This is a genomic window from Geothermobacter hydrogeniphilus, assembly GCF_002093115.1.
Lineage (GTDB): Bacteria > Desulfobacterota > Desulfuromonadia > Desulfuromonadales > Geothermobacteraceae > Geothermobacter_A > Geothermobacter_A hydrogeniphilus.
In genome coordinates, this window is sequence record NZ_NAAD01000007.1 from 1 (window position 1) to 55,962 (window position 55,962).

A 55,962-nucleotide genomic window follows, 5' to 3' on the forward strand; every position below is an offset into this window, starting at 1 on the left:
CCTGTCCCTGTCATTAACGACACAAAGCCCTTGCAAAAAGGGGGGAGACCATATACGGACTATCCAAGGCCTGGCTGCAAATCCGCGCGTTTGGCCCATATCCCAGCTCCATTTTGCCCCATAGCCACTGCTATGAGGCTGCAATCGAGCCGAAATCTGGTCTCAAACGCTCGAATTTTCGCTTCAGCCTGTATAGCTCGACAGCCTCCTGGGCCAGGAATTCCAGATTGAGGCTCCGATCAGAAGGGCAACGCCGCTGTTCTGGACGCTACCCGCCGGATAAACGAAATTTCCCAGGACAATAACGGCTGCTCCCAGGGAGCCCAGCAGCAGCGGGCCGTAGCCCCGTCGTTTTGTGGCCCGCCAGCCGAGGGAGATGAGGACCGCCACCAGGCTGAGCAGGGTCAGGGGCAGAAAGAAGGGCATGGAACTCAGTCCGGCCACCCCGACCGAGCCGAGCAGGGCCGCGTAGGCCGACCAGCAGGCGGGACAGCTGAGCTTGGCCAGCAGTGCGCCGAGCAGAGCGGCACTCACGCCCAGGGCCCGGCTCCAGCGGCTCTGCCTGTCGGCGGGATGCCCGGATCTGATGTCTCGTTGCGGTTTATTCATGGGGCATCTTCTCCTCATTATCAAGGGCTCCCAGGATCGGGCAGTCGTTGAGTGGCCCCTGCCCCCGGCAGCTGGCGGTCAGTTGCTTGAGAACCGTCTCCATCCGCTCCAGATCCCGGCGTTTTCGCCTGATATCGGCAAGCTTGGCTTCGGCCCGCTCCCTGATGGCGCCGCAACCGGTCCCGGCGGTCATGCGCAGGTCGAGCAGTTCGCCGACTTCCTGCAGGGAAAAGCCGAGTTCCTTGGCGCGGCGGATGAAACGCACCTGGCGGACCGTCTCGGGCGGATACTTTCTGAACCCCGAAACCGGGCGGGGCGGTTGTTTGACCAGTTCCCTCCGCTGGTAGAATTTGATCGTCTCCACGCCGACGCCGGACTGGCGGGCCAATTGGCCGATGGTGAGCTGTCCCATAGTTTTCCTCCCTGTTGAATCAAGTCTAGCAACGGTACCATGGTACCGGGTCAAGCCTGATTATCACCTGTCGGCTAAACTTCCAGAAACAGTACGTTCACCACCCGCGCCGCAGAATTCCTCGACCGGATTCCGGTTTTGGTAGAACAATTGCAAAGCTACAAGGTAAAAATTCCTGATTTCAGGGGGTTAAGGATGGTGTAGAGATAAAAGGGAGAATAGTCGACAGTACATCCGTAGACTATTCGCCAATCGGGCGATGCTTTGGCTTGAAGCAGTGGAAGGCCGTAAGCCCTTGATCTTTAAAGGCGGGCTGCAGAAATCTCAGGCGTACCCACGATGTTCGCCGGTGATGAGTTCGCGGATTCAGATTACATGACAAGGAGCTGAACCATGCATCAACAGCAACATGAGGACTGTCATCACGTGAGTGAGCCGGCACGGATTGTCGATCCGGTCTGCGGCATGAGTACCGAAGACAAGAGCGCCTATAAGGCACACCGGTACAAGGGAGAAGAATTCTACTTCTGCAGTGACAAGTGCCTGGCGAAGTTCAGGAACGATCCGGAGGCCTATAGCGGCGGGCAGCAGGAGCCGAGGACCCCGACGGCGGCCGGAAAAGGCGCAACCTACACCTGTCCGATGCACCCGGAGATCGAGCAGCTCGGTCCGGGTTCCTGCCCCAGGTGCGGCATGGCGCTGGAGCCGCTTTCGCCCCTGCCGCTGACCCGTACCGAGTACCGTTGTCCGATGCATCCGGAGGTGGTACAGGATACCCCCGGCAGCTGTCCGAAGTGCGGCATGGCGCTGGAGCGCACGGTGACGACCCTCGAAGAGGAAGACAATCCCGAGTATGACGACATGCGCCGGCGATTCATTTTTTCCGCACTCTTCTCAATTCCGCTGGTGATTATCGCCATGCGCGGGATGCTTCCCGGCGGCAGGCTGATCGAAGAGGTGGCTTCGGCCCGGACGCTGGGTTGGCTTGAACTGCTGCTCTCGACGCCGGTGGTCCTCTGGGCCGGTTGGCCCTTTTATGTTCGCGCGGTGCAGTCGGTTATCCATAAAAGCCTCAATATGTTTACTCTGATTGGCCTTGGCGTGTCGATGGCTTACGGCTACAGTCTGCTTGCCGTGCTGCTGCCCGATATTTTCCCCGCAGCCATGCGTGGCCCTGATGGCGCCGTCGGAGTCTATTTCGAGGCGGCCGCCGTCATTGTCACCCTGATTCTGCTGGGCCAGGTGATGGAATTGCGGGCCCGCAGCCGGACCGGCGCAGCAATCAAGGCACTGCTCGGCCTGGCTCCGAAGACAGCGCGTAAAATCCATGCCGACGGCCGCGAAGAAGATGTTCCTCTCGAACAGGTTGTGGCCGGGGACCGTCTGCGCATCCGTCCCGGTGAAAAAGTGCCGGTCGACGGGGTCGTTGTCGAGGGCGCCAGCGTGGTCGATGAGTCGATGATTTCGGGGGAACCGATTCCGGTCAGCAAGCAGCCGGGTGACAGGTTGATCGGTGCGACGGTCAATGCCACCGGCTCGCTGATCATGGAGGCGGAAAAAATCGGCAGCGACACCCTGCTGGCCCGGATTGTTCAAATGGTCGCCGAGGCCCAGCGCAGCCGGGCTCCGATCCAGAAGCTGGCAGACCAGGTCGCCGGTTATTTTGTGCCGGCGGTCATCGGCATCGCCCTGCTCGCTTTTTTGGTCTGGTTCCTGGTTGGTCCGGAGCCGCGTCTCGCTTACGCGCTGATCGCGGCGGTCTCGGTGCTGATCATCGCCTGCCCCTGTGCCTTGGGGTTGGCGACACCGATGTCGATCATGGTCGCGACCGGCAAGGGGGCCGGATTGGGGGTGCTGTTCAAGAACGCCGAGGCCATCGAAACCCTGCGCAAGGTCACCACCTTGGTAGTCGATAAGACCGGCACCCTGACCCTGGGGCAACCGAAGCTGACCGGGGTGATTCCGGCGGCGGGGATTGATGAAAAAACACTGCTCATTCTGGCGGCCAGTCTTGAAAGGGGCAGCGAGCATCCGTTGGCAGCCGCGTTGGTTGAAGGGGCGCTGGCGCGGGGTCTGACGCTTTCCGCCGCGCAGGACTTTGCTTCGCACACCGGCAAAGGGGTTTCCGGGCGGGTCGAAGGGGTCGAGGTCTTGCTCGGCAACAGCACATTGTTCGGCGAGTTCTCCATCGAACCAGGGGCGTTGGCGGCACGGGCCGAAGAGTTGCGCGCTGAGGGCCAGACGGTGATGCAGGTGGCGATCGATGGCCGCATGGCCGGGTTGCTGGCGGTCTCCGATCCGATCAAGGACACGACCCCTGCAGCGATTCGCCAGTTGCACGGCGAAGGAATCAAAATCGTCATGTTGACCGGCGACAACCGGGCCACCGCCGAAGCGGTTGGCAGAAAACTCGGTATCGACGAAATTGTGGCCGAAGTGCTGCCGGATGAAAAAGCCGCCGCGGTGAAAAAGTTCCAGGAGGCCGGAGAAATAGTGGCGATGGCGGGTGACGGCATCAACGATGCCCCGGCGTTGGCCCAGGCCGAAGTCGGCATCGCCATGGGTACCGGCACTGACGTCGCGATGGAGTCGGCCGGGGTGACCCTGGTCAAGGGTGACCTGACGGGAATTGTCCGCGCGCGCAGGTTGAGCCGGGCGACCATGGCCAATATCCGTCAGAATCTGTTCTTTGCCTTTGTCTACAATTCCCTGGGGGTTCCGCTGGCAGCCGGGGTTCTCTATCCGCTATTCGGTCTTCTGCTCAGCCCGGTGATTGCCGCCGCCGCGATGAGCCTGAGTTCGGTTTCGGTGATCAGCAACGCGCTGCGTCTGCGTTCTGTGAAAATCGCGTCAGATCCGGCGGAGCCGTCAAGACCATGAATTGTTGCAGGATAACCTGAATCAGTGAGTTCATGCTGGATGGAGAGTGCAAGTGCTTGGTCTGAATGAGCTTTCCAGGAATCTGAAGCGCACCCGTAGGTTCGCTGGCGATTCTTGGGAAGATCAGGTAGATCAATGACTTGTGCTATCCGCCAGTGATGGACTCACTGATTCAGGGATAAGAACGAAACAACGGCGGAAAATCCGATTTTCAGTGCTGCCGCGGCAATGCAGAGCGCCAACAGCAGGCGCAACCGGGCGACCGGAACCCGGCGGCTGAGCCGGCTGCCGACATAGGCGGCGGGAATGACCGTGAGGACAATCGGCAGTGCCAGGGGCCAGAGGATCTGTCCGGTCAGGGCCTTGCCCAGAAAGGCGGCCAGCGACGAGAGGAAGATGATCGCCAGGTTGCTGCCGATGGCGATGCGCGTCGGAATCTGCATGAACGAGGTCATCAGCGGGATGAGGATGAAGGAGCCGCCCTGCCCGACCAGGCCGCCGAGCAGTCCGACGCCGCCGGCGGCGAGGACCGCCCGCGGCCGGCTGAAGGTAAAGGATGCGACCGCCGGAGCTTCGCAGTCCCCGGTCGTGGGGATGAAAATCAACAGCGCCGCGGACAGGGCCAGCAGGGCGAAAATCGCCAGCAGCAGGTGGTCGGGGAGGGCATGGGACCAGGCGCCGCCGAACAGTGCGGCGGCGAAGATGGTGATCCCCATCCAGGCGGTGAGCCGACCGGAGACAAAGTGGAATTTGCGGTGGGTCAGGGCTCCGGCCAGGCAGGCGGTGAGCCCCTGAACGATGGTCAGCCCCGCCACATCCTGCATGCTCAGGGCGGGAAAGCCGAGCAGGGGCGGCGTATAGAGCAGCAATGGCGCCATGATGATGCCGCCGCCGATACCGAGCAGCCCGGAAATGAAACCGGTCGCCAGTCCGAGTATGCCGATGATGACGTGCAGCTCCATCAGGGCCCCCCGGAACGGGATTGCGACCGGCCGATTGTATTTAAAGAAACAATTTCATTGTGCCTGTCCATAGAATTTTCCGATAGAAACTGCAAAAAATTTTTGCCGCTCAGACCACCGTGATGCCAACCGCCGCGTCGCGGATCTCACCGATGCACCGGGAGTCCGTGACGCCTGATGCATGCAGCAGCGTCAACAGATCATCGGCCTGGGATGACGGCAGTGCCATCAGCAGGCCGCCGGAGGTCTGCGGGTCGTACAGCAGCTCTTCCTCAGCGCGGGTAAGGGTGCGTTGCAGCTCCAGGCGGTGTCTGCTGACCATTTCCCGGTTTGCCCGGTTGCTGCCGGTCGTTTCGCCCTTCCGGTACATATCAAGGGCGCCTGAATAGAACGGCAGCTGCTGATAGTCCAGCAGGATTCCGGCGTCAGCTCCGAGAGCCATTTCCAGCAGGTGCCCGAGGATGCCGAAGCCGGTCACATCGGTGCAGGCGTGCAGGTCGAAACGCAGCGCCGCCTCCATCGCCGGACCGTTGAGTGCGGCGATCAGCGGCAGGGTGTCGCGCTCCAGTTCGGGATAGGGAAATTTTTTCGCCCGGACAGCATTGAACAGCACTCCCGAACCGAGTGGTTTGGTCAGGATCAGGGCGTCGCCGGGCCGGGCCCCGGCGTTGGTGATGATCCGTTCGGGATGGACCACGCCGCTGACGCAGAGACCGTATTTCGGTTCCTCGTCATCGACCGAGTGGCCGCCGACCAGGCAGGCTCCCGCCTCGACCACCTTGTCATGTCCGCCCTTGAGGATCTCCTTCAGCATCCCCATGTCCAGCTGTTTGGACGGGAACATCACCAGGTTGAGGGCGGTGAGCGGTTTACCGCCCATCGAATAGACATCCGAGATCGAGTTGGCGGCAGAGATCTGCCCGAACCAGTAGGGGTCGTCGACCGGCGGGGTGATGAAGTCGACGGTGTTGACCATCGCCATCTCATCGTTCAGTCGATAGACCGCCGCGTCATCCGAGGTTTCGATTCCCACCAGCAGGTCGGGATCATCGGGCGGGGTCAGCCCCGCCAGGGCGTCCGACAGAACTGCCGGACCGATTTTGGCGGCTCAACCGCAGGTGCGGGAGAGGCCGGTCAAGGTTTTCTTTTTGAAAAAGGCCATCGGGTCATCCTTTCAGGAAATGAATTGACGGAGTGCCGCAGCAGGCAACAGAAACATTGGACACCAGGAGCGTCAGGCTGTCAAGGAACCGATGGCGGCGGGACGAAGGCACGCAGGTTTTCTGCCGCAGACGGTCTGTCATGGTTCATGCCAGATAGTTTGCCAGATAGCTGATCGACATGAGCTTGAGTTCCGCGATGATTTCGGCCTCGGCCTGGTGATTCTTCTTGCCCTTCAGATAGGCAAGATCATAGGTCGCTGCGGCTGCCATCAGGAAGGTGCCCGCCACGTGGAACAGATGTTTTTTTGAAACGTTTGCTCCTCTTTTGATAATTGCCTCAACGATTGATTCGGACAGATCCCGCACCAGATGCTTTTCGATGGCAGATAGTTCAGGGGCGGCCTGCATGGCCCTGCGGATCGATATGAACCCTTTCTGTTTTTTGGCCGCCGCAACGTAATTGTCGATACTGGAACGGATGATGTGCTGCCATTCCTTTTCTGGATCGGCCAGGTCGTTAAAATTCTCCAGGGCCATTTTCATCTGATTTGCATACTCGAGAATAAGGGCCCTGAGAATCGCCAACTTGTTTGGAAAGTATCTGTAGATCGTGCCGACACGAAGCCCGGAACGGTCGGCGAGCAGATTGGTATTGAACCCGTCAAGACCCACTTCGTCCAGCAGCGTTGCGGAAGTATTCAGGATATGTTTGACGGTCTCTTCTGCGCGTTTTTGCGCGGGAACCATCCGCGGGTGCAAATCGGTGTCTGTCACAATTGTTTCCTGCCGGCGCCTTGTTGCTGTGGCCGATGAGCCGTTGAGGGATGAGCGCTCTCTTGTGCGGCGCCAAGGCTTGCGCCGAAAAAAATGCAATGACAACGGTAGGTTTCACAAAAAAACCTATTATAGTCCTGATTTCTATGAATGTCGAGGGAGGGCTGTTGAGTCTCCGCGGGACCGTTGTGGCCGGATCGTTGCGTTGTGCCGGTGCCGCATCCTGTCTGTTCGGGCCGGGGCGTCGCCAATGATCGGGCCATGCTCTCTCCGGTCTTTGCCGGCACTGCGCAAACACAGTTTGATTCCTCCCTCATCATGAGGATTGTCAAGGTGGAAGGGCAACCTGCCTTTTAATGGTGGATGATCCGATATTTTTGGCCTTTATCGGGAGACACGACAAATAGCATGTAACATCCCGTTGTAGCGAATGATTATTTGGAGGTCCGTCAGCTTGCATCGGTCTGCCTGCCAATTGAAAACAAGTAAATGCTCACTTTTTTGTTGACAGGGAGATAGAACGCCGTTTATTTGAAGGGAGGATTTGCTTGCGAGTGTTGTGCGTAGTGGTCGATTTGCGGTGAAAAGCCGAGGGGCGCCCGGACATCCCGGGGTGTCCCTCATGGCCCGACCTCATGTGAACCCTGCCCGGAAGGAGGAGGCTTTATGCCTGGCATCGGCTCGATTCTGGAACGTAACGCGCGCCGTGTTCCGAACCGTGAAGCTCTGGTTTTTGGCGGGCGACGGTTTACTTACCTGCAGTTGGATGCCGCTGTCAACCGCGCCGCTCGGGTTCTGCAGCGCCTGGGGGTGGAAAAAGGTGATCGGGTCGCTTTGATGTCGCCCAACTCCGATCAGTTCGTCATCGTATTTTACGCCGGGCTGAAACTGGGAGCCGTCATCGTCCCCATCAATCCGCGGCTGGCGCCACCTGAACTGGCCTATCAGCTGATGGATTCAGGTTCCCGGGTGCTGGTTTTTGCTCCGCAGCTCAAATCAGTGGTGGAAAAGGTCCGGCAACAGAAACTCCCCACCAGGCATTACCTGGCGACTTTGCCGTGCGAACCTTTTGCGGACGTCGTGACACTGTCATCTGCTGAAAGCGCGGAGCCCCTGGGCATTGTCGTCGCCGAGCAGGATAACGCCCAGATTCTTTATACCTCCGGAACGACGGGTCTGCCCAAGGGGGTGCTGCTGGACCACCATGCTGTCATCTGGGCCGGTACCAACATCTCTCTGGGGGTGGGAATTCGCGAAGGTGACCGGTTGCTGCATGCCGCTCCCCTCTATCATTCGGCTGAACTCAACCTGTTTCTGATGGCCGGAACCCTTTTGGCTGGCACTCATGTCGTTCTTCCCGCGTTCGAGCCGGAAACGGTGCTGAATGTCCTGGAGCAGGAACGGATCAGTGTCTTTTTCGGCGTGCCCACCATGTACCAGTTCCTTTTACGCCAGTCCGGAATCACCGGACGCGATCTGAGCGCGTGGCGCATCGGCATGTACGGGGCGGCGCCGATGCCTCCCAGCGTGGTCCGGGAGATGATTGCGAAACTGTCCGGGGTGCAGCTTTTCAATCTCTGCGGTCTGACCGAAATGGGTCCCGGCGGAATTTGTCTCCAGCCCCATGAGCAGCTGAGCAAGATGGGAGCGGGAGGGAAGCCGATCGTCAATACCGAAGCGCGGGTGGTGGATGACAACATGCGGGATGTCCGTCCCGGCGAGGTGGGCGAATGGATTCTGCGCGGTGAAACGATGATGAAGGGTTACTGGAACAATCCCGAGGCGACCGCCGAAACCATTCGTGATGGTTGGTTGTTCACCGGCGATCTGGCCACTGTCGACGCGGAGGGGTATATCACCCTGGTTGATCGCAGGAAGGATATGATCATCACCGGGGGGATGAACGTCTATTCCGTTGAAGTGGAAAATGCCGTGCGGTCCCATCCTGCCGTTGCGGATTGTGCCGCGATCGGCATCCCGCATGCGGATTATGGCGAGACGGTGGCCGTTGTGGTAACCCCCCGGGAGGATCGGGAGTTGACCCTGGCCGAAATCCGGGACCATTGTGCCGGGCAGATCTCCGATTACAAACTCCCCCGGCTGCTGTTTCTGGGAGAGGTGCCGCGCAATCTGTCCGGCAAGATTCTCAAATACCAGTTGCGGAAAACCTATGCTGAAACCAACCGGGAGCCTGCGACCGGATCTCTTCAGGTCTCTGCCTTGAACTGACCCCTTTTGGAGCGAGGAGCGAACATGAAAGCAACCATGATGAACGCCCCCCTGACCCTGGGACACATCCTCGAACGGGCGGGAACTCTTTTTGCCGCGACGGAAATCGTTTCCCGGATGCCGGATCGTTCACTGCATCGCTGCACCTATGGCGATTTCTACCGTCGCGCGCGGCAGTTGGCGGAGGCGTTGAGCGCTGCCGGGCTCAAACGCGGCGAGCGGGTCGGCACCCTGATGTGGAGTCACTATGCCCATCTCGAGGCGTATTTCGGCATCCCGGTCGCCGGTGGCGTGCTGCACACCCTCAATCTTCGGCTGAGTCCCGAGGAGATCGCCTATATCGTCAACCATGCCGAAGATCGTTTTCTGATCGTGGATGACGTGCTGTTGCCGCTGCTGGAGAAATTCCGCGGACAGATCGACGTGGAGCGGATCTTCGTGGTGCCCCTGACCGGGCAGGCGGTACCGGCCGGCTACGAAAGCTATGAGGAACTGTTGTCCACCGCGAGTGGCCATTTCACCCCGCCGGAGATGGAGGAGAACGAGCCCTGCGGCATGTGCTACACCTCGGGCACCACCGGCAGGCCCAAAGGAGTGGTCTACTCGCATCGTTCCTCGGTGCTGCATTCCCTGGTCACCGCCCTGCCCGACCTGATGAATCTCTCCTGCAGCAAAACCGTTCTGCCGGTGGTGCCGATGTTCCACGCCAACGCCTGGGGAATCCCCTATGCGGCCACCAATGTCGGCGCCAGGCAGGTCTTCCCCGGTCCGCACCTGGATGCGGAGAGCCTGCTTGACCTCTTTGCCGGCGAGCAGGTGACCCAGACCGCCGGAGTTCCGACGATCTGGCTGAGTATTCTTGAGACACTGCAGCGGAATCCCGGTCGCTGGCAACTGATTCCGGGGATGGAAATGATCGTCGGCGGTTCGGCGCCGCCCGAATCGATGATTCGGGCTTTTGCTGAACTGGGCCTGGAGGTTATTCACGCCTGGGGCATGACCGAAACCTCGCCGGTTGCGAGTTTTTCGCGGCTCAAGCCCCATCTGGAAAAAGAATCTGCCGAAGAGCGCTTCGCCTACCGCGCCAAACAGGGGATGCCGGTGCCGCTGGTCGACCTGCGCATTGCCGGGGAGAAGGGGCCGGTCGCGTGGGACGGGCGATCCGTGGGGGAGATTCAGGTTCGCGGGCCCTGGATTACGGCGGGATACCATACGCAGCCGGCGACCGAAGAGCGCTTCACCGCTGACGGCTGGCTTCGTACCGGCGATGTGGGGCATTGTGATCCGGAGGGCTATGTCCAACTGACCGATCGCACCAAGGATCTGATCAAGTCGGGAGGCGAGTGGATCAGCTCGGTCGCCCTTGAAAACGCCATTATGGGGCATCCCGCGGTTCGGGAAGCGGCGGTGATCGCTGTGCCCCATCCCAAATGGGGGGAACGGCCGCTGGCGGTGGTGGCTCTGAAAGACGGGACAGCGGTCGACGGCGAAGCGATCTGTTCCCACCTGGCGGAAAGTTTTCCCCGCTGGCAGTTGCCCGATGGGTGCGTGTTTGTTGAATCGATACCGCGCACATCAACGGGGAAATTCTTCAAGGCCAGGTTGCGCGAACAATATGCGGACTGGGGGAGTGTCCCCTAGCTGATTCAGATGATTGATGGAGGCGGAGGGGGGGGCACTGGAAAGGGTCAGCCGGCCGTCCATCAGGTCGGCGGCCAGCTGACCCGATGGTGGCTGCGTGCATTCTTTTGTTTGATCTTTACGTAAACGTAAAAAATCATTTGCTGTCGGCATGTCGGTTGATTGATGCGCCGTCGCCGGCTCAAATCCAGACCAGGAGAGAAAGCCCATGTTTGAACTGAGTGACGAACAACGACTGATTCAGCAGACCGCCAGGGAATTTGCCGAGCGGGAGATCTGGCCGGAGGCCGCCCGTTGCGATCAGGAAAAGTGTTTTCCGCAGGAAATTGCCGCCAAGGCCAGGGAACTGGGGCTGTTCAATCTGACGGTGCCCGAGGAATACGGCGGTCCCGGACTCGGCGCCCTGGAGCTGGCGCTGGTGACCGAGCAGCTGGCCTGGGGGTGCGTCGGGCTGGGGGGCGGAATCAGTCTGAACAATCTGCCGGCCGACGTGCTGCTGGTCAGCGGCAATGCGGAGCAGAAGCGTGAATACCTGGGCCGGCTGATCACCAGTGAATACGGGTCCTACGCGGTTACCGAGCCGGGCGCGGGATCGGATGTGGCGGGAATTTCGACCCGCGCGGTCAGAGATGGCGACGGCTACCTGCTCAATGGCAGCAAGGTCTGGATTTCCAATGCGCCCCTGGCGGGTTTTTTCACCGTGCTGGCCAAAACCGATCCCGAGGCGGGTTACCGTGGACTGAGTTTCTTTCTGGTTGAACGGGACAGCCCGGGGCTGGAGGTGGGGAATCCCCTGCCCAAGCTGGGACAGAATGCCGTGCCGGCGGCCGAGGTGTTCTTCAATGACGTCAGGGTGCCGCGTGAAGCACTGCTCGGCAACGAAGGGGACGGGTTCAAGATCGCCATGCAGGTTTTCGACCGTTCCCGGCCGATGGTGGCGGCCTTTGCGGTCGGGTTGATGCAGCGCTGTCTCGATGTTTCTCTGGCCTACGCCAGGGAACGCAAGACGATGGGACAGGCGATCATCCATCATCAGGCGATCGGCCACAAACTGGCAGAGATGGAAATGCGTCTGCAGGCGGCGCGACTGATGACCTATCAGGCGGCCTGGTTGCTCGATGCCGGCAAGCGCAACACCCTGCAGGCGGCCTGCGCCAAGGCCTTTGCCGCCGATGCCGCGATGTGGGTGGCGACCGAAACGCTGCAGATTTTCGGCGGCTACGGCTACAGCCCGGAATTCCCGGCCGAAAAGCTGTTCCGCGATGCCAAGGTGCTGCAGATTTACGAGGGCACCAGCGAAATCCAGCGCAACATCATTGCCCGCGAACTGGGGAACCGGTAGATGTCGGCGAAACCCCTGGCGGGGTTGAAGGTTGTCACCCTGGCGGTCAACCTGCCCGGTCCTGTCGCCGCGCGGGCGCTGTTGCGTCTCGGTGCGAGCGTGACCAAGGTCGAACCGGCGGCGGCCGATCCAATGCAGCATTACTGTGCCGATTGGTATCGGGATCTGAACGCCGGTCAGGCAATTATCAGGCTGGACCTCAAGACAGAGGAGGGCCGGGCCGGGCTGGCGCGGCTGCTGCAGGAGGCGGATCTGCTCATCACCGCCACCCGCCCGGTCTCCCTGGCAAAACTCGGCCTGGGTTGGGAAGAGCTGCATGAAAAGTATCCGCGCCTCTGCCAGGTGGCGATCGTGGGCCATGCCGCGCCACGCCATAATGAGCCCGGGCATGATCTGACCTACCAGGCCGAGGCCGGCCTGCTCTCTCCGCCGCAATTGCCGCGGACCCTGCTGGCCGACATGGCGGGCGCGGAACAGGCGGTCGGCGCGGCTCTGGCGCTTCTTCTGGGTCGTGAGCGAGGCGCGGGGAGCGGTTTTGCGGAGGTGGCCCTGGCCTCTGCGGCTGCCGCCATGGCCGAACCGCTGCGCTACGGGGTGACAGCCGCCGGCGCTCTGCTGGGGGGTGGGCTGGCCGGCTACAATCTCTACCGCGCCCGGGATGGCTGGGTGGCGCTGGCGGCCCTGGAACCACATTTTCTGCGGCGGGTGGCCGCGGAACTTCACTGCGACGGCCGGGACAAGGATGCGCTGCAAAAGGTTTTTCTGAACCGGACCGCCGGGGAATGGCAACAATGGGGGCTGGCACGGGATCTCCCGCTTGTCGCCCTGGTGTCCCGTGCGGTTAATTCTGCCTTCTAATTCTGGCCCTTTTGGCTGCGGTCTGTGTTTCGCCTCCTCGGCTTAACTCAGGTTAGGCCTGCGTCGGTGCGCCTTGACCGCAACCAAAATGACTCAGAATTAATTGACATAACTAACCGCACGGGACACTGGCCGGCGAAGAGCCATGCAATCGAAAGGAAGAGACAAGATGACAGATGCGTATATCTACGACGCTATCCGCACGCCGCGCGGCCGGGGGAAAAAAGACGGCGCGCTCTATCCCATCAAACCGGTCGCCCTGCTCGGCAACCTGTTGAACAGCCTGCAGCAACGCCATCAACTGGAGACCGCCCAGGTCGATGATATCGTCATTGGTTGTGTCACTCCGGTCGGCGAACAGGGCGGGAATATCGCCAAGACCGCCGCTCTCTATGCCGGGTGGGATGAGGTCGTCGGCGGCTTTCAGCTCAATCGCTTCTGTGCTTCGGGGTTGGAGGCGGTGAATCTGGCAGCAATGAAAATTCGCTCGGGTTGGGAGGATCTGGTGGTCGCCGGCGGTCTTGAATCGATGTCGCGGGTACCGATGATGTCCGATGGGGGGCCCTGGGCGGCCGATCCGGAAACCTCCTGCAAAACCGGCTTCGTCCCCCAGGGGATCGGAGCCGACCTGATCGCGACCCTGGAGGGATTCACGCGGGAAGACCTGGACCGGTTCGCTCTCTCCTCCCACAGAAAAGCGGCGGCCGCTCATCAGAACGGACATTTTTCACGCTCGCTGGTTCCGGTCGTGGATCGCGCCGGCGAAGTCGTGCTTGACCATGACGAACTGATCCGCGCCGATGCCGCGGAAGAAAGTCTGGCGGCCCTCAAGCCGTCCTTTGCGGGTCTCGGCCAGCTCGGGTTTGACCAGGTTGCACTGGCCAGGTATCCGCAGGTTGACCATATCGAGCATCTGCACACCCCGGGCAATTCTTCGGGGATTGTCGATGGCGCCGCGCTTCTGCTGATCGGCAGCGAAGCCAAGGGCAGGGATCTCGGCCTGAGCCCGCGCGGGCGGATTCTGGCCACGGCGGTTACCAGCACCGATCCGACCATCATGCTGGTCGGACCGGCGCCGGCAACCCGCAAGGCGCTCAATAAAGCCGGGTTGACGGTCGAGGATATCGACCTGTTCGAAGTCAACGAGGCCTTTGCTTCGGTGGTGCTGAAATTTCAGGCGGACTTGTCCGTCCCCATGGAAAAAATCAATGTCAATGGCGGTGCCATCGCCATGGGACATCCCCTCGGCGCCACCGGGGCCATACTGGTCGGAACCCTCCTCGACGAGTTGGAACGCCGTCGTCTGCGTTACGGACTCTGTACTCTCTGTGTCGGTGGCGGCATGGGAATCGCGACCATTATTGAACGCCTGTAGCGGCAACCGACCCGGGGCCGGCGCCTCGACTGAAGCTCAAGCCTGAATCGCTGCGTTTCGGCCGGATGACGGTTGCACAGCGGTAGTGAACCCACGGATTCAGGTCAAACAAAAGGGTGTGAACATGAACGGATTCGATTATCAGAAAGACGCCGAAAATATCGTCACCATCAGCATGGATCTGCCCGGGCAACCGGTGAATACCATCAACAAGGCCTTTATCGATGGCCTCGAAGCGACACTGCAGCGTCTGGAGCGGGATGAGGTCGCGGGGGTGATCCTGACCTCCGGCAAGGACAGCTTTCTGGCCGGGGGGGACCTGAAGGAAATTTCGGCGCTCTCTGCCGACACGCTGCCGGCGTTTGCCGCCACTCTGCAGCGTCTCAAGAGCTGTCTGCGACGCCTGGAAACTCTGGACAAGCCGGTGGTGGCGGCGATCAACAGCACGGCTCTCGGGGGTGGTTACGAACTCTGTCTGGCCTGTCATCATCGGATTGCTTTGCGGGATGACAAGAGCCGGATCGGCCTGCCCGAGGTCAGCCTGGGACTGCTGCCCGGCGGGGGCGGGATTGTCCGCCTGGTGCGCCTGCTGGGCCTTGAAAAAGCCCTGCCCCTGCTGATGGAAGGAACCAGGCTGTCACCGGATCGGGCCCTTGAGGCGGGATTGATCGAAGAGCTGGCGGCTGATCGCGAAACTCTGCTGAGCAGGGCCCGGGCCTGGATCAGGGACAATCCATCCCCCCGGCAGCCCTGGGATGAGAAAGGGTATCGGATTCCCGGCGGGACCCCGGCCCATCCCAAAGTCGCCCAGATGCTGATGGCGGCGCCGGCCATGCTGCGAAAAAAGACCCGCGGCCTGCTGCCGGCGCCCGAAGCGATTCTGGCCGCGGCCAGTGAAGGGGCGCTGGTCGACTTTGCGGCGGCCCAGCGCATCGAGAGCAGCTATTTTCTGCAGCTGGTGCTGACTCCCGAAGCGAAGAACCAGATCCGGTTTTTCTTCCAGCTCAACGGCATCACCGGCGGCAGCAGTCGTCCGGAAGGTTTTGCAAAAACGTCGGTGAACAGGCTCGGGATTCTCGGCGCCGGGATGATGGGTGCCGGGATTGCCTACGTGGCGGCGAAGGTCGGTATCGAAGTGGTTCTGCTTGACCGCACTCGGCAGCAGGCGGAAAAGGGCAAAGCCTATTCGGCGCAGGTGCTGGACAGGCAGCTGTCGAAAGGGCGCATCACCCGGGAGCAGAAAGACGATCTGCTGGAGCGTATCCAGCCGACGACGGAGATGAACGATTTTGCCGGTTGCGATCTGCTCATCGAGGCGGTTTTCGAGGATCGGGAACTGAAGGGCAGGTTGACCGGCGAGGCGGAAAAAAACCTTGCCGAGGGGGCGTTCGTGGCCTCCAATACCTCGACGCTGCCGATTACCGAGCTGGCGCAGGCGGTCCGCCGCCCGGAAAATTTCATCGGGCTGCATTTCTTTTCGCCGGTCGACAAAATGCCGCTGGTCGAGATCATCTGCGGGCAGAAGACCAGTCCACAGACCCTGGCAAAAGCCTTCGATTTCGTACAGCAGCTGCGCAAGACCCCGATCGTGGTCAACGATTCCCTGGGGTTTTTCACCTCCCGGGTCTTCAGCACCTTTCTTGACGAGGGGGCGGCGTTGCTGGAAGAAGGAGTTGATCCCCTGCTCATCGACAACCTTGCCCGGCTGGCCGGCATGCCGGTCGGACCGCTGACTGTCATGGATGAGGTCAGTCAGCAGTTGCTGGTCAAGGTGCGCAAAGCCAACCGCGAGCTGCTGCAGGAGCGTGGCGAGGTGCTTGAGGAGAACGCCACCGACCGGGTTCTCGCGGTGCTGACCGGCAGCCATGGACGCGAGGGCAAGGCCTATAACGGCGGGTTTTATGACTACCCCCGGGAGGGGCGCAAAACCATCTGGGCAGAACTCTATACCCTTTTCCGCAAACCGGAGGTCGAGATTTCCCGCCGGGATATTCAGGATCGTATCCTTTTCCGGCAGGCCCTGGAAGCGGTCAGGTGCCTGGAAGAAGGGGTCCTGCGTTCGGTGGCCGACGGCAACGTCGGTTCGATCTTCGGGATCGGATTTCCCGCCCATACCGGCGGGCAGCTGCAGTTTATCAACAGCTGCGGCCTGCAGCGTTTCGTCGCCCGGGCCCGGCAACTCGAGCAGCTCTACGGCGAGCGTTTCGCTCCTCCGGCCCTGCTGCTGGAAAAAGCTGCCAACCATGAACTATTTATCTGAATCCGTGGTCCCTTGTCGACGGAGAGCACAAGGCATTGGCCTGCCCGCATGTGCACTCTTCATCCGGCATGAACCCATTGATGCAGGCAACAGGAGGAGAAGCGATGTTTGAGTATCTGTTTTCCGAGGAACAACTCAGGTTCAGGGATGAAGTGAGGGATTTCGTCAAATCGGTTCCGCGGCAGCTGATTCTGGATATGGACGCGGACAAAATCCGTTTTCCCACGGAATTTCTGCAGGAGGCCGGGCGCCGCAATCTGCTCGGCTGCCGCTACCCGAAAAGCCTGGGAGGGCGGGGAGAGGATTGGGTTTCCGCCTGCATGGTGATGGAAGAGGTGGGGACCCTCAGCTACATACTGGCCTGTGTTTTCGGTGTCGGCGCGGAGCTGGTCTGCGATGCGATTGTCAAGCATGGTACGGCTGAACAGCAGGAGAAGTATGTCAGGCCCCTGCTCAAAGGGGAACTCTTCGCCGCCGAGTGCCTGACCGAACCCCGCGGCGGGTCCGATTTTTTCGGCGCCACCAGCACCGCCGAGGACCGGGGTGACTATTTTCTGCTGAACGGCCAGAAACGATTCATTGTCGGGGCCGAAGGGGCCGATTTCTTTCTGGTCTACGCCCGCACCGATCCGGATGCAAAACCCCATGAATCACTGACCTGCTTCCTGGTCGACCGCGGGCCGGGGGTCGAGAGCGTCTATCAGTACGGGCTGATGGGCTGCCGCGGAGGAGGTGCCGGGCGGCTGGTGTTCAAGGATGTCAAGGTGCCGCGGGAAAATGTCCTCGGCCGGGTTCATGGCGCCGCCGCGGTGTTTGACACCATGATGATCCCGGAACGGCTCGGAACGGCGGCGATGACCATCGGCGCCGCCCGGCCGGCCCTGGAGATCGCCACCCGTTACAGTTCCAGACGCAAGGCCTTCGGCCGGCCGATCAACCAATTCCAGGGGGTCAGTTTCCAGGTTGCCGAAGCAGCCATGCTGCTCGATGCCTCCCGGGCCATGGCATACGCCACCGCCCGGGCGGTGGATGCCGGGATAGAGATGGGCCGCATCCGGCGGATGGTCTCGGAAGCCAAGAAGTTCATTACCGAATCCTGCCAGCAGGCGGCTCACCATGCTCTGCAGGTGATGGGGGGCATCGGTTATACCAATGTCTTTCCCCTGGAGCGGATCCATCGCGATCTAAGGCTGGCGTCGATCTGGACCGGAACCAACGAGGTGATGGCCATGATTATCGCCCATGAATGGTACCGGGAAGCGGCGCAATCTGAGCCGGTCCGGGATTATGAGTCCGACGCCGTGGAGGCGGGCGCCCTGGAGGAAAAGATCTACGAGTAATAAGAAGAAGGCCGCGGCGGGTTCTCCCGGAAGCCGTGGACTCCTTCCGGATGAGTTGTCTCAGGTGTCCTCCTGTCATTGGGACCGTCTCCATTGCCGGTAGGCCAGAAGAGTGAGCAGGATCAGGACCACCAGCGCCGGCAGCAGCACGAAGTCGAGCCAGGGTGTCAGGATGCTCAGCCCGAGGCCTGCCAGCAGCAGCACCAGCACCGGGGTGAAGCAGCACAGCGCAACCAGCCCGGTGCCGATCAGGGCGGCGAGGAAGCGGTTGCGAAGCCGATTGTCGGCGCCCCTCATCTGCTTTTCCGCTGCTGCTGGATCGGCGGACAGGGCACATCGCCGTATGAGCAGAAGACGCAGCAGTCGCCCGCCCGGGGTTTGAGCAGGGCCCCACAACCGTTGCACTGGTGGAAAAACCGGCAGGCATCCGTCGGCATGGTCAGTTTCTCACTGTGACCGCAGTGTGGACAGGTCAGGGTCGATTCAGCTGTTATCGTCATGGTTCAGTTCCTCTCTTGCGGTGTCCACGACACGGCGGACGTCGGGAAGACATCATCTCCCCTGCGGATGAGTTTCGACGCAGCGGCAGGCTCCGGCCTTATTTGCCGTCAGGATCTGCTCCATGATGCGGCTGCGTCCGTTGTCCTCCAGCACCGCCCGCCGGATTTCATCCTCGCTGTGCGCGAAGCAGTAGCAGATCAGTTTCATCCTTCTCCTCTCGAAATCACTTTGCTTTGGCGGGCTGCACTTCGGCCTGGTAGCCGGCTTTTTCGATCACCTCAACCATCTGTTGCGGCGTTGTCCTGTCCGGATCGTAGAGGACGGTCGCTGTCATTTTTTTGTAACTGACATCCGCTTGTTCGACGCCGTCCAGGTTGTTCAGAGCGGCTTTGACGGCATATTTGCAGGAGGCGCAGGTCAATCCCTTGAGCGCCAGGCGGGCGGTGCGGACTTCGGCCGCATGAGTGGGCATGACTCCATAGATCCCCTGCCCCTGGGTCAGTCGTGACCAGCTTGTCGGGGCAAGGGCCAGAACGGCCAGGAGAACGGGGAGAGCGACAGTTTTCAGAATTTTTTTCATGGTTCACCTCGGTCCTTTTCACCTGAATCAGTGAGTTTCTGTTGGATGGAGAGTGCAAGTGCTTGGTCTGCAAGAGATTTCCAGAAATCACCAGCGCACCCATAGGTTCGCTGGCGATTTTTGGGAAGATCAGGCAGATCAATGACTTGTGCTATACGCCGACAAGGAGCTCACTGATTCAGGTTTCAATCAAGCATCAACTGCATGATTTGCGGAAAGAAGAGCATCGCCAGGGAAAACAGGGCGGCGAGCCAGAGCATGAGTTTCTGCAGCCTCTTCCGGCCGGGGCCGCAGCAGGCGGTTTCGCTGCAGTTTGCCGTTTGCGGCCTGCGGTAGGTGGCATAGAACCCCAGGCCGAGAAACAGGAAGGTCAGGACCATCATGACCGGGCGCCAGGGTTCAAGGGCGGTCAGGGCGCCGGCGCTGCCGACGCCGAGCAGGACCATCAGCAGCGGGCCGATACAACAGGCCGAGGCGAGAAAGCCGCTGATGACGGCGCCGACCAGGCCGAGGCCGGCCAGTTTCTTCTCTTGCGGCGCGTCCGTTCCGACGAGGGTGGATTGATTGCGGGTTGTCATGTTGTTGACTCCTGCATCAGGGGGGTGAAAAACCGGGCCGCGATTTGGACCGCTTGCCGAAGCTCGACCCGTTCCCTGGTTTCGGGTTCGGCCTGCTGCCAGGCCATGGCGGTGTCGGGATCTTTCAGGAAAACCATCTCCCGGCACAGACTGTGGGCGGCGCAGGTCGCAACCGACTGCCAATGAATACCCAGCTGCAGGTTTTCAGCAGGCTCGACATGAAGCAGAATTCCATCCCGCTGCTGAATATGGATCGGCTGTCCGCTCAGCGCACATGACGAATCGATTCGTACCTCGCAGTCGAACATCGGGCTGACCGCCAGGGCGTCGAGGGCGCACATGGCGTGGACCCGGTGACCGTTGACAGTCAGGCGATGGGGCGTTTCTTCCAGGGTGAACGGGTAGGCCCCGATGATGTTCCCCTGGCCGTCAAGAACGACCAGGTCGCTGTTGCGCAATCGCTGCAGGGCGGCAGCGATCTCCGCGCGTCCTCTCTTTGCAAGTCTCAGTCGTGGTCTGCCCTGTTCCGCGAAAGATCGCAGAATGGACCGATGCAATGCCGCATCCTCTTTCGCGAGGGCGTTCTGTCGCTCCTTCAGGGGCAGCAGGTCGTTGAGATGATGGAGAATGTCCAGCGTATTCATGGTTTTTTTCCTCAGTCATCATCCGCCAGGGATTCCAGAATGGGGCAGCTGTCGTCGCCGTTGCCGCATTCATCCACCAGCGTCTGCAGGGCCGCTTTCATCCTTTTCAGTGCGGCAATGCGGGCTTCCATGTCAGCGATCTTTACCATCGCCCGCTCCCGAACATCCGCGCAGCTGATACCGGTGTCGAAATAGAAACCGAGCAGTTCCCGAATCTCCTTCAAGGTGAAGCCGATCTGCTTGGCCCGGCGGATAAAGCGGATCTTGCGGATCGTCTCCGCCGGGTAGACGCGAAACCCCTCCGGTGGTTTTGGCGGCTGTTCAATCAGCCCCTGCCGTTCGTAGAAACGGATGGTTTCAACGCCGACGCCGGCAAGTTCGGCCGCCTGGCCGATGGTCAGGTTGTTCATTTTTGGCCTCGCATGGTTCAAGAGTAGTTGCCGTACCATGGTACGGTGTCAAGACAAATGTAGCATTTTTTTGAGGAGGAGACAGGGATGCCCGTCTCAGGCTTTTGGAAAACCTTCTGGATGCCGGGAGCGGGTTCGTTGAGCCGGTGAAGTGGATTGTCGCTGAAAAAGTCGGGCCAGGCTTCCTGTTGCGGAAGTCTGGCCCGGTGTGTTCCGACGTTTGGCTGATGAGCTCATTGCCGCGGGTCGCGCTTATTTATCCGGCATGATCCCACGGTCAGGATTCAAGCGCACCGCATTCAGTCGCGGCCTGCCGGAGCCGGTGAGGCGGGGCTGTTGGCAGCCTGCATGACCTGCCTGATCCGGGCGATCTCCTGTTCGGCGGTGGCCACCAGCTGCGGTTCGGGGTTGCTGTTCAGGAACTGTTGCAGCAGTTCAAGCGCCCTGGCGTTCTCCCCCTTGTGGCGGCTGTAGATCAGGGCCATGTTCAACAGCGAACCGGTGTGGTCCGGGCGGCTCTCGAAGGCGCGCCGGTAGCTGTCCAGCGCCTTGTCGTACTGACCGATCTGTTGATACAGGCTGCCGAGGTCGCTCAACGCGTGAACATTCCCCGGCTCGATGTCCAGGGTGCGCTGGAAAAGCCGGAAGGCTTCCATGGCGCGGCGCGAATTGAGGTAGGCGTCTCCCAGAGAGAGCAGCGCGTTGACATCCCGGGGTGAGGTTTTGAGGTGCGTTTCAAGCTGGGCAATGCGCGCCTCGATGTTCTGGTTAGGAGTTCCCTGGGCCTGTGGCTGCGGTTTGGCGGCTGGTCCTTTGACCAGAAACCCCAGGGTCATGGCCCCGATGGCAATAGCCACGGCGCAGAAGAAGCCGAAGGCGGCCCGGTCCCTGCGGCTGACGCGAGCTGTCATGACAAATCCTCCTGCTGCTCAAGCTGGGCGCAGAGCAGCTCCAGTTGTCGTGCGGTCCGGCGCTGACAGTTGGAGAGCCAGAGCAGGTAGCCGGCCAGACCGCCCCAGATGGCCATGTAGGCGATGATCAGATAGGTCGCGTGTTCCATGTCAATCTCCTCAAGTATCGGTTGTTGCCGGTAACGGGTCGCGGGTCAGTGCTGCAGTTGCTGCTGCAGATCACGGAGACGGTTTTCCTGGTGGTACTGGGCGCAGCGCAGGCGGAACAGGGCCGCCCAGAAAACCAGCATCGCCAGGATGCTGATCAGCAGGGTGACGAGCATGGCCGGTTCCAGGCCGATCCCTTCGCTGCGGATCACCGTGGGATGAATGCTGCGCCACAGTCGGGCCGAAAGAAAGACGATCGGCACATCGACAAAGCCGATGATGGCCATCACCGCTGAAAACCTGGCCCTTCTGCCCTCTTCATCGACCGCCGAGCGCAGAATCAGACAGGAGGCGAAAATGAACCAGAGGATCAGCGAGGTGGTCAGGCGCGGGTCCCAGGTCCACCAGGTGTTCCAGATCGGCCGGCCCCAGAGCGAGCCGCTGATCAGCACCAGGGTGGTCAGAACCACGCCGATCTCGATGCTGGCCGCCAGCCGGGCGTCCCAGATCCGCTGCCGGCGCAGCAGGTACATGATTCCGGAGATGCAGGCGACGAAGAAGGAGAGAAAGGCGGTCGCCGCCAGCGACAGGTGGAGGTAGAAGATTTTCTGGATGATCCCCATGGTCCGTTCCAGCGGCGCGTAGAAGAAAATCATGCCGATGGCCAGCGGGATCAGCAGGCCGGCGAGAGCGGGCAGCAGGGCGGGTCGGTTCAGTCCGGGCATATCAATCCTCTCTGATGGCGAAAGGGAAAAGCAGGTAGCCGGCGGCGCTGAAGATCAGGCCGAAGGCGATCATCGGTTCGATCTGATCCCGCAGTTCGAACAGCGGGCGCGCGGCCAGTGCCCCGGCGGTCGCCTTGATCGCCAGTGCGGTCAGCGGCAGCAGCAGGGGAAAGAGCAGGATCGGCAGCAGCACCTCGTTGCGGCGCGTACCGGCGGAGATGGCCGAGATCAGGGTGCCGGCGGTTGAAAAGCCGAGGTTGACCAGCAGCAGGATCGGCAGCAGGGCGACGGGGCCGCCGCTGAAGTTGCTGCCGAACAGAACGAAGAAAATCGGTACCAGCACCAGCTGGGCGAGGATCATCAGGATGAAGTTGACCAGCGCCTTGGCGATGAAGATCTCTCCTGGTGCGACCGGGCTGAGCAGCAGCGCCGCCACGCAGCCGTTCTCCTTTTCCCGGGCGAAGACCCGTCCCAGGCCGAGTACCGCGGAAAAGATCACCGCCACCCAGAGGATCCCCGCGCCGGCATCGGCATCAACCTGGTTGTCGACACCGGCGGCGATGTTGAGGATCACCAGCAGCAGGGCGCCGAAAAAGGCCATCGATACCAGCGATTCCTTTTTGCGCAATTCGATCCGCAGGTCCTTGCCGAACAGAAAGAGTATCTGCCGCAGGCTGTTCATGACGCCTCCAGGTGCTGAAAATAGAGTGCCTCGAAAGAGGCCGGATCGACCTGGTCCTTCTCCTGCAGGTAAGCCAGCCGACCGCGGGCGAGGATGCCCAGGCGGGTCGCCGACTCCATTCCGCGGCGCAGGTTGTGGGTCACCATGATGATGGTCCGACGGTTATCGTGCAGCAGCCGCAGCTGCTCGCCGAAGATCCGGGCGGCATGCTCATCGAGGCCGGTGTACGGCTCATCGAGCAGCAGCAGTTCAGGATCGTTGACCAGCGCCCGGGCGATGCTCAGCCGCTGCTGCATGCCGCGGGAGAGGTCGCCCGCCGGCATGTCGCAGCGCTGGATCAGCTTGACCTGCTGTAGCAGCTTCAGCGCTCGCTTCCGGGGTTGTTTCACCCCGTAGAGCGCGGCGTAGAATTCCAGATTTTCGAGTAGGCTCAGATCCTGGTAGACGAACGGCTGGTGGGACACCATGCCGAGCCGGGCGCGGTAGGCTTCCGGATTCTCCTGCAGGTCATTGTCGAGAACCCTGATCCGGCCGCTGTCGGGGCGCAGTAGGGTGGCGATGATTTTCAGCAGGGTCGATTTGCCGGCGCCGTTGGGTCCGAACAGGCAGAGAAACTCGCCGCGGCGCAGCTCGAGGTCGACGCCGCGCAGTGCTTCGAGATTGCCGTAAGCTTTTCTCAGTCCGCTGATCTGCAGAAAGGGTGTCCCGGCGGATTCAGTCATGGTCTTCCCGCAGCCGTTTCCGGGCGGCGATTGCGTCGGCCGCCCGCAGGCTGTAGAGGGTTCGCAGTTCCTCGTGGTCCTCGGCGCTGATCTTGCCGGTCGCCAGTTCGAAATCGATATCCCTGATCGCCTGCAGATTGGTTTTCTTCTCCTGCTCCAGGGCCTGCCGCCGGCGTTCCAGCGGGTTCTGCTCCAGAACCAGGGGGGCGGCGGGTCGGAAAACCGGCAGCAGGGTGTAGACCATCAGCAACAGGCTGATAAGCAGCAGTGTGGCGATTTCCATGGTCAGTCCTCCTCGTCCAGGCGGGCCAGTTCGGTCTCGATCTGTTGTTTCATCTTGTCGTCGAGGACCGTCTCTGTTCCGGCGGGTTTTTCGGTTGTCTGTCTCTGTCCGGCCGAGCCCCAGCGACGGATCACCAGGATCGCGACCGGAATACCGATCAGCAGGCCGACGATCGGGCCGAGATAGGCGACCAGGTTGAAGCCGCGTTTGGGGACGGTGGTCAGGATGCTGTCGCCGAACTGGGCGACGAAGTAGTCGAGTATCTGCTGCTTGTTCTTGCCTTCGGCCAGCATGCTGCGAATCGCTTCGCGCATCCGGTCGCCGCCGCTGCAGCGGTCGATGCTCAGCGGTTCTCCCGGGCAGGCGTAGCAGATCAGGCTCTCGGTGACCTCGGTTTCGGTCAGTTCGGCAAGTCCCCCGGTCGGCAGGGCCAGCAGCAGAAGGAAGAGGACCGGTAAGGTAAAGCGTAACGCCAGGTTGTTCATGTCTCTTTCCTCCGAGAGGGAATGATGGCCAGGATGCCGCCCAGCACCATCATGCCGCTGCCGATCCAGATCCAGATCAGCAGGGGGTTGACCGCGACCTTGAGGGTGATTTCATTGTTGCGGCCGATGCCCGGCATGGTGACGTAAAGGTCTTCGAGCAGGGTCGAGCGGATTGCGACTTCGGTGGTCGGCTGCTTGGCGTTGATGTAGTTGCGGCGCTCGGCCTCCATGACATCGATCCGGGTGTCGTCCCTGAAGACCCCGAGTCGGGCGGCGTAGACGGTTCGGTTATATTTTTCATAGATGCGGAAATCTTCGTATTTCAGGGTGAAGTCGCCGATGGCAAGGGTTTCTCCCTGGGCCAGCGTCCCCTGGTTTTCCAGCTTGTAGGCCGAAGAGGCGGCGATGCCGATCACCATGATCGCCAGGCCGAAATGGACGATATGGCCGCCGTAGCGCCGCCGCATCCGCCACAGCAGTTTCAGGGCGGACGACGCGGAGGATTCCCCGGTCAGTTTTTTGCGGGAGCGGATGGCGGTGACGTATTCCTGGATGATGGTCGCGCAGACGAAGGCCGCCAGGCAGAAGGCGAGCAGCGCGTAGGGTTCGCGGATGCCGGAGACGCCCATCAGGATGCCGGCCAACAGGGCCGTGAGCGACGGGCGCAGGAAGTTGCGACGCAGGTTCGCGGCCGAGGCCTTGCGCCAGCCGATCAGCGGGCAGATGCCGGTGAGCAGCACCAGGATCAGGAACAGCGGGGTGTTGACCTGGTTGAAGAAGGGCTGGCCGACGGTGATTTTGTTGCCGGTCACCGCTTCGGAGAGGATCGGGAAGACGGTGCCGAGCAGGGTGGCGAAGGCCAGGGCGAGCAGGATCACGTTATTGAACAGGAAGGTACTCTCCCGCGACAGGTAGGATTCCACGCTGCCCGGGGTCTTGAATTCGCCGTAGCTTTCGGCCAGCAGGTAGAAGCCGCCGATCAGGACCACGGCGACGAAGAAGAGGAAGTAGCCGCCCAGGCCGGTGGCGCCGAAGTCGTGCACCGACTGCAGCACGCCGCTGCGTACCAGGTAGGTGCCGAAGATGCACAGGGCGAAGGTCAGCAGGATCAGCACCATGTTCCAGACCTTCATGATCCCGCGCCGTTCCTGGATGATTGCGGTATGGATGAAGGCGGTCGACACCAGCCAGGGGATGAAAGAGGCGTTCTCCACCGGATCCCAGGCCCAGTAGCCGCCCCAGCCGAGTTCGACGTAGGCCCACTGGCCGCCGAGGATGATGCCGATCGACAGGAAGATCCAGGACAGCACGTTCCAGGCCCGGGTCTTGCGGATCCAGTTGGCGTCGGTGTTGCCGGTGATCAGCGCGGCAATGGCGTAGGCGAAGGGCACGGTGAAGCCGATGTAGCCGAAAAACAGCAGCGGCGGATGAAAGACCATGCCCGGGTTCTGCAGCATCGGGTTCAGCCCGTTGCCGTCCCGGGGAGTGAAGCCCAGGGTATCGAAGGGGTTGCTGACCACGCAGAGCAGGAAGAGGAAGAAGCCGAGGGTGGCCGCCAGCACCAGGTAGACGTAGGGGCTGCTGCGGTCGTCCCGCTCCCTGCGGTTGTTGAAGATCACCAGGGCGGTGAACAGGCTCAGCACCCAGGCCCAGAAGAGCAGCGAGCCCTTCTGCCCGGCCCAGAAGGCGGTCAGCTTGTAGAACAGCGGCAGGGCCCGGTCGGAGTAGGAGGCGACATATTCAACCTGAAAGGCGTCGGTCAGAAACAGGTAGCCGAGGGCGATCGAGGCCAGGGTGGTGGCTGCCGCGGCGCTGAGCAGGCCCCGTTTGCCGGCCTGCACCAGGCGCAGATTGTTGCGCCCCAGGCCGCCCAACAGCAGTCCCATGGACAGCAGCGTGAACGCCAGGGCGGCGAACTGGGCGAGAATTCCGAAAGTAATCACGGTTTGTCCTCCTGCTTCAGGTCGGATTCATATTTTGACGGACACTTCACCAGCAGGGTTTTTGCCAGGAAGAGATTCTGCCCGCGGTCGTAGGTTCCTTCGAGCAGGGCCTCGATATCGGCCTTGAAGGCATCGGGCCGGGCTCCGCGGTAGACGGCGTCGATTCGCTGCTGCGGCCGGCTCTCGTCCCGAAGGGCGAAGCGCAGCACCAGTTCGCGCTGGTTGTAGTCGATGCTGTTCTCGATCACCTTCCCGCCGACGCGTACGGACTGGTTCCGGCTGAGCTGCTGCCCCAAAGATGAGGTTTTCAGTTCGGCGACCGTCATGTAGTAGACGCTGGTACTGGAAAGTCCGCGGCAGATCAGGAAACCGACGCCGACGACGATGACCAGAATGGCAAGCAGAGCTTTTCGATTCGATTTTTTCATCTGCTGTAAACTCGCTTTTATTTAAGGTTGGTGGCGGTGTAAAAACTCACCGGCAGAACTTCGGGGACAGCGGCGCTTCTTGCCAGGATAATGAGCATGGGTTGTGCCAGAAGAGTCCTGGCGACCGAGAATGAAGCCATGATGCTGGAATTGCAGGATAAATTCTGTATTCAGGGAGGGCGGTGGGGAGGCCGGGATCAGTGCCCGGCTGCGACAATAAGGACCTGTGGGACAAATTGTCGCAGTGAGTGGCGCGGAGAAGGGGGCGCGGGGTCAGTCGTTCAGTTTTCGCTGGATGGTCTTGCGGTTGATGCCGAGCAGGGCGGCCGCCTGGACCTTGTTGCCGTTGCAGAGGCGCATGACATGCTGGATATAGTCGCGCTCCAGCTCCGCCAGGGGCTTGATGTCAGTCCAGCGGAACTGTTCGTCGGGTCGCAGGCTGTTGAGGATTTCCGCCGGCAGATCGGCGAGCCTGACCTTTCCCCGGTCGCAGAGATAGCTGCAGCGTTCGACCAGGTTCTGCAGTTCCCGCACGTTGCCGGGCCAGGCATAGTCGATCAGGGCGCGCAGGGCCTCGGGTTCGAATTCGAGCGGTCGGGTGCCGGAGAAACGTGCGATGAATTCCTCAAGCAGGGCCGGAATGTCTTCGCGACGGCGGCGCAGCGGCGGTAGCGCGATCCGGAAGGTGGCGATGCGGTAATAGATATCTTCGCGGAACAGCCCCTCGCGGGCGTCCTCCAGCAGGTTGCGGTTGGTAGCGGCCAGTACCCGCACGTCGAAGTCCCGCAGTTCGGAGCCGCCGATCGGCCGCACCTGATGTTCCTGCAGGGCTCGCAGCAGCTTGGCCTGCAGCGGCAGGGGCATGTCGCCGATTTCATCCAGCAGCAGGGTGCCGCCCTGCGCTTCGAGGAACAGCCCGGGCTTCTCTTCGACGGCGCCGGTAAACGCGCCGCGCACATGGCCGAAGAGTTCGCTTTCGAGCAGTTCGCCGGGCAGCGCCGCGCAGTTGACGGCGACGAAGGGACCGTTCCGGCGCGGCGAGGTGCGGTGGATCGCCCGGGCGACCAGTTCCTTGCCGGTGCCGGTCTCTCCTTCGATCAGCACGCCGCCCTCGGCGGGAGCGACCTTGTCGATCAGGGTCAGCACGCCGGCCATGGCGCTGCTGCGGCCCACCAGTTCGGGATGCGCCGCCCCCCGGGTCAGGCTCTCCTCCAGCTCGGCGACCCGGCGGCGCATGGCCAGTTCTCGTTCGGCGCGTTTGACGGTGATCAGCAGCTGCTCGGTCTTGAACGGTTTGATCAGGTAATCGTAGGCGCCGCGATCGATCAGCCGGACCGTGTCGTTGATGTCGCCGAAGGCGGTGATCAGGATCACGAACGGGGAGAATCCCGGGACATCCTTGACCCGTTCCAGCAGGGTGACGCCGTCCATCGACGGCATGCGGATGTCGCTGATGATCAGCTCGAAGGCTTGTTCGGCGAGGTGTTCGAGTGCCTGTTCGCCGTCTCCGGCTGTCGCTACGGCATAGCCCCGTTCACCGAGAATATCAGCAAGAAGTTCCCGCATCTGCGGCTGGTCGTCGACAATCAGGATGCGTAGTGGGGGCGGACTGGTCATGCCTGGCTCCTCTCTTGCCTGAACGGAAAGGTCATGACAAAGCGGGCTCCCCCGCCCGCTCGGTCTTCGATGCGGATATCGCCGCCGTGATCCTCGACAATGTTGGCTGTGATGTAGAGTCCGAGGCCGGTTCCTTCGCCGACATCCTTGGAGGTGAAGAAGGGTTCGAAGACCTTTTCCCGCAGTTGTTCGGGGATGCCGGGGCCATTGTCTTCGAAAACAACCTGGATACGTTTCTCCGTCAGGACCGAGGAAACCCGGATCCGGCCCTGCCCTTCAACCGCCTGAATCGCGTTGAGCATCAGGTTGACAAACAGCTGGCGCAGGGCATTGGTGTCGCCGGTCATGCTCGCCACCTGCAGGTCGAGTTCGAGGTCGACGGAAAAGTCGCGCTTTGGAAAGCGCATCCGGCACAGGCTCAGGGATTCCCGCAGCAGACCCTCCAGGTCGACCTCCTCCCAGCACTTGATATCCTGCCGCGAGAAGGCCAGCAGCCGCTCGATAAGCCCGGCGATCTGTTCGCTCTGATCAATGATCGATTCCAGGGCCCTGCGTCCGGGATCGTCCGCCGCCATCCGGCCCAGCAACTGTTCGGCACGGCCGATGATGACGTTGAGCGGGGTGCCGATTTCGTGCGCCATGCCCGAGGTGAGCTGGCCCACGGAGGCGAGTTTCTCCGCATGCCGCAGGCCCCGTTCCAGCTCCAGCTTCTGCTGGTAGAAATCCTCGCGGGAGCGGTACTGTTCTTCCAGGCTGACCGCCATCCGGTTCAATTCGTCCACCAGTTGATCGAGATCGGGCACGTTGCTCGGTTCGATCCGCAGCGCGAGGTTGCCGGTTCCGAGTCGGCGGGCGGCGACCGCCAGCTTCTGCAGCGGCTGGCTGATGTTCCAGCGGGTGATCAGGCTGATGACCACGCCCAGCCCGAGAATCAGGGCCAGGGTGAAAAAGAGGAAGCGACGGGTGAGCCCCGCCAGGGTCTGGTTGACCTGCCGCAGCGGCAGCACGACTTCCAGGGCGCCCTGGGGGGAGTTTCCGACTCCCCGGACCGGCACGATGATCGAAAAGAACTGTTCGGTGCCGGTTTCGATGATGTCCTCGCGGCCGTTCGCGCCGAGGACACTCAGATCGATCCGTTTATGGGGCAGGGCGAGGGGGTTGCATTCGGCACAGGCGACGCCGGTCGGGGCGCCGTCGCGGGTATAGAAGCGGAGCATGGGCGGCGGTTCCCATTCGCGCGGGGTGATGTCGGCGAGCAGCCGGTTCAGGTCGACAGCGGGGTCGCCGGGGTGGTAGCGGCGCAGCACTGCCGCCAGGGAACGGGCCATCAGCCGGGCTTCCGAGCGGACCCCGGCGAGCAGGTGGATTCTTTCATCCTGGATCGACACGTAGCCAAGCACCGCGGACGCAACGGTGACCAGGGTGAACAGGTAAAGAAAGATCCGGGTAGCGATGCGCATCTGGCGTGCCTCGGCTGGATGGGAGGATTGCCTCTGTGGTGCCCGCGGGTATTTCAGGCCCGAAGTCGGCAGCTCGCGGCCGGGCAACGGTGCTGGTTGACCGGAGACGACCGCTGATTCAGAACTACGATAAACGCTGCCGGAGCCGACAGCAACAAGATCCTGTTCTGAATCGTCGGGAAATATGATTTTTTCGGAGACTTCAACGCTGCAGCCGCCGCTCAGGTGGACGCCGCACAGGAACATCAGTTCTCCGCGCCGCGGCGACTCGGCCTCTCCCGCCAGGCCCTGCGGAACAGGTTCAGGGAATACAGGTTTTACAGCATCTTTTTCAGGGCATGGTACTCTTACCCTGTCCCCAGGCGTCTGCTGACTGCTGCCAAGGGACGCACGGATTCAGGTCATCGTCAAAAGAGTTTCGGGTATCCGGGGGGCTTATATCCGCTTTGTCCATGATGGACGGATCAAGCAGCGGGCAACACGATCCTTGCCCAGGTCAAAAACCGAGGGAAAAAGGGAGGTCAGGATGGCAGAGAACGGCAACAAAGGGTTTTCCACCCGCTGTATCCACGCAGGTGAATCTCTCGATGTGCAGGGCGGTATCCACCTGCCGCTCTACAATCATTCAACCTTCGCTTTTGAAAATACCGGGAAGCTGCTCGATGTGGTTGAGGGGCGCAACCCCGACGGCAATCTCTATACCCGTTATGGACTCAACCCGACCATTCGCGGGCTGGAGAAAAAATGTGCCTCTCTGGAAGGTGGAGAAGGCTGCCTGGCCTTCAGTTCGGGGATGGCGGCAGAGGCGGCGACCTTTCTTGCTCACTGCAACGCCGGGGATCATATTATCTGTATCGGTGATGTCTACGGCGGGACCTACGACCTGCTCAACGAAAACCTGCCGACTCTTGGTATCGAGACAACCTTTGTTCTCGGACATGAACTGGACGATTTGCCGCGGCAGTTTCGAGAGAAGACCCGGCTGGTCTTCTTTGAAACTCCGACCAACCCGAACCTCGAAGTCCTTGATATCCGCCGGATCGCGGCGGTGGCCAAAACGCACGGCGCGCTGACCGTTGTCGATAACACCTTTGCCTCTCCGGTCAACCAGCAACCGCTTGAACGGGGTGCGGACATCGTGGTGCATAGCGCGACCAAGTATCTGGGCGGACACAGCGACCTGACAGGTGGCCTGGTGATCGCCAGCGCGGAGCTGCTGGCGCCGATCTGGGTTTGGCGCAAGAATCTTGGTCAGATGATGGCCCCGGAAGTCGCGTTCCTGCTGGCCCGCAGTCTGCGCACCCTGTCGGTGCGGGTGAAGGCGCAGAACCGTTCCGCGCAGCAGATTGCCGAGTTTCTGCAGCAGCAGTCATGTGTGCTGCGGGTCAACTATCCGGGCCTGAAAGACTTTGCCGGTCATGTGGTCGCCAGTGAACAGATGAGCGGTTTCGGCGGCATGTTGAGTTTTGTTTTCGACGGTGATGCTGCCGCTACGGCGGCGGTGGTTGACCGGCTGCGACTCTTCTCCATTGCCGCCAGTCTCGGCGGAGTCGAAAGTCTGGTGACCCAGCCGATCACCACCACTCATTACGCCATGCTCCCCGAAGAGCGGGAGCGACGCGGCATTCCCGACGGCATGGTGCGGCTTTCCGTCGGACTGGAAGATGTCGAGGATTTGATCGCCGATCTGCGTCAGGCGCTGGGCTAGGGTTTTAGACTGGGAATGAATACCCCGCAGCTTGCTGCGGGGTATTGGGTCAAACTCTTGCCCCGAGATGGACTTTATCTTGTCCCGACCATGAATTTTTCAACCTCTTTGACCTCATCATGGCCAATCACGGATTCCAATAGCAACAGAGCAACCTCAATGGACTGGGCTGGACCGGCGCAGGAAATAATGCGATTTGAGACTTCAATAGGTCCCGGAGTGGGTACGCAGCCGAGATCACGTAATCGTCCTAGGTTGTCATGGTTACGGCTGAAAGCGTAGCTGGTTGCTTTTTCTCCTTGCAACAACCCGGCTTCTGCAACAGGCAACACGCCGACGCACATGGTGGCTCTGGTTCCACCATGTGCATGGATGGCCCTGGCCAGATCGTGCAATGGCTGGCAGTAGGCCTCATCAAACGAAAACCTCCGGGAACAGCCAAGGCGGCGTAATCCTGAGCTTTGACCTCAGTCACCAGCAGATCAGTTTTTATCTGCAATCCAAACCTGCCGTTGACCACGGGGTGTAACCCCGTAATGACAACCTCAACCTTTGACAGGTGCTCACGGTATTCTGTCCAGCCGCAGACTGACAGCACAGAAACCGCTTCCAGATCCTCGAATCCTTCACCGAGGAAAAGCAGAACTTTTTTACGGACACATTTTACCTCGTTTGATTCCAACGGCTTGGTTCATTGGAGCGCGCTTTATGCTTCAACTGAAGCATCGTTTACACGCCTCAGGTTTTCCCCGGAGCAGGTTCCGGGGCCTTCTCTTCGGCGGAAGGATCTGTTGGCTCAACCTCCCCGATTTTGCCTTCGAACAGGGCGCGGGTTTTAAAGGCGTTGACGGTCATGGCGATGGCCGCCACTTCTTTCAGTTCTTCGTTTGAGGCTCCGGCTTGCCCCGCAACTGCGAGGCCGAAATCCGTTCAGGGATCGCATCCGGCGGCCAGGGCAGCCCCCAGGGCAACCAGTTGTTTGGTTTTGTGGTTGAGGTGGCCGGGGGCCAGGGCGGCGTCCATGAAGGTTTGAAACTTGGCCAGTGGGTCACTCATCTCAATCTCCTCGTTGGGGTCAAGATCCCAACTTTCAGGGGCCGGTTCTTTTTTTAAGGTGACGCAAAACAGATCTCGAGGCAGGCTCCCTTCTTCCAGGCGTTTGATGTCCAGTATCTTATACCCTTTGGATAGCCTGCGGATTTTTCCCTCAGAAAAGAAATGAACGACGAAGTCACCGATTTCATACATCTCTTCCTGCAGATGGGTTCCCGAGCGAAAATGTTTATCAAAGCTGCTGCGAACCGAGTAGGCGGCCAATCCTCCAGGCTTGAGAATGCGGTGAGTTTCTTGCAGGATATAAGCAATTTCGACGGTGGAAAATTTCATGCAGAGCAACATGTGCGAGTAGCAGGCGTCGAAAGATGCGTCGGCGAACGGGAGTGGTTCGCGCAGATCATGGGCGAGTGCACGAATGTGTTTGGACAAATCAACCTTTGCGGCTTTTTCATTGACCTGCGAGACCGCAGCTTCAGAATAGTCCAGAGCGGTTACGTCAAAGCCGTTTTGAGCAAACAGAAAACTGTCCCGTCCCTGACCACAACCTAGTTCCAGCAGCGAGTTTACGCCTGACTGTCTGAAATGTTCCAGAGCATCCTGGGCGAACCGACTCGGCTCATCACCGAAGAACATCTCTGCCCTGGTAAAAACTTCATCCCAGTGAGCTCGTTGCTCGATATTTGCTTCAGGTTCAGGCTTCATTGCCTCTCCTTTTCCGGTACCCTCTCAAACAGCAGGCCATAATGATAGGGCGGCAGATCAACGAGGCCCGGTGGCAACAGTTGGAACCCGGCAGCTTCAGCCCAGACTTGACATTGCTCAGGTCGGGGACGAATCTCCATCGACGGGCCACGCGGTGTGGTTGGATCATAATTCCAGTGGATGATGGCCAGCCTGCCGTGCGGAGCCAGAATACGCAGAGCCTCATTCAGCAAGAGTTCGGGCTGCTCGGCATGCAGGATATTAAAAAGCATGACATAGTCGATACTGCTGTCGGCCAGCCCCGTTCCTTCTTTTATGAAGTCTCGTAACAAGGTCTGCAGGTTGTCAAGATTTGTCTGTTGCGCCTTTTGCGCGGTAACGGTGACCATCTCGGCATCGATGTCGATGGCGTAAACACGTCCAGAAATCATTTGTGCTGCAGGAATGGAAAAGGTCCCGTAGCCGCAACCGAATTCGACCACAGACCCTGCAGTTGATGACAGTCCGAGTTTTTCAAGAATCTTCTCAGGGTTGAAAAAGCCGGTCCATATTTCTTCATCTGGCATACCGCTTTCCCTGGTTTTCATCGGCCACCACCCTGCTCAAGAGCTTCTTTCAGCGCGTCCATACAGCACTCAATGATCTTGTAATTGATATCCTCCGGTCCTTTGTGAAAGTCATTGTCACCGGTGGCCATGGTGTTGGTCACATGCAGCAGTGAGGCAATTTCAACCTGCTTGACCTGAGCCAGAGCCAGCAGCGCCGCAGCCTCCATCTCCACGGTCTGTACCCCGGTGGCACGGTGCTGCTCGATCTGCGATGCGGTTTCCCGATAGGGCGCATCCGTGGTCCAGGTTGTTCCACGACAGACTGGCAAACCGCAGTTCTTCACATGACGAACCAGAATCTCGGGGAGAAAACCATCTGCTTCCACCGAGGGAGCGGGCGGCAGGTAGTGGTAGGATGTGCCTTCATCGCGAATTGCTCGGTCAGGAATCATCATATAGGGTGGTGACATTTGGGTACCGATTGATCCTGCGGAGCTGTAACCGATCAGGTGCCGGCAGCCGCAGGCGATCAACTGCTCACAGACCAGCACTGCAAAAGACGCCCCGACCGTGCCGCCGATCAGTCCCATTTCGAAACCGTCCTGTTCCAGAATCAGCAGCGATGTGTGAAAACAGGGCCAGTCTGGACTGGTGCTCGCGGCGAAACGTTTCTGCGCCACCGCAATCAGTTCGCCGTCGAAATCGAGAAGGCAGCAGGCCGGGATTTTTGCTTGCCTCTCCCCCTTCATCGAAGACGCCCGGGCAAGCAGCTTCTCCGGCAGGAAAACCGAGGGGTCGGCCGTCTGGTGGGAAAATATCGGGAGATTGCGCAACGTTTTTTCCGAAATGTTTTTCATCGGCCCGGCTCCGTCAGGGCTGCCCTGTTTCAGGTTTTTTCAATAAACGCCACATCCCCCTGAATCGCTTCAAACAGGCGCGGCTTGGCCAGGGAATAATAGGACATGCGACCGTCGGTGCGGTGGTTGAGCAGCCCCTGCTGGCGCAGCTGTTTCAGCTGCTGACTGGTCGCCGGCATGGAGAGGCCGAGGATGTGGGCGAGGTCGCAGACGCAGAGTTCTCCCTTGCCGAGGGCGAAGAGGATCTTCAGTCGGACGGGACTGCCGAGCAGTTTGTAAAATTCGGCCAGGTTCTGCAGTTCGGTCTCGGTGACCAGGGAATCCTGAATCTCCCTGATCAGTTCTTCATTGAAGCAGGTGACCTTGCAGGGTGTTTCGGCGGCGTCGGTTGGCTGCGGTTTTTTGCTCATCGGTTCAATATCTCGACTTCCCTGGCCTGCAGCAGGTATCCCGGTCCGGAGGGGGCCATTTCTCCGCTGACCACAACGTCGGTTTTCAGCTCAGGCAACTCTTTCTCCTGAGAATGCACCGTAACGAATTTTGTCGCACAGCTCAATTGCCCGCAACCACGATATTCGCGGATGTCGATCAGGACAAAGGTCTGCCGGGCAGGAGAAGTGCGGGCAACGATGCCCCGTACCTTGATCTCTCCACGATAGGCTCCGGGATCGGCGGCGACGCTGTTGACGTTCAGGGCGTCTTTCGGCGCCGATTTCTCGAACCAGCACCAGCCGGTCGACACTGAAATCGTACCTGCAATGGCCAGGAAAACCAGAGTCTTCATGGCACCCCTGGAATTTTTCATCTGTTTTCTCCCGTGGTATCCATGTTGCCCATCAATTGACCGTCACGGATGTAGATTCTATGTTGTGCCATCGCGGCCACGCTTTCCGAGTGGGTGACGATAACCACCGTTTTGCCCTGGTCATTGACCTGGCCAATCTGCTCCAGCAGCTCCTGCTCGGCACGGCTGTCGAGATTGCCGCTCGGCTCGTCCATCAGCAGAATCTCGGGGTCGTTGGCCAAGGCCCGGGCGATGGCCACCCGCTGTCGCTGTCCGCCGGAGAGCTGGTTCGGCCTGGCCCGCAGCTTGTCTCCCAGCCCGACCAGATTGAGCAGCTCAGCGGCCCGCTCCTGCTGTTCCTTTTTCGAGACCCCGGCCAGCATCATCGCCACCTGGACATTTTCCAGGGAGGTCAACACGGGAAGCAGGTTGAAGAACTGGAAAACGAAGCCTATTTTGCGTGCCCGGATCTCGGCCAACCGGTCGGCGGCAACGGACGTCAGCTCGACTTCGTCGAGCCACACCTTTCCCGAACTGGGGCGGTCGAGTCCGCCGAGCAGGTGCAGCAGGGTGCTCTTGCCATGGCCCGAGGGGCCCATGATACAGGCGAGACTGCCCCTGGGAATCTGCAGATTGACCTCCTGCAGGGCGACGGTGCGAAAACCTCTGTCGTAGACCTTGGACAGTTTTTCTGTGCGGATGATGGCGTTATTCATGGCTGATCGCCTCCACCGGGCTGAGCCTGCAGGCCTGGCGGGCCGGGTAGACACCGGCCAGGGCTGCGACCAGTACCGAGAAAAGCAACGATTTCAGGGTGATGCCGGCACTGAAAAACTGCACGCTCTGCCCGTTGCCGAGAAAGGCGGTGAATTCGTTCTGGCCGAGATAGGGGGCGGCAAAGTAGGAGAAGACGAATCCGATCACCACCCCGATGATCCCGCCCAGCAGGCCGTAGATTGCCGACTCATACAGAAACAGTGAGAAGATGGTGCGTTTCCTGGCACCGATCGCCTGCAGGATGCCGATCTCCCGGCGACGTTCGTAAATGGCGGTCATCATGGTGTTGACGATGCCGAAAAAGGAGGCCAGGATGGCGACCGCGGCAACCAGCTTGAGGGCGCTGCCGACACTCCCGACGATGGCCAGCACTGATTTCAGCAGTTGCTTGTCGGAGGAAACCGCGACGTTGGCCGTCTCCTGGATCTCGAGGATATAGCGGTCGATACGGGTGATGTCGTCCACCTTGACCGCGATGAAGGAGACCTTGTCACCGACCGCGTAGAGTTTCTGAGCGGTGGCAAGGTCCATGTAGATCGCCAGATCATCGCGGTTGCCGACGTCCTGCAGCATGCCGCTGATCGAGAATTCCCGCCCCCGAATCCTGAGGTCGTCTCCAGTTTTCAGCTTGAATTGCCGGGCAATTCCGGAGCCGATCACGACATGACTCGTATCCAGCAGATAGCGCCCCTGGGCGACCCGCCAGCCTTTGAACCGTTTCATCGCGGTCGGCAGGATACCGATCAGCGGGACCGGCTGATTGTTCAGAGCGGTGCGCTGGGTCAGGTAGGGGAAGGCGGTCAGTCCCTCGATGGCGGCGATTTTTTCGACATCGGCGTTGGGAATGGCCTCGGGCAGGGTCTCTCCGGTCAACACCGAAATCTGTTCATAGGCGCACCAACCGCGGGGCGTGACCACCAGGTTGGCACCCAGCACATCTGCCTGCTTGCGGATCTCGGTTTCCAGCCCGCTGCCGAGTGAGAGCAGGGTCACCAGCGAGGCGATCCCTACGGCGATAGCCGAGAGCGTGAAAAAGAAGCGGCTTTTGCGACGGATGATGTTTTTCCAGGTCAGTTTGAAATAGTTCAAAGAACATCTCCTCAAGCGGGCAGGATCGTCGTTGATGTTTTCATGTTTCCGAAAATATCAACATGAAGTAGGGTTGTCAAGGACGCCTTTTTGTGTCAGGTATTTGGGCAGCCACAGCCGTTATCACAACGGCCCTTGAGGTTTTGAGGCTTCACTGCACTGCCGGCGAAATCGATGGCGGAGAATGCCGAAAGATGAAGAGAAATCAACGGAAGGATTGATGCGGTCGCAGGGGGCTCCCTGGGCTCGCCTGACTGAATGAAGAAGGCGGAGGCCTTTTCAGATGAGGCCTCCGCCTTTTGTGAAATCGCTCAGGAGCTGCAACAGCCGTCCTTGTGTCCGCGTCGCGGGCGCAGGTTCCAGCCGATCAGGATCAGCAGCAGGATCGCTGAGGCGATTGCCAGGGGGGAGTCGCCGGTGGTTTCGACGGGGGCGATCCAGTCGCTGATGCTGATGCCGGTGACGGCGTAGAGTCGGTTGACCAGCCAGCCGAACAGCAGCGAGCAGACGGCGATACTGATCAGGTAGCGCAGGGTGGCGGCGCGGCCGAGCTGGCTGCCGACCACCGTCAGGGTGGCAGCATTGGTGGCCGGTCCGGCGAGCAGGAAGACCAGCGCCGCGCCCGGGGAGAGCCCCTTGAGCACCAGCGCGGCGGCGATCGGGGTGGAGGCGCTGGCACAGATGTAGAGCGGGATGCCGATGCCGAGCATCAGCAGCAGCGAGAACGGTTCGTTGGCGAAGAAGCGCTGAAACAGTTCTTCCGGGATCAGCGCCGAGAGCAGCCCGGCAACCAGGATGCCGAGCAGCAGCCACTTGCCGATGTCGCCGAGCAGATCACCGAAGGCGTAGCCGAGGCCGTGGCGCAGCCGGGCGGAAAGCGGCGGACGGGTGGTCGGTGCCGGGGAACCCCCGGCGTCTTTGTCCGGTCAGCCGCAGCCCGGCGGCAGGGGAGGAGCCTCCGGTTCCGGCGCTTCCGGCAGACGATTGATCCACAGGCCGGCGAAGATGGCGGTGAAAAAGGCCGCCAGCGGTCGCAGCAGGGTCATCAGCGGGTCGAGCAGCGCCCAGGTGATAGCCATCGAATCGACCCCGGTTTCCGGGACCGAAATCAGGAAGGAGGCGGTCGCTCCCTTGCTCGCGCCCTGCTTGCGCAGCCCGATAGCGGCCGGAATCACCCCGCAGGAACAGAGCGGCAGCGGGATGCCGAACAGCGAGGCCTTGATCACCGAACCGGCACCGTTGTGACCGAGATGGCGGGCGACGGCGTCATCCGGGATCAGCGCCTTGAGCAGTCCGGCGGCGAAAAAACCGAACAGCACGTAAGGGGCGGATTCGAGCAGGATTCGCCAGCATTCAGAGAGAACGTCAAGCAGGATGGCCATCATCTCCGGCAACTTTCGATATGCGCGCGCATGTCGGCCATCACCTGGCGGATGTGGTCGTCATCGAGCTGGTAGTAGACAATTTTTCCTTCACGGCGAAAACGCACCACGCCCTGGCCCCGCAGCAGCCGCAACTGATGGGAGACCGCCGAGATGCTGACGGCGAGCAGCGCCGCCAAGTCACAGACGCAGAGTTCCTCCGCCGCCAGGGCGTGCAGGATTTTCAGTCGGGTCGGGTCGCCGAGCAGCTTGAAAGTCGCGGCGACCTCGGCGAGAACCGGCGGGTCGGGCAGCTGGTTCTCGGCACTGGCGATACGTTGTCGGTCAACGATGGTGACCTGGCAGATATCGGAATCCATTTCTCCTCACAGTTGAGCAAGTGTTCAAATGACGTTTTCAGTCTGCCCCTTTTGACGCGTCCTGTCAAGGGGAGGGGTATTCAGGAACTGCTGGTGTCGGGATGGGGGGCTGAATCCGGCGGATGGTGCAGTTCAGTATGAATCGCGGTTGCCAGCTGCTGCAGGTTGAGAGGTTTTTTCAGAAACAGCCCGGCTCCGAGACGTTGCGCCTCCCTGACATCATTCGTTTCAGCCTGACCGCTGACGATGAGGGTCTTCTGGTCGGGGTGCAGGGAGATAACGCGCCGATAGGTCTCAAGGCCGCTCAGGCCGGAAGGCATAACCATGTCCAGCAGCAGCAGGTCGACCTTTCGCCGGGAGAGGATCTCCAGGGCGTCTTCCCCGCTGCCGGCCTCAAGTACCTGGTAGCCCAGGGAACGGAGCATGTCACAGATGACCGAACGGGGGCCGCTTTCATCGTCGAGGACCATGATCGAGGCGCCGTTTCCCTGCGCCCGCGGCAGCGGGGCGTCCTGTTCGGTCAGCAGCGGGGTTTCCAGGACGCTGGCCGGAAGATAGATATCGAAAACGGAACCCGGCTGGTTGGTGTACAGGTCGATGTAGCCGCGGTGGTCATGGATGATCGACCAGCAGACGGCCAGGCCGAGGCCGGTGCCGCTGCGGCCGAGCCCTTTTTTCGAAAAGAAAGGGTCAAAAACCTGTCCCATGATATCCGGATCGATGCCGCTGCCGGTATCACTGATGCGCAGGCGGACATATTTCCCCGGGGGAACGGTTTCATAGCCTTTGTGGGGTTCGGTCAGTGAATGTGTCGCGGTGCTGACGGTAATCTGTCCCTGTCGGTCACAGGCTTCCATGGCGTTGATGATCAGGTTCATGACCACCTTGCGCAGATGAGAGCCGGTGCCGATGACAGCCGGCAGGCAGAATTCGAGTTCGGTGGAGAGGTCAACCCCGTGGTGCCGGCAAAGTTCCTGATATTCGGGAGAGTCGAGGTATTCTTCAATAATCCGGTTGAGATCGACGATTTCGCGGCTGGCGGCACTGTTGCGGGAGAGGGCCTGCATGTCGGCGACAACATCGGCGATACGGCGGCCGGCATCGCGAATATCCGCCAGTTGTTCCCGTTGCCGGGGGGTGAGATTGTCGTCTTCGAGCAACAGGTCGGGAAGAGCGACGATACCCATCAGCATATTGTTCAGATCATGGGCCACGCCACCGGCAAGCAGGCCGATGGCCTCCATTTTTTTCGCCTGGTGAAGTTCTTCGGCCATGCTGCGCAGCGATTCCTCGTCTTGCAGCTGTCGGCGCAGGCTCTGCTGGATGGAGCGGTCCTGGCGGGCCAGAACGCGCGCCTGCAGAAGATGAAACAACAGCAGAAAGAAGGTCAGCAGGCCGAGCCCGCTGAGAACCAGCGGGGTATGATCATTGGTTTCGCGGCTGACGGTGTAGCCGAGCAGGGCGACGGTCCGGCCGTCGAAATCCCGTACCGGATAGGTGATGTCGAGCGCCCCGACATCGCGGTAGTCTTCATCGAGAAAGATGATTTTTCCGGAAGAGAGGGCTTCGAGATCTTCTTCTCGGGCGGGTTTGCCGACCCGGATCGGCAGGCTGCTGGCAATGTGTCGGTAGCGACCGTCCGCGGCTTTGGCGATGACGCTGAGGCGGACAATGCGTGGATCACTCTGAACCAGTTTGTCAATCCGTTTCTGAATCTGGTCGACCTGGCGCTTCGAGCCGCCATGCAGTATATCGGCGATGGCGACCTCCAGAACCCGGCAGCGATTGAGGGCCTCAAAGCGGAATCGTCGTTCTTCGGTCTGCCGCATGGTGAACAGCGACCAGCCGACAAAGATCAGCAGGCAGACCAGAACCGTGATCTGAAACAGACTTTGCAGCAGGTACGGTCGATTGCTGTCGGTGCGTGAACTGCCCATGAAGTCTCTTTCCGGGAGGTTTTTCTGTGCCGACCTCGAGTTTTCGGGAGTATATAATATGAATATAGATATGTCGACTTTTGTCACGCACCTGAATCAGTGAGTTCCTGTTGGATGGAGAGTGCAGGTACCTGGTCTGGATGAGATTTTCAAAAATCTGAAGCGCACCCATGGTACCCTGTACCCCATAAAACTTCGTAAGATTGCGCCGGGATTTGGCGAGTCGGCTCCCGGCCGTTCGTTGGCATGCTGTTTGCTTTATTAAGCGCCCCCGAAGCGTCCGATAATTTCTGAACCGAAATGAATTTACGTTTGAGTCGATTGTTTCAACAACTGAACTGGCTGGTGTTTTTCGCCTACCTGCTGTTCGGCCTTGGCGGCGGCGTTGCCGTTGCCTGCTGCCCGACAGCAACGTCGGTTTGTGCCGGGCACGCCACTGCAGAGGTTGCGGAGGCCTGTCTGATGGTGATCGCCGAAGAGGCGGGAACTTGCCACACGTGCTGTCATTCCCGCCAGCCGGTCGGTCTCGATAATGTTCACCTGACGTCCTTTCCGTCGTCATCCCCAGTTGACGATGGAGCGGGGCCTCCGCTTTTCTCCCCCCGGGAAATATCGTCCGCGCCTGTCCCGGTGACGGAATTTTTTCTTCGCCATGTCACCCGGCAGCCGAATTCTGTCCTTGCCTCTCTGGGTACCGTCGTTCTTCTGATTTAAGTCGTTTCGAAAAGCCCCGTCCAGAATTCGTGGGTTTCTGTTGGATGGAGAATGCAAGTGCTTGGTCTGAAAGAGCTTCCCAAAAATCATCAGCGAACCTGTGGGTGCGCTTCAGATTTTTGGGAAGCTCAGGCAGATCAATGACTTGTGCTGTCCGCCGACGAGGGACTCACTGATTCGGGCTCGTTTTATTTTCCCGGTTTTTAGAAATATCAGGGCGCGAATCTGTTGTCGCGATTCACGTCCGCCAGGCTTTATTCAGGAGCGATTTCCGTGACCAACAAACAAGACCAGTCTTTTCTGGAGATCATCTGGGACTTTTTCTGTTCTCTGAAACTCGCCATCACCACTCTGATCCTGCTGGCGCTCACCTCCATTATCGGTACGGTGGTGCAGCAGGGGAAACCCGCCCAGGAATACATTCAGGAGTATGGTGAGAGGGTCTACCGGGTTTTTGTCGCTCTCGATTTTGTCGACATGTACCATTCCTGGTGGTTTCTGACCCTGCTCAATATCTTCGCCATCAATCTGATCTGCTGTTCCATCAAGCGGTTGCCGCGCATTCTCAAGCTGGTGAAGCATCCCGTTCTGACGCCCGATGAAAAACACTATCGGCGTTTCGCCAACCGTGACGAGTTCACGGTTCCGGTGGCCGTTGACCGGGCTGGCGACCGGCTGGCCGTTTTTATGCGCAAACACTTTGCCGCCCCGGTGGTTACCGCCAGGGATGGCCGCACCCATCTCTTCGCGCAGAAAATGGCCTGGGCCCGGTTCGGTGTCTACGTGGTTCATCTCTCCATCCTGATCATTTTTGCCGGAGCCATTATCGGCAGCGTCTGGGGATACAAGGCCTATGTCAATATCGCCGAGGGAACCAGCACCGACAAGGTCTGGCCGCGCGACAGCCAAAACCCGATCGCGATCGGGTTCGAGGTTCGCTGCGACAATTTCGAAGTGACCTACTATCCCGGCACCCGTCGTCCCAAGGAGTTCACCAGCGATCTGGTGGTGCTTGAAGGTGGGCGGGAAGTATTGAAAAAGACCATTGAGGTGAATGATCCGCTGAGTTACCGTGGGTTGACCTTCTACCAGTCGAGTTACGGGCCCGCCGGAGAGCCGGTTTTCAAGCTGACCGTCACCGAACGGAGCAGCGGCAGGAAGCTGAAGTTCGAAGCGCAGCGCGGCGAACATATCGCCCTGCCGGACGGCAGTTCCTTCGCCGTCTCCGACTATACCGACAGCTACAAGAGTTTCGGACCGGCGATCCAGATGCATCTCAACGACAAGACGGGAAAACACGGCAATGCCTTCGTGGTGTTTCAGCGGTTTCCGGAGTTTGATGCCCAGCGCGGGGGGGCGTATTCCTTTGCCGTGGACAGTTTTGAACAACAATTTTATACCGGTCTGCAGGTAGCCAAAGACCCGGGGGTGTGGGTGGTCTGGACTGGCTGTTTCCTGTTGGTTGCCGGATGTTTTTCCGCTTTCTTTCTCTCCCACCGGCGCATCTGGCTGACCATCGAACCGGCCGGGGACGGCAGCCTGGTCAGGGTCGCCGGCAACGCTCATCGCAATCAGCCGGCCTTTGAAATCTTCTTCGAGGACTTCAAGTCCCGGCTCAAGGAGGAACTGACCGGACGACAGACTCCGGAGTCATCTCCGTTGCCGGCTGTCGAAGCGAACACCTGATTCCGGGAACACTTAAGGGAGATCCTCATGCTCAGTATCAAGCTTTTCAATGTCACCACCATCGCCTATTTCGGCGCTATGCTCGCCTTCATCTCCTACCTGGTGATCCGCAACCGGACCGTTGCCCTGGTCGCCAACATCTGTTGTTACGTCGGTTTCGCCCTGCATACCGCGGCCATCGGTATGCGCTGGTACGAGTCGTACCAGATTCTGGGCGGAGACGGCCGCGCGCCGCTCTCCAACCTCTACGAATCGGTGGTCTTTTTTGCCTGGACCATCCTGCTGATCTATATCCTCATCGACCTGAAATACCGGCAGCGGGCGATCGGTGCTTTCGTGCTGCCGTTCGCGTTTTTCGGCATGATCTGGGGGCAGCTTTATCTCAGCGACGCCATCGATCCGCTGGTTCCGGCGTTGCAGAGCAACTGGCTGACCTATCACGTGATCACCTGTTTTCTCGGCTACGCCGCCTTTGCCGTGGCCTGCGGGGTGTCGATCATGTACCTGATCAAGGCGCGCAAGGGCCGGGATGACGGTGAAGACCGGGATGACGGCGGGGTGCTGGCGCTCTTCCCGAGCACCCGGGTGCTGGATGACATCAACTACAAGGCGATCATGATCGGGTTCCCGCTGCTTTCCCTCGGCATCATCACCGGTGCCGCCTGGGCCAACTACGCCTGGGGCACCTACTGGAGCTGGGACCCCAAGGAAACCTGGAGCCTGATCGTCTGGTTCGTCTACGCGGCCTTCCTGCACGCTCGTTTCACCCGTGGCTGGGTCGGCAGAAAGGCCGCCTGGCTGTCGGTGTTCGGTTTCGCCGCCACCATCTTCTGCTACCTGGGGGTCAACCTGGTGCTGTCGGGACTGCATTCTTACGGTGGCGGTTGATAAAGGTGACCCTGTAGGTTATTGTTTATGGCTTGGATCCACGGATTCAGGCATGAATCAATTTTCAAAGGTCGTGGAATGGTTCGTATAGCAGTCAGAAAATTTGCCAGCTGGTTTGCGTTGTTCACCTACCTGTTGCTCTGGCACGGGTTGGCCCATGGCGTGGTCCTCTGTATGGATGCGGATGGGCGCAGTCATCTTGAAGTTCATTCTGTGGGCAGCTGTTCCGAAGGTTCGTCGTCGACAGGCGGTCGGGAGGATTCATCGGCCCGGCTGAAGATCAAGAGCCTCTGTGAGGACTATGCTCCGGACATCCTGGCCTACAAGCGGTCACCAGCACCGGTCAGCGTACTTGCTCCGCCGGCGGTGTCCTCTCCGTTCTTCGTGTGGCCCGAACAGAAGATTTTCCCGCCGGTTGCGGCGGCGGGAAGGTATCTGCAACCGACCGGGCCTCCCCGGGTTGCATTGACGGCTCTGAAAACGACCATCCTGCGGTATTGATTTATCCCACCCCTGCTTCATTCGATGCCGGGTTTCCGCCGTTGCAGCTGCTTCGGTCGGAACCCTGGTTTAAGATTTCTTCATAGAAAAAAATTCAACAGCGCCTTTACGGCGGCATAGTGCCGTGCTGCGGGCGCCGCAAAACCGTCTCCTCCGGAATCCCGGAGAGGGGACGTGACAGGAGCAATGACATGTTTTTACGCAGTCTTGTTTCCCTGGGAGTGGTTTGTCTCGGTTTCATTTTTTCCGTACCGGTTCTGGCCGGTGAACCGGGCTCGAAGCCGAATTCCCTGGGAAAAAACTATCCGGTCTTTGAGATCCCCCGGGAAAAACGTGACAACCGGCAGGGGGCTGATGTGCCCGCTACGGTCGGGGATCTCAGCCTCAGCCAGGCGCTGCGGCTGACTATGCGCTACAACCCGAAACTGGCTTCCGCCGCCTGGAATTCCGAGGCCGGTGCCGGACGGGAACTCCAGGCCGGATTGTTGCCGAACCCGGATTTTTCGATCGAGATGGAGAATTTTGCCGGGGAGGATGAGATGAGCGGCTACGATGCCGCCGAAACAACCTTCTCCATCAGTCAACTGCTGGAACTGGGGGGCAAGCGCGACAAGCGAAAGCAGGTTGCCCGGCTGGGAAAAGAGTTGCTCGACTGGGATCGGGAAGCGATTCGCCTGGATGTGTTCACCGCGGCCACCAAGGCCTATATCGGGGTGGTTGCGGCTCAGCAGCGGGTGGCGCAGGCCGATGTGCTGGCGGAATTGGCCAATGCTGTCCGGCGTGCCGTGCGTGAACGGGTCGAGGCCGGCAAGGTTTCGCCGCTGGAGTTGACCCGGGCCGGGGTCGAGTATTCCGCGGCGCGGTTGAACAGTGCCAAGGCCCGGCGAACCCTGGAGGCGGCACGCAAGACGCTGGTCTCCTTCTGGGGGGCCACCAGGGCCGAGTTCGGCAAAGCGAGCGGTGATCTGAAAGTCGCACCCGGATTGCCGCCCTTCGAACAGCTTCTGCGCGCCATCGATAACAACCCCGACCTGGCGCGCTGGCAGACCGAGCTGGAGCAGAGACGGTCGGAACGGCGTCTGGCGGATGCCGGGGCGGTGCCGGATCTCACCGTCATGGTCGGTGTGCGGAATTTCCAGGACACCGGAGACAATGCGCTGGTGGCCGAACTGGCGATCCCCCTGCCGTTGTTTGATCGTAACCAGGGGGGGCGGAAAGAGGCGACGGCGAGTTACTACCGTGCCCGACACCAGTGGCAGGAGGCGAAAAACAGGATCGAGACGGAACTGTCCATCGCCTATCAGCAGCTTCGGAGTGCCTATGATGAGTTGCGGGTCCTGAAAAAGGAGCTGCTCCCCGGAGCTGAGCAGGCCTTCGAAGCGGCCAATTTCGGTTACCGCGAGGGCAAGTTCGGTTTTCTGCAAGTCGTTGACTCTCAGCGCACCCTGTTTGAAGTGCGCGGGCAGTATGTGGATGCCCTGGCGAACTACAATACCGCCCGGGCCGATATTGAGCGTTTGATTGCCAGCCCGCTGGCGGACTTTTCATCTGAACCCGAAAAACAGGATTGAGGATACAGAACATGAAAAACAGCAAACGGAACAAGTTTTATATTTTGCCGGCGGCGCTGTCGCTGGTGCTGGTCCTTGCTGCCGGTCTGCCCGCTACGGTAACGGCCGGAGAACAGGGCAAGAAATCGGCTCATGCCGGGGAAGAATCTGAAGGCGGTCACGAGGAAGGTGTCGTCCGCCTGTCCGCTGCCGAGCTGAAAGAGTTCGGAATCGTTGTCAGGGAAGCCGGACCCGGTCGCCTGGACACCTTTGTCGACCTGCCGGGAGAGATTGTCATCAATGCCGACCGGCAGGCGCACGTGGTGCCTCGGGTGCCGGGAATTGTCCGCGAGGTTCGCAAGAAGCTCGGCGACCAGGTCAAGGGTGGAGAGGTGATGGCAGTGCTGGAAAGTCGGGAGCTGGCCGACGCCAAGGCTGAATACCTGGCGGCCCGGGAACGCCTGGCCCTGGCCGAGGCCAACTTCAATCGTGAGGAACGACTCTGGAAAAAGAAGGTTTCGGCGGAGCAGGAGTATCTCGATGCCAAGCAGGCTTTTGCCGAAGCGCGGATCAATCTGCGTTCGGCCGAGCAAAAGCTGCATGCCCTGGGGTTCAGTGAGGACTATCTCAAGCAGTTGCCGGAGCACCTGGACCAGACCTATACCCGTTATGAAATGCGGGCCCCGTTCAGCGGTGCGGTGATCCAGAAGCATATTACCCTGGGAGAGGCCCTGAACGGTTCTTCCGAGGCGTTCGTTGTTGCTGACCTGGGTACGGTCTGGGTCGACATCAACGTCTACCAGAAGGACCTGGTCAAGATTCACAAGGGACAGAAGGTGGTGATTGAGATCGGCCACGACATTGCCCCGGTGAGTGGAACCCTTTCCTATGTCGGACCGCTGGTCGGAGAGGAGACCCGGACCGCCCTGGCCCGTGCGGAGTTGCCTAATCCGCAGGGGGATCTGCGGCCCGGAATGTTCATCACCGCCCGGGTGGCGGTCGGCAGCGTGGATGTGCCCCTGCTGGTGCCGAAGACCGCGTTGCAGACCCTGGAAGGGAAAACCGTGGTGTTTGTACTGGATGAAGATGGTTTCGAACCGCGGCCGGTGACTGTCGGCAGGGAAAACGGCCTGCAGGTGGAGATCAAGGATGGTCTGAAGCCCGGCGAAAAGTATGCCAGTACCGGAGCTTTTACTCTCAAAGCACAGCTTTCCAAGGGCGCTTTTGGTGGCGGTCATGGACATTAGGCGGGAGGTGCCATCATGGAAAAACTGATACGTCTGGTACTGCAGAGCCGTCTGCTGATGTGTGTTCTGGGAGTGCTGGTGCTCGGCGCGGGCTGGTTCAGCTACAATCGCCTGCCGGTCGACGCCTTCCCCGATGTCACGCCGGCGCTGGTTCAGGTCTTCACCGAAACCGAGGGCCTGGCCCCGGAAGAGGTGGAAAAATATGTCACCTACCCGGTTGAAGTGGCGATGAACGGCTTGCCGAATCTCAAGGAGATCCGTTCAGTTTCCAACTTCGGCCTGTCGGTGATCAACATCTACTTCGAGGACGGAACCGATATCTATTTTGCCCGTCAGCTGGTCGGCGAGCGGCTGCAGCTGGCCCGAGAGGAGATTCCCGAGGGATTCGGCGAGCCGGAGATGGGGCCGATCACCACCGGCCTGGGGCAGATCCTCTTCTACGTGGTCGAGGATGAGACCGGCAAGCGCAGCTCGGAGGAGATGCGCGAAATCCAGGACTGGTTGATCAAGTTCAACATCCAGACCGTGCCGGGGGTGACGGAAGTTCTCTCTCTCGGCGGCGAGGTCAAGCAGTTCCAGGTGCAGATCCGCGCCGCGGACCTGCTGCGCTATGACCTGACACTCAATGAGGTGGTCGAAACCATCCGCGCCAACAATTCCAATGTCGGCGCCCAGTTCCTGGTCAAGAATTCCGAGGAATACATCGTCCGCTCGGTCGGTCTGGCGGAGAAGCTTGACGACCTGGAAAAGATCGTGCTCAAGGTCAAGGACGGCACCCCGATCTATCTCGACCAGGTCGCCGATATCGTTATCGGCGGGGAGATCCGTCGCGGCCTGGCCACCATGGACGGTAAGGGCGAGGCGATTGTCGGTATGGTCCTCAAGCTGATCGGCACCAACACCTCGCAGGTGATCAGCGATGTCAAGGCCAAGATCGAAAAAGTCAACCGGGTGCTTCCCGAGGGGATTAAAATCGTTCCCTATTATGACCAGGCCACCCTGGTGGCGAAATGCGTCAACACCGTCACCAAGGCCCTGCTGGAGGCGGTTGTCCTGATCGTCTTCATTCAGTTGCTGATGCTCGGCGGTGTCCGGCCGAGCGTGGTGGTGCTGGCCTCGATCCCCTTTTCGCTGGCCTTCGCCTTCTTCCTGATGAACTATTTCGGGGTTTCGGCCAACCTGATGTCGCTTGGCGGACTGGCTATCGCGCTCGGTCTGCTGGTCGATGGTTCGGTGGTCATGATCGAGAACGTCGACCGCCATATTCATACCGCCGACCCGGACGAGTCGATGCTGCAGATCGTGTTGCGGGCCAGCGCTGAAGTGGCTCGGCCGATCATCTTTTCGCTGCTGATCATCGTTATCGTCTTCCTGCCGTTGTTCACTCTGCAGGGGGTTGAGGGCAAAACCTTCCGGCCGCTGGCACAGACCATGGCGTTTGCCATCTTTGGTTCGCTGGTCTTTACCGTGCTGCTGGCACCGGTGCTCAGCAGCCTGCTGATGCGCCGGCCGAAGAAAACCGGTGAGCACCGGGAACTGCTGGTGGTGCGCTGGATGCTGGCGGCTTATCGGCCCGCGGTCAGCCTGTTTGTTCGCCGGCCGGTCATCCCCATCGCTCTATCGGTCGGATTACTGGTGGTCGGCATTTTTCTCTTCTCCCTGCTCGGCTCGGAATTTGTTCCGCGTCTCAATGAGGGAGACCTGCTGATCCGGGCGACCATGGCGCCATCAATTTCGCTCGATGAAGCCAGTGCCAACATGGGGCGTTTCGAACGGCGGCTGATGGAGAAGTTTCCCGAAGTGACCCGGATCGTGACCCGCGTCGGGCGCGGCGAGGTCGGGGCCCATGCCGACCCGGTCAACAATTCCGAGTCGTTTGTTGCCCTGAAACCGCAGGATGAATGGACTTCGGCGGAGACTCCGGATGAACTCTATGCCGCGATCGGGAAATTTCTGGAAGATTTCCCCGGGGCGCAGTTCAACGTCACCCAGCCGATTGCCGCCGCCGTGGACGAGCTTCTGACCGGAACCAAGGCGGCCCTGGCGATCAAGATCTTCGGCGACGACATGGAGGTTCTCAAGCAGAAAGCCGCCGAGATCGAGGCGGTCATTCGCGAGGTGCCCGGCGCCGCCGATGTCCAGAAGGACCAGGTCACCGGCACGCCGCAGTTGTTGATCCGCATCGACCGGAAGGCTATTTCCCGTTACGGGATCAATGTCGAGGATGTGCAGAGCGTGATCCGGACAGCGGTCGGTGGCGAACAGGCGGGGCAGATCTTCGAGGGGATCCGGAGGTTCGATATTTATGTGCGTTATGCACCACAGAGCCGCGGCAGCTCCGAGGCGATCCGCCATATTCTGATCTCAGCTCCTGGCGGGATCAAGGTGCCTCTCGACCAGCTGGCGCAGATCGAGGAAATCGTCGGTCCGCGACAGATCACCCGTGAGAACAATCAGCGCTTCATTACCGTCCAGTGCAATGTCCGCGGACGGGATATCGGCTCATTCGTTGCCGCCGGGCAGCAGGCCCTGGCTGAAAAGGTGAAACTCCCGCCGGGCTACCTGGTGAACTGGGGCGGCCAGTTCGAGTTGCAGCAGGAGGCCAACAAGCGCCTGGCGCTGGTGGTGCCGGTGACACTGCTGATTGTTTTCCTGCTGCTCTATTCGACGTTCAATTCGTTACGCAACTCGCTGCTTATTTTTCTCAATATTCCGCTGGCGCTGGTGGGCGGGGTGATCGGGCTCTGGCTGACCGGCCAGAACCTGTCGGTTCCGTCTTCGGTCGGGTTCATTGCCCTGTTCGGGATCGCGCTCGCCAACGGCATGGTCCTGGTGACCTATATCAACCAGCTGCTGCAGGACGGGGTTCCGGTCATGCAGGCGGCGATTGACGGTGCCTGCATGCGTTTGCGGCCAGTCATCATGACGGCTGCCGCCGCTGGTCTCGGCCTGGTGCCGATGGCCCTCGCCTCGGGGACCGGCAGCGAAGTTCAGCGACCGCTGGCGACCGTCGTTATCGGTGGGCTGGTGACCTCGACCCTGTTGACCCTGCTGGTTATCCCGGCCCTGTATAAATGGTTTTCTGTCAAGGTTGAAAAGGAGGCTCCATGAAAGAGATTCGTGCCTATATCAAACGTCACAAGTTGTCCGAAGTAACCCGGGCTCTGCACAAGGTGCCCGGCTTGACCGGCTTGACCATCGTCGAGACCAAGGGCGTCGGTGTCGGCTGGAAGAAAGGTGGCGGAAAAGATGGCCTGGTCAGTTACCAGCCGGGACTGAAGCTGGAAATCCTCTGCTGCGATGCCCTGGTTGAAGAGGTGGTCGCCCTGATTGAAAGGGCGGCCCATACCGGGCTCAAGGGAGATGGTAAAATCTATGTGAGTACCATCGACATGGCGGTTCGTATCAGTACCGGTGAGCGGGGCGGGGGGGCCGTTTAGTACCATGTAACCCATAATCTTTCGCATCTTGCTGGTTATTTTCCGCGTCAGCTGCGTTGCGCTTCACCGCTGCATAGCTACGGCTATGCAGCGGTGAAGCGCGCCTTGTCGACACGGAAAATCCCGGCGCAATATTGCGAAATCCCATGAGTTACAGGGTACTGGCCGGCTGATGAAAAACATTCATCTGCGGCGTCGCCCGTAACCCCGCGGCAACGGCGTGCCTTTCCGGCCCGTCTTGTCCCGTGGGGTTACGGGCAACCTGCACAACCTGGGGCATTTCACATCCTTCCCACGAAGGGTGCTGAAGGAGGTCCGTGAGTATGGATCACGATAAGGCAGGAGTCAAAGCGATCCTTTGTGGCCTGGTGGTTGTCCTTTCGGGATGGTCTGTCGCCCACGCGGACGTGTTCCGCTGTCGTGCCCGGAACGGCACGATGATTTTCACCAATGATCCGGCCCGGATTCCCCGGGAATGCCGGCCGCTCGCTGCGGGGGAGGCTCCGCGGGCCGGTTTCAGCGTGGTGCCGTCCTCCGGGAGGCCCATTTCACGTCCGGTTGTTGCTGTGGGGGAATCTCCCCGCAAGATCAGGCAGGAACTGCAGCAGCGGGCCCGCAGGCTGGTAGAGGAGTACCGCCAGGCATTAAAAGAACGGGCGGCAGCGGGGCGCTCGTCGGGGCGACGGCTTGCGATGAGAAAAATAGTCGAGCTTAAAAAACAGCGGGACAGTTTCCGCGGCGAGGTGGACAAGGCGCCAATTTCCCTGCGGGCCCGACGTGAAATCGAGGATATCCTGGTGTCCATACCACCATCATGATTCAGGGGGTGACATGGGCGGGGAGCCTTGTCCTGCCCGGTGCCGTCCAGGTTCCCGCGAGCTCGCGGAGGAGGAACGATGAAAAAATTTCCACTGATGCTCGGGCTGTTTCTGCTGTCGGGCTGTGCCGTCGGTAATGGCCCGACTCAACGCCGGGATCTGAGGATTGTCATTCAGGGTGCCGGAGCCGTGCAGGTCCAGAAGGTTACCGTAGCCGCGGAGGACCGGGGTGCTGTCGTCTCCGGCCAACTCCGCAAACTGTACCAGTTCAAGTTGCCCGGCCATGTTGATGTGCGGGTGTGTCAGCCGGACGGATCGGTCGAGACGGCGCGGGGGACTGTCCGTGATTATGCCGCTCGTCGCCGCGGAACGAGAATCGCGAGTTTTACCGCTCATCTCAAGGTCAACCCCCCGACCGGGTCTTCGGTGCAGGTCCGGTACCACGCCGCGGGTGATGACTCGGGCCACGATCTCACCTGCGCATCCTGAGGCACGGGTGAGAATGAAGATGTTTCGAAGACAGCCCCTCGATCGCCTGTAAATCGTACGACAGTTTCAACTCTTCCCAATGTCACCTGAAGCAGTGAGTCCCTTGTCGGCGGACAGATCAAGCACTTGCACTTCCTGTCCAACAGGAACTCACTGATTCAGGTGTTTCTGATCCGTCCCGACGGCCTGCCGACCGGGTCGCGATCTCTTTCCCCCGCTTCAATCCCGTTCGGACCAGAATCTCCGCTCATCAAGAAGCAGTTTTCGGGGTCAGATCCTCTGCGCCCGGGGGCTTGACGTCGCTGTAGTTTTCCCGTCGCCAGCGAAACGGCAGGTCGATGATGGTGCCGGGGGTGTCGATGGCGTACAGGGCGCGGAAGGTCTCGAAGAGAACGGCCCGCTGCTGGGAGATATTGCCCGGCTCGCCGAGGGGATGGCCGAAAGGCCACTTGAGAAAGACGCTGCGCGGCGGGCGCACCTTGGCGGTGTAGTCGCGGACAATGGAGATGCCGATAGTGGGGATGCCGGCACGCTCGATTTCTCTCTGGATCAGTCCCACGGACTGATTGCAGATTCCTCAGGCGGGGGTTAAAAGGACCAGGTCGACCTCATCGGCGCAGAGCTTTCCGGCGACTTCGCGGGCGCTTTTTTCAATCAGGGTCGGAATGTGGCGACCGTCGATATGCCCCATGAAACCGAAATGCCGCCGGTTGAGGCTGCCGAGCAATTTTTCATCAACCAGCTCCCGCAGCCGTTCAAGGGGCAGGACGATATTCAGATCCTTTTCGGCGTCGGAGTGATCATAGTAGTCGTGAGTGATGCGATAGGCGCCGGGCAGGGTCTCGCCGGTCAGCTCACGCCAGCTCGGGTCGCCGTCGGAATCGCGCATGTCAAAGGGTGTCTGGTCGGGATGATGAACGCCGGCGGTGGTGACCAGCGCCAGCCGACAATCACGCAACGGTTTGCTGACCGCTGTCCAGGGAATTTCTCCTTCGCTTTCCCAGGGGCGGTAGTTGTCGATGAAGCCCTTGGCCAGGTGCGGAAAACGGGTTATCAGACGAGCGATCAGGCGGTTTCTCAGGCGTTGCAGGCTGCTCATGTGTTCCTCCGTGAGTGGTTGCTGAGGTCGGGGTTTCGGGTAAGATAGCATATTCGGACGCAGAAAAAGGTTGGCACGCATTCATAATGAGACACACATACGATTTTTCTTGACCGGAATTCCAAAAGTCATATATATATTTTTTTGAATATTAAACAAGGAGAAGGACTGATGAAGCTCTGGTTGACCGGATTCAGTATGAAATACCCCCGCCTGGTGCTGCTGCTGGTGCTGGCGGTGACCGTCGTTTTCGGCTGGCAGTTTCCCAAGGTCAAGTTCGACAACGACCCGGAGAACATGCTTGATGCTCACGAGGCGGTGCGGGTTTTTCATCACCAGGTGAAGGAAAAGTTCAGTCTCTACGATTTCGTCATTGTCGGTGTCAGCAATGAACAGGATGCCGATGGTATTTTCAATGTCGGCACTCTTGATCGCATCGATCGCCTGACCAAACAGCTGCTCAGCCTGCATCGTACCGCCGACGGCGCGGTGGCGGTGCGCAACCCCGACGGTAGCGACCGGATTCTCGATCTGACCCCGAAAAGCGGCTGGCAGCGCGGTCTGAATGTCGCTTTCCAGCATGACCCCAACCGTCTTTTTACCGCCGACGGGAAAAGTGCGCTGATCGGCCGCGAGCTGATCAGCCCGAGCGTGGTGGACAATCTCAAGCAGGCCGAGTTCGGCTCCCTCAAGCTTGAGTACCTGATGGAACATCCGCCCACCACCAGGGCGGAAGCCCTGCAGATCCGTGATGACGCGATGGGCAACCCCCTCTACAAGGGAACCCTGGTGGCCGAAGACGGCAAGGCGATCTGCCTCTACCTGCCGATTCGTGACAAGACCTTCAGCTACAATGTCGCCAACCTGGTGCGGGCGCTGACCGCCGACTGGCCGGAGAGTGACCAGGTTCACATTACCGGACTGCCGGTGGCTGAAGACACCTTCGGGGTCGAGATGCTGGTGCAGATGGCGACCTCGGCACCGCTGGCGATGCTGGCGATTTTCCTGCTGCTGTGGATCTTCTTCCGCCGGGTACGGATCATCATCGCTCCGCTGATGGTGGCGATGGTCAGCGTCATCTGGGCGATGGGCCTGCTGATCGGTCTCGGCTATGACGTGCATATCATGAGTTCGATGATCGCCATCTTCCTGATGCCGATCGCGGTCGCCGACTCGGTACACATGCTGAGCGAATTCTACGATACCTATCACCTCTACGGGGACAAGCGGGAAACCATGCGCCAGGTGGTCGGCCATCTCTTCATGCCGATGCTCTACACCTCCCTGACCACCATCGCCGGGTTTGCGTCGCTGGCGACCACGCCGATTCCGCCGGTGCAGATTTTCGGTCTGCATGTCGCTTTCGGTGTGGCGGTCGCCTGGTTGCTGACGATGACCCTGGTGCCGGCCTACAGCATGGTCTTCATCTCTGAAAAGTCGTTGCAGAAGCTGCAGTTGCAGCGTGACGCGGGCAAGCCTTCCGGCCTCAATCGATTGCTTGAAGGCTTCGGGAGATTCAGCTATACCCGCTGGAAGCTGATTCTCGGTGTGACCATGGTGGTGATGGTGATTTCGGTGGTCGGTATCAGCCGCATCCAGGTCAACGACAACCCGGTGAAATGGTTCACCGCCGATCATGAAATCCGCAAGGCGGACGCAGTGCTGAATCGTCATTTCGGGGGTACCTATACCGCCTACCTGACCCTGGAGCCGGGGGCTGAGACGGCTCCGACAGCTGCCGATCTGCAGCAGGCGCTGATTGAGGCCGCCCCTCGCCGACTGCCGGAGCAGTGGCGCAACGAAATCAAGGCTTTCACTGCCGCCCTGAACGACCTGCCGGCGGGGCCGGATGCCGCCGCTTTCGTCGAAGAGGCCAGGGGGCTGGCGAAAAGCTATGACCAGCGGCTGCTGGGTGACTGGCGAGCGCTGGCCGATAACATCGTCTACCTCGATCCGGCCGGACTGAACCTGAAAACCCTCGCCCGCCGACTGTCGGCCCTGCCGGCCGGACAGGCCGCTCTCGGCAGGCAGCTGCTGGACAGACTGCAGGGAACCGGGGCGGTCGGGGACGCGTTGATCGACGCGGCGCTGGCCATCATCGACCAGCGGCAGGACCGTGGTTTTGTCGCCCTGGTCGACCAGCAGTACGCCGCCCTGACGGCGCCGCTGTTCAAGCGTCCGGCGATGCTGCGCTGGGTTGAGAGACTGCAGCAGGCCCTGGCGCAGGATCCGGTGGTCGGCAAAAGTTCTTCGGCGGTGGATGCGCTGAAGAAGGCGTCCTACGAGCTGCAGTACCGGGCCGACCGGTCCGCGGCGGAGAACCAAAAGCGTTTTGCCGTTCCCGATACCGTCTCCGCCGTTGCCCAGGTT

Annotated in this window: 55 protein-coding genes and 2 pseudogenes (1 of these 57 only partly in view); 20 read left to right on the forward strand and 37 right to left on the reverse strand. The window is 60.3% G+C overall.

Annotation, left to right across the window (positions count from 1 at the left end):
- Positions 1 to 183: 183 nt before the first annotated feature.
- Positions 184 to 609, reverse strand: a complete 426-nt coding sequence (locus B5V00_RS16905) for a MerC domain-containing protein (protein WP_139800693.1) — start codon at positions 607 to 609, stop codon at positions 184 to 186.
- Positions 602 to 1,021, reverse strand: coding sequence for a MerR family transcriptional regulator (locus tag B5V00_RS06950; RefSeq protein ID WP_085010048.1), 420 nt, complete (start codon positions 1,019 to 1,021; stop codon positions 602 to 604). The genes B5V00_RS16905 and B5V00_RS06950 overlap by 8 nt, the downstream gene beginning before the upstream one ends.
- A 393-nt stretch (positions 1,022 to 1,414) precedes the next feature.
- Here B5V00_RS06950 and B5V00_RS06955 point away from each other — a divergent pair, with 393 nt between their 5' ends.
- Positions 1,415 to 3,901 (forward strand): heavy metal translocating P-type ATPase, encoded by a 2,487-nt coding sequence (locus B5V00_RS06955; protein WP_085010049.1) that lies wholly within the window; start codon positions 1,415 to 1,417, stop codon positions 3,899 to 3,901.
- Positions 3,902 to 4,065: 164 nt separating this feature from the next.
- Here the strand turns inward: B5V00_RS06955 and B5V00_RS06960 are convergent, their stop codons facing one another.
- From B5V00_RS06960 to B5V00_RS06970, 3 genes are all read right to left on the reverse strand, one after another.
- On the reverse strand, positions 4,066 to 4,863 hold the full coding sequence (locus tag B5V00_RS06960) for a sulfite exporter TauE/SafE family protein (protein WP_085010050.1): 798 nt from the start codon (positions 4,861 to 4,863) through the stop codon (positions 4,066 to 4,068).
- A 109-nt stretch (positions 4,864 to 4,972) separates the two neighbouring features.
- The gene (selD, locus tag B5V00_RS06965; RefSeq protein WP_216355470.1) at positions 4,973 to 5,962 is read right to left on the reverse strand and encodes a selenide, water dikinase SelD; all 990 of its coding nucleotides are present in this window, start codon (positions 5,960 to 5,962) and stop codon (positions 4,973 to 4,975) included.
- Positions 5,963 to 6,170: 208 nt separating this feature from the next.
- Positions 6,171 to 6,800 carry a TetR/AcrR family transcriptional regulator gene (locus tag B5V00_RS06970; RefSeq protein ID WP_085010052.1) on the reverse strand — a complete coding sequence of 210 codons (630 nt, stop codon included), beginning with the start codon at positions 6,798 to 6,800 and terminating at the stop codon, positions 6,171 to 6,173.
- Positions 6,801 to 7,466: 666 nt separating this feature from the next.
- Between B5V00_RS06970 and B5V00_RS06975 the strand changes: the two genes are divergently transcribed.
- The 7 genes from B5V00_RS06975 (at position 7,467) to B5V00_RS07005 (ending at position 17,845) form a co-directional block, all read left to right on the forward strand.
- On the forward strand, positions 7,467 to 9,029 hold the full coding sequence (locus tag B5V00_RS06975) for a class I adenylate-forming enzyme family protein (RefSeq protein ID WP_085010053.1): 1,563 nt from the start codon (positions 7,467 to 7,469) through the stop codon (positions 9,027 to 9,029).
- Between the two features lie 24 nt (positions 9,030 to 9,053).
- Positions 9,054 to 10,670, forward strand: a complete 1,617-nt coding sequence (locus B5V00_RS06980) for a long-chain fatty acid--CoA ligase (protein ID WP_085010054.1) — start codon at positions 9,054 to 9,056, stop codon at positions 10,668 to 10,670.
- Between the two features lie 208 nt (positions 10,671 to 10,878).
- A complete protein-coding gene (locus B5V00_RS06985; RefSeq protein WP_085010055.1) occupies positions 10,879 to 12,012 on the forward strand; it encodes an acyl-CoA dehydrogenase family protein in 1,134 nt (377 codons plus the stop codon).
- Positions 12,013 to 12,870 carry a CoA transferase gene (locus tag B5V00_RS06990; RefSeq protein ID WP_085010056.1) on the forward strand — a complete coding sequence of 286 codons (858 nt, stop codon included), beginning with the start codon at positions 12,013 to 12,015 and terminating at the stop codon, positions 12,868 to 12,870.
- Positions 12,871 to 13,039: 169 nt separating this feature from the next.
- Positions 13,040 to 14,245, forward strand: coding sequence for an acetyl-CoA C-acetyltransferase (locus B5V00_RS06995; protein ID WP_085010057.1), 1,206 nt, complete (start codon positions 13,040 to 13,042; stop codon positions 14,243 to 14,245).
- A gap of 124 nt (positions 14,246 to 14,369) precedes the next feature.
- On the forward strand, positions 14,370 to 16,505 hold the full coding sequence (locus B5V00_RS07000; RefSeq protein ID WP_085010058.1) for a 3-hydroxyacyl-CoA dehydrogenase NAD-binding domain-containing protein: 2,136 nt from the start codon (positions 14,370 to 14,372) through the stop codon (positions 16,503 to 16,505).
- 104 nt (positions 16,506 to 16,609) lie between these two features.
- Positions 16,610 to 17,845 (forward strand): acyl-CoA dehydrogenase family protein, encoded by a 1,236-nt coding sequence (locus B5V00_RS07005; protein WP_085010059.1) that lies wholly within the window; start codon positions 16,610 to 16,612, stop codon positions 17,843 to 17,845.
- 75 nt (positions 17,846 to 17,920) lie between these two features.
- On the opposite strand, the gene merF is transcribed toward B5V00_RS07005, so the two are convergent.
- From merF to B5V00_RS07095, 18 genes are all read right to left on the reverse strand, one after another.
- Positions 17,921 to 18,142 (reverse strand): mercury resistance system transport protein MerF, encoded by a 222-nt coding sequence (gene merF / locus B5V00_RS07010; RefSeq protein WP_085010060.1) that lies wholly within the window; start codon positions 18,140 to 18,142, stop codon positions 17,921 to 17,923.
- Complete coding sequence (locus B5V00_RS07015) at positions 18,139 to 18,345, reverse strand: GDCCVxC domain-containing (seleno)protein (protein WP_085010061.1); 207 nt, start codon at positions 18,343 to 18,345, stop codon at positions 18,139 to 18,141. Before B5V00_RS07015 ends, merF begins: the two co-directional genes overlap by 4 nt.
- A gap of 52 nt (positions 18,346 to 18,397) precedes the next feature.
- Entirely contained in the window at positions 18,398 to 18,553 is a 156-nt protein-coding gene (locus B5V00_RS07020) for a (2Fe-2S)-binding protein (protein ID WP_085010062.1), read from the reverse strand.
- Between the two features lie 16 nt (positions 18,554 to 18,569).
- Positions 18,570 to 18,926, reverse strand: a complete 357-nt coding sequence (locus tag B5V00_RS07025) for a metal-binding (seleno)protein (protein ID WP_085010063.1) — start codon at positions 18,924 to 18,926, stop codon at positions 18,570 to 18,572.
- A 185-nt stretch (positions 18,927 to 19,111) separates the two neighbouring features.
- Positions 19,112 to 19,504 carry a mercuric transporter MerT family protein gene (locus B5V00_RS07030; RefSeq protein WP_085010064.1) on the reverse strand — a complete coding sequence of 131 codons (393 nt, stop codon included), beginning with the start codon at positions 19,502 to 19,504 and terminating at the stop codon, positions 19,112 to 19,114.
- Positions 19,501 to 20,148 (reverse strand): alkylmercury lyase family protein, encoded by a 648-nt coding sequence (locus B5V00_RS07035; RefSeq protein WP_085010065.1) that lies wholly within the window; start codon positions 20,146 to 20,148, stop codon positions 19,501 to 19,503. The genes B5V00_RS07030 and B5V00_RS07035 overlap by 4 nt, the downstream gene beginning before the upstream one ends.
- A gap of 11 nt (positions 20,149 to 20,159) precedes the next feature.
- Positions 20,160 to 20,558, reverse strand: a complete 399-nt coding sequence (locus B5V00_RS07040) for a MerR family transcriptional regulator (RefSeq protein ID WP_085010066.1) — start codon at positions 20,556 to 20,558, stop codon at positions 20,160 to 20,162.
- A 299-nt stretch (positions 20,559 to 20,857) separates the two neighbouring features.
- Complete coding sequence (locus B5V00_RS07045; protein WP_085010067.1) at positions 20,858 to 21,469, reverse strand: tetratricopeptide repeat protein; 612 nt, start codon at positions 21,467 to 21,469, stop codon at positions 20,858 to 20,860.
- Positions 21,466 to 21,618, reverse strand: coding sequence for a CcmD family protein (locus tag B5V00_RS07050; protein ID WP_085010068.1), 153 nt, complete (start codon positions 21,616 to 21,618; stop codon positions 21,466 to 21,468). Before B5V00_RS07050 ends, B5V00_RS07045 begins: the two co-directional genes overlap by 4 nt.
- Before the next feature lie 45 nt (positions 21,619 to 21,663).
- Positions 21,664 to 22,341, reverse strand: a complete 678-nt coding sequence (locus B5V00_RS07055) for a cytochrome c biogenesis protein (RefSeq protein ID WP_085010069.1) — start codon at positions 22,339 to 22,341, stop codon at positions 21,664 to 21,666.
- Position 22,342: 1 nt separating this feature from the next.
- Entirely contained in the window at positions 22,343 to 23,023 is a 681-nt protein-coding gene (locus tag B5V00_RS07060; RefSeq protein WP_085010070.1) for a heme exporter protein CcmB, read from the reverse strand.
- Positions 23,020 to 23,745, reverse strand: coding sequence for a heme ABC exporter ATP-binding protein CcmA (ccmA, locus tag B5V00_RS07065; protein ID WP_085010071.1), 726 nt, complete (start codon positions 23,743 to 23,745; stop codon positions 23,020 to 23,022). Before ccmA ends, B5V00_RS07060 begins: the two co-directional genes overlap by 4 nt.
- Positions 23,738 to 24,028, reverse strand: coding sequence for a hypothetical protein (locus B5V00_RS07070; protein WP_085010072.1), 291 nt, complete (start codon positions 24,026 to 24,028; stop codon positions 23,738 to 23,740). Before B5V00_RS07070 ends, ccmA begins: the two co-directional genes overlap by 8 nt.
- 2 nt (positions 24,029 to 24,030) lie before the next feature.
- A complete protein-coding gene (locus B5V00_RS07075; RefSeq protein ID WP_085010073.1) occupies positions 24,031 to 24,513 on the reverse strand; it encodes a cytochrome c-type biogenesis protein in 483 nt (160 codons plus the stop codon).
- On the reverse strand, positions 24,510 to 26,456 hold the full coding sequence (locus tag B5V00_RS07080) for a heme lyase CcmF/NrfE family subunit (protein WP_085010074.1): 1,947 nt from the start codon (positions 26,454 to 26,456) through the stop codon (positions 24,510 to 24,512). The genes B5V00_RS07075 and B5V00_RS07080 overlap by 4 nt, the downstream gene beginning before the upstream one ends.
- Entirely contained in the window at positions 26,453 to 26,884 is a 432-nt protein-coding gene (locus B5V00_RS07085) for a cytochrome c maturation protein CcmE (RefSeq protein ID WP_085010075.1), read from the reverse strand. The genes B5V00_RS07080 and B5V00_RS07085 overlap by 4 nt, the downstream gene beginning before the upstream one ends.
- Positions 26,885 to 27,157: 273 nt before the next feature.
- Positions 27,158 to 28,501, reverse strand: coding sequence for a sigma-54-dependent transcriptional regulator (locus B5V00_RS07090; protein ID WP_085010076.1), 1,344 nt, complete (start codon positions 28,499 to 28,501; stop codon positions 27,158 to 27,160).
- A complete protein-coding gene (locus tag B5V00_RS07095) occupies positions 28,498 to 30,207 on the reverse strand; it encodes a sensor histidine kinase (protein WP_085010077.1) in 1,710 nt (569 codons plus the stop codon). Before B5V00_RS07095 ends, B5V00_RS07090 begins: the two co-directional genes overlap by 4 nt.
- A 280-nt stretch (positions 30,208 to 30,487) precedes the next feature.
- Between B5V00_RS07095 and B5V00_RS07100 the strand changes: the two genes are divergently transcribed.
- Positions 30,488 to 31,669: a trans-sulfuration enzyme family protein gene (locus B5V00_RS07100; RefSeq protein WP_085010078.1), complete on the forward strand. Its 1,182-nt coding sequence runs from the start codon at positions 30,488 to 30,490 to the stop codon at positions 31,667 to 31,669.
- 74 nt (positions 31,670 to 31,743) lie between these two features.
- On the opposite strand, the gene B5V00_RS17405 is transcribed toward B5V00_RS07100, so the two are convergent.
- From B5V00_RS17405 to B5V00_RS07155, 12 genes and pseudogenes are all read right to left on the reverse strand, one after another.
- On the reverse strand, positions 31,744 to 32,064 hold the full coding sequence (locus B5V00_RS17405) for a type 1 glutamine amidotransferase family protein (RefSeq protein ID WP_245803926.1): 321 nt from the start codon (positions 32,062 to 32,064) through the stop codon (positions 31,744 to 31,746).
- A 35-nt stretch (positions 32,065 to 32,099) separates the two neighbouring features.
- A pseudogene (locus tag B5V00_RS17635) lies at positions 32,100 to 32,351 on the reverse strand (DJ-1/PfpI family protein); the annotation flags it as partial.
- Between the two features lie 56 nt (positions 32,352 to 32,407).
- Positions 32,408 to 33,427: a methyltransferase domain-containing selenoprotein MduS gene (mduS, locus tag B5V00_RS07110; RefSeq protein ID WP_342748515.1), complete on the reverse strand. Its 1,020-nt coding sequence runs from the start codon at positions 33,425 to 33,427 to the stop codon at positions 32,408 to 32,410.
- Positions 33,424 to 34,014, reverse strand: coding sequence for a class I SAM-dependent methyltransferase (locus B5V00_RS07115; protein WP_085010081.1), 591 nt, complete (start codon positions 34,012 to 34,014; stop codon positions 33,424 to 33,426). Before B5V00_RS07115 ends, mduS begins: the two co-directional genes overlap by 4 nt.
- On the reverse strand, positions 34,011 to 34,832 hold the full coding sequence (locus B5V00_RS07120) for a nucleoside phosphorylase (RefSeq protein ID WP_085010082.1): 822 nt from the start codon (positions 34,830 to 34,832) through the stop codon (positions 34,011 to 34,013). Before B5V00_RS07120 ends, B5V00_RS07115 begins: the two co-directional genes overlap by 4 nt.
- Before the next feature lie 29 nt (positions 34,833 to 34,861).
- Complete coding sequence (locus B5V00_RS07125; protein ID WP_085010083.1) at positions 34,862 to 35,242, reverse strand: ArsR/SmtB family transcription factor; 381 nt, start codon at positions 35,240 to 35,242, stop codon at positions 34,862 to 34,864.
- Positions 35,239 to 35,637, reverse strand: coding sequence for a hypothetical protein (locus B5V00_RS07130; protein ID WP_085010084.1), 399 nt, complete (start codon positions 35,635 to 35,637; stop codon positions 35,239 to 35,241). The genes B5V00_RS07125 and B5V00_RS07130 overlap by 4 nt, the downstream gene beginning before the upstream one ends.
- A complete protein-coding gene (locus B5V00_RS07135) occupies positions 35,634 to 36,332 on the reverse strand; it encodes an ABC transporter ATP-binding protein (RefSeq protein WP_085010085.1) in 699 nt (232 codons plus the stop codon). The genes B5V00_RS07130 and B5V00_RS07135 overlap by 4 nt, the downstream gene beginning before the upstream one ends.
- The gene (locus B5V00_RS07140; protein ID WP_085010086.1) at positions 36,325 to 37,482 is read right to left on the reverse strand and encodes an ABC transporter permease; all 1,158 of its coding nucleotides are present in this window, start codon (positions 37,480 to 37,482) and stop codon (positions 36,325 to 36,327) included. Before B5V00_RS07140 ends, B5V00_RS07135 begins: the two co-directional genes overlap by 8 nt.
- Positions 37,483 to 37,793: 311 nt before the next feature.
- A pseudogene (locus B5V00_RS07145) lies at positions 37,794 to 38,864 on the reverse strand (SO_0444 family Cu/Zn efflux transporter).
- On the reverse strand, positions 38,864 to 39,223 hold the full coding sequence (locus B5V00_RS07150) for an ArsR/SmtB family transcription factor (protein WP_085010087.1): 360 nt from the start codon (positions 39,221 to 39,223) through the stop codon (positions 38,864 to 38,866). Before B5V00_RS07150 ends, B5V00_RS07145 begins: the two are co-directional and overlap by 1 nt.
- An 80-nt stretch (positions 39,224 to 39,303) precedes the next feature.
- Entirely contained in the window at positions 39,304 to 41,160 is a 1,857-nt protein-coding gene (locus B5V00_RS07155) for a hybrid sensor histidine kinase/response regulator (RefSeq protein ID WP_085010088.1), read from the reverse strand.
- 300 nt (positions 41,161 to 41,460) lie between these two features.
- On the opposite strand from B5V00_RS07155, the gene B5V00_RS16910 reads away from it, so the two are divergent.
- From B5V00_RS16910 to B5V00_RS07205, 10 genes are all read left to right on the forward strand, one after another.
- Entirely contained in the window at positions 41,461 to 41,874 is a 414-nt protein-coding gene (locus B5V00_RS16910) for a hypothetical protein (RefSeq protein WP_139800694.1), read from the forward strand.
- A 273-nt stretch (positions 41,875 to 42,147) separates the two neighbouring features.
- A complete protein-coding gene (resB, locus tag B5V00_RS07165) occupies positions 42,148 to 43,560 on the forward strand; it encodes a cytochrome c biogenesis protein ResB (RefSeq protein ID WP_245803927.1) in 1,413 nt (470 codons plus the stop codon).
- Between the two features lie 27 nt (positions 43,561 to 43,587).
- Complete coding sequence (gene ccsB, locus B5V00_RS07170; RefSeq protein WP_085010090.1) at positions 43,588 to 44,448, forward strand: c-type cytochrome biogenesis protein CcsB; 861 nt, start codon at positions 43,588 to 43,590, stop codon at positions 44,446 to 44,448.
- Positions 44,449 to 44,526: 78 nt separating this feature from the next.
- Entirely contained in the window at positions 44,527 to 44,949 is a 423-nt protein-coding gene (locus tag B5V00_RS07175) for a hypothetical protein (RefSeq protein ID WP_085010091.1), read from the forward strand.
- Between the two features lie 191 nt (positions 44,950 to 45,140).
- A complete protein-coding gene (locus tag B5V00_RS07180) occupies positions 45,141 to 46,520 on the forward strand; it encodes a TolC family protein (RefSeq protein WP_085010092.1) in 1,380 nt (459 codons plus the stop codon).
- Positions 46,521 to 46,531: 11 nt separating this feature from the next.
- Complete coding sequence (locus B5V00_RS07185; protein ID WP_085010093.1) at positions 46,532 to 47,746, forward strand: efflux RND transporter periplasmic adaptor subunit; 1,215 nt, start codon at positions 46,532 to 46,534, stop codon at positions 47,744 to 47,746.
- Between the two features lie 15 nt (positions 47,747 to 47,761).
- On the forward strand, positions 47,762 to 50,857 hold the full coding sequence (locus tag B5V00_RS07190) for an efflux RND transporter permease subunit (RefSeq protein ID WP_085010094.1): 3,096 nt from the start codon (positions 47,762 to 47,764) through the stop codon (positions 50,855 to 50,857).
- Positions 50,854 to 51,186: a P-II family nitrogen regulator gene (locus tag B5V00_RS07195; protein WP_085010095.1), complete on the forward strand. Its 333-nt coding sequence runs from the start codon at positions 50,854 to 50,856 to the stop codon at positions 51,184 to 51,186. Before B5V00_RS07190 ends, B5V00_RS07195 begins: the two co-directional genes overlap by 4 nt.
- Before the next feature lie 323 nt (positions 51,187 to 51,509).
- Positions 51,510 to 52,004, forward strand: coding sequence for a hypothetical protein (locus B5V00_RS07200; RefSeq protein ID WP_085010096.1), 495 nt, complete (start codon positions 51,510 to 51,512; stop codon positions 52,002 to 52,004).
- 78 nt (positions 52,005 to 52,082) lie between these two features.
- On the forward strand, positions 52,083 to 52,493 hold the full coding sequence (locus tag B5V00_RS07205; RefSeq protein ID WP_085010097.1) for a hypothetical protein: 411 nt from the start codon (positions 52,083 to 52,085) through the stop codon (positions 52,491 to 52,493).
- A 250-nt stretch (positions 52,494 to 52,743) separates the two neighbouring features.
- On the opposite strand, the gene B5V00_RS07210 is transcribed toward B5V00_RS07205, so the two are convergent.
- Together B5V00_RS07210 and B5V00_RS07215 are read right to left on the reverse strand one after the other, a co-directional pair.
- Positions 52,744 to 53,052 carry a hypothetical protein gene (locus B5V00_RS07210; RefSeq protein WP_085010098.1) on the reverse strand — a complete coding sequence of 103 codons (309 nt, stop codon included), beginning with the start codon at positions 53,050 to 53,052 and terminating at the stop codon, positions 52,744 to 52,746.
- Positions 53,053 to 53,070: 18 nt separating this feature from the next.
- Positions 53,071 to 53,592, reverse strand: coding sequence for a glycine/sarcosine/betaine reductase selenoprotein B family protein (locus B5V00_RS07215; RefSeq protein WP_085010099.1), 522 nt, complete (start codon positions 53,590 to 53,592; stop codon positions 53,071 to 53,073).
- A gap of 171 nt (positions 53,593 to 53,763) precedes the next feature.
- Here B5V00_RS07215 and B5V00_RS17285 point away from each other — a divergent pair, with 171 nt between their 5' ends.
- Positions 53,764 to 55,962 carry the 5' portion of an efflux RND transporter permease subunit gene (locus B5V00_RS17285; RefSeq protein WP_085010100.1) on the forward strand. The gene runs 750 nt beyond the window's last position, so the window shows 2,199 of its 2,949 coding nt (coding positions 1-2,199); the start codon lies at positions 53,764 to 53,766; its stop codon lies beyond the right edge, outside the window.

Coding starts and splice junctions, on each gene's coding strand:
- B5V00_RS07120 (WP_085010082.1), bottom strand. CDS start 34,832: ATGAAAAACATTTCGGAAAAAACGTTGCGCAATCTCCCGATATTTTCC.
- B5V00_RS07025 (WP_085010063.1), bottom strand. CDS start 18,926: ATGAAAAAAATTCTGAAAACTGTCGCTCTCCCCGTTCTCCTGGCCGTT.
- B5V00_RS07200 (WP_085010096.1), top strand. CDS start 51,510: ATGGATCACGATAAGGCAGGAGTCAAAGCGATCCTTTGTGGCCTGGTG.
- B5V00_RS07125 (WP_085010083.1), bottom strand. CDS start 35,242: ATGAGCAAAAAACCGCAGCCAACCGACGCCGCCGAAACACCCTGCAAG.
- merF (WP_085010060.1), bottom strand. CDS start 18,142: ATGAGGGGCGCCGACAATCGGCTTCGCAACCGCTTCCTCGCCGCCCTG.
- B5V00_RS06960 (WP_085010050.1), bottom strand. CDS start 4,863: ATGGAGCTGCACGTCATCATCGGCATACTCGGACTGGCGACCGGTTTC.
- B5V00_RS07085 (WP_085010075.1), bottom strand. CDS start 26,884: ATGAAAAAATCGAATCGAAAAGCTCTGCTTGCCATTCTGGTCATCGTC.
- B5V00_RS07115 (WP_085010081.1), bottom strand. CDS start 34,014: ATGAAAACCAGGGAAAGCGGTATGCCAGATGAAGAAATATGGACCGGC.
- B5V00_RS07150 (WP_085010087.1), bottom strand. CDS start 39,223: ATGGATTCCGATATCTGCCAGGTCACCATCGTTGACCGACAACGTATC.
- B5V00_RS07040 (WP_085010066.1), bottom strand. CDS start 20,558: ATGAACAACCTGACCATCGGCCAGGCGGCCGAACTTGCCGGCGTCGGC.
- B5V00_RS06985 (WP_085010055.1), top strand. CDS start 10,879: ATGTTTGAACTGAGTGACGAACAACGACTGATTCAGCAGACCGCCAGG.
- B5V00_RS07155 (WP_085010088.1), bottom strand. CDS start 41,160: ATGGGCAGTTCACGCACCGACAGCAATCGACCGTACCTGCTGCAAAGT.
- B5V00_RS07000 (WP_085010058.1), top strand. CDS start 14,370: ATGAACGGATTCGATTATCAGAAAGACGCCGAAAATATCGTCACCATC.
- B5V00_RS07215 (WP_085010099.1), bottom strand. CDS start 53,592: ATGAGCAGCCTGCAACGCCTGAGAAACCGCCTGATCGCTCGTCTGATA.
- B5V00_RS06990 (WP_085010056.1), top strand. CDS start 12,013: ATGTCGGCGAAACCCCTGGCGGGGTTGAAGGTTGTCACCCTGGCGGTC.
- B5V00_RS06975 (WP_085010053.1), top strand. CDS start 7,467: ATGCCTGGCATCGGCTCGATTCTGGAACGTAACGCGCGCCGTGTTCCG.
- ccmA (WP_085010071.1), bottom strand. CDS start 23,745: ATGACTGAATCCGCCGGGACACCCTTTCTGCAGATCAGCGGACTGAGA.
- B5V00_RS07015 (WP_085010061.1), bottom strand. CDS start 18,345: ATGACGATAACAGCTGAATCGACCCTGACCTGTCCACACTGCGGTCAC.
- B5V00_RS07075 (WP_085010073.1), bottom strand. CDS start 24,513: ATGAACAACCTGGCGTTACGCTTTACCTTACCGGTCCTCTTCCTTCTG.
- B5V00_RS07100 (WP_085010078.1), top strand. CDS start 30,488: ATGGCAGAGAACGGCAACAAAGGGTTTTCCACCCGCTGTATCCACGCA.
- B5V00_RS06955 (WP_085010049.1), top strand. CDS start 1,415: ATGCATCAACAGCAACATGAGGACTGTCATCACGTGAGTGAGCCGGCA.
- B5V00_RS07095 (WP_085010077.1), bottom strand. CDS start 30,207: ATGTTCCTGTGCGGCGTCCACCTGAGCGGCGGCTGCAGCGTTGAAGTC.
- B5V00_RS07070 (WP_085010072.1), bottom strand. CDS start 24,028: ATGGAAATCGCCACACTGCTGCTTATCAGCCTGTTGCTGATGGTCTAC.
- B5V00_RS07180 (WP_085010092.1), top strand. CDS start 45,141: ATGTTTTTACGCAGTCTTGTTTCCCTGGGAGTGGTTTGTCTCGGTTTC.
- B5V00_RS07020 (WP_085010062.1), bottom strand. CDS start 18,553: ATGAAACTGATCTGCTACTGCTTCGCGCACAGCGAGGATGAAATCCGG.
- B5V00_RS07185 (WP_085010093.1), top strand. CDS start 46,532: ATGAAAAACAGCAAACGGAACAAGTTTTATATTTTGCCGGCGGCGCTG.
- B5V00_RS07130 (WP_085010084.1), bottom strand. CDS start 35,637: ATGAAAAATTCCAGGGGTGCCATGAAGACTCTGGTTTTCCTGGCCATT.
- B5V00_RS07005 (WP_085010059.1), top strand. CDS start 16,610: ATGTTTGAGTATCTGTTTTCCGAGGAACAACTCAGGTTCAGGGATGAA.
- ccsB (WP_085010090.1), top strand. CDS start 43,588: ATGCTCAGTATCAAGCTTTTCAATGTCACCACCATCGCCTATTTCGGC.
- B5V00_RS06995 (WP_085010057.1), top strand. CDS start 13,040: ATGACAGATGCGTATATCTACGACGCTATCCGCACGCCGCGCGGCCGG.
- B5V00_RS07055 (WP_085010069.1), bottom strand. CDS start 22,341: ATGCCCGGACTGAACCGACCCGCCCTGCTGCCCGCTCTCGCCGGCCTG.
- B5V00_RS07050 (WP_085010068.1), bottom strand. CDS start 21,618: ATGGAACACGCGACCTATCTGATCATCGCCTACATGGCCATCTGGGGC.
- B5V00_RS07060 (WP_085010070.1), bottom strand. CDS start 23,023: ATGAACAGCCTGCGGCAGATACTCTTTCTGTTCGGCAAGGACCTGCGG.
- B5V00_RS06950 (WP_085010048.1), bottom strand. CDS start 1,021: ATGGGACAGCTCACCATCGGCCAATTGGCCCGCCAGTCCGGCGTCGGC.
- B5V00_RS07205 (WP_085010097.1), top strand. CDS start 52,083: ATGAAAAAATTTCCACTGATGCTCGGGCTGTTTCTGCTGTCGGGCTGT.
- B5V00_RS07135 (WP_085010085.1), bottom strand. CDS start 36,332: ATGAATAACGCCATCATCCGCACAGAAAAACTGTCCAAGGTCTACGAC.
- B5V00_RS07175 (WP_085010091.1), top strand. CDS start 44,527: ATGGTTCGTATAGCAGTCAGAAAATTTGCCAGCTGGTTTGCGTTGTTC.
- B5V00_RS16910 (WP_139800694.1), top strand. CDS start 41,461: ATGAATTTACGTTTGAGTCGATTGTTTCAACAACTGAACTGGCTGGTG.
- B5V00_RS07090 (WP_085010076.1), bottom strand. CDS start 28,501: ATGACCAGTCCGCCCCCACTACGCATCCTGATTGTCGACGACCAGCCG.
- B5V00_RS06980 (WP_085010054.1), top strand. CDS start 9,054: ATGAAAGCAACCATGATGAACGCCCCCCTGACCCTGGGACACATCCTC.
- B5V00_RS07035 (WP_085010065.1), bottom strand. CDS start 20,148: ATGAATACGCTGGACATTCTCCATCATCTCAACGACCTGCTGCCCCTG.
- B5V00_RS07045 (WP_085010067.1), bottom strand. CDS start 21,469: ATGACAGCTCGCGTCAGCCGCAGGGACCGGGCCGCCTTCGGCTTCTTC.
- B5V00_RS07030 (WP_085010064.1), bottom strand. CDS start 19,504: ATGACAACCCGCAATCAATCCACCCTCGTCGGAACGGACGCGCCGCAA.
- B5V00_RS07190 (WP_085010094.1), top strand. CDS start 47,762: ATGGAAAAACTGATACGTCTGGTACTGCAGAGCCGTCTGCTGATGTGT.
- B5V00_RS16905 (WP_139800693.1), bottom strand. CDS start 609: ATGAATAAACCGCAACGAGACATCAGATCCGGGCATCCCGCCGACAGG.
- B5V00_RS07195 (WP_085010095.1), top strand. CDS start 50,854: ATGAAAGAGATTCGTGCCTATATCAAACGTCACAAGTTGTCCGAAGTA.